We start from the raw sequence: 47,356 nt of genomic DNA, 5'->3' as shown, positions 1-47,356 counted from the left end.
CGGTGGTGTGAGAGGACGGGGGTTAGTCACCCCCTCCTACTTGATTAAAAAGAAACCAAGAATAGACATATTTATTCCATGTAAGGGCAAAAATGTAAGGTGGTTATCACTTCTATTCAAGGAGGGAAAGATAGTTGAAAAATGAGGATAAGCTGGGCAATTCTATAAACAGGCCAGAAGCAGATACACCAAAGAGCGACCAAGAATCAACTGATACTTTAACAAATAGGCAAGGCCATCCGGTAACTGACAACCAGAACGTCCGGACAGTAGGTAATCGCGGGCCTGTTACCCTGGAGAATTATGATTTCCTTGAAAAAATAAGCCACTTTGACAGAGAAAGAATTCCTGAGCGTGTTGTTCATGGCCGTGGTGCAGGTGCACATGGCTACTTCGAGGCTTATGGAACGGTCGGCGATGAGCCAGTGTCCAAATATACGCGCGCAAAGCTGTTCCAGGAGAAGGGTAAAAAAACTCCTGTCTTTGTTCGCTTTTCGACCGTTATCCATGGTACGCATTCTCCGGAAACGCTAAGGGATCCGCGAGGCTTCGCAGTAAAATTCTACACAGAAGATGGCAACTGGGATTTGGTCGGAAACAATTTGAAAATATTCTTTATCCGTGATCCATTAAAATTCCCTGACTTAATTCATGCATTTAAACCGGATCCGGTAACCAATATACAGGATGGGGAAAGGATTTTCGATTTCATTTCCAACTCCCCTGAAGCTATGCACATGATCACCTTTTTATTCTCCCCTTGGGGTATTCCGGCCAATTACAGACAAATGCAAGGCTCCGGTGTGAATACATACAGATGGGTGAATGAAGCAGGCGAAGCTGTTCTTGTTAAGTATCATTGGGAACCGAAACAGGGGATCAAAAACCTAACCCAAACAGATGCGGAGCAAATTCAGGCAAAGAACTTCAACCACGCTACGCAGGATCTATACGAATCAATCGAAAACGGTGATTATCCGGAATGGGAGTTCCTTGTCCAAATTATGAGTGATGATGAGCATCCGGAGCTTGATTTTGACCCACTCGATGATACTAAGCTGTGGCCGGAAGACAAGTTTCCTTGGCTGCCAGTTGGCAGGATGGTATTGGACAGAAACCCGCAGGATTACTTCACAGAAGTAGAGCAAGCTGCCTTTGGTACGGGTGTGCTTGTCGATGGGCTGGATTTCTCGGACGACAAAATGCTTCAGGGAAGAACCTTCTCCTATTCCGACACGCAGCGTTATCGAGTCGGCCCTAACTATTTGCAGCTGCCAATCAATGCGCCAAAAAAACGTGTGGCAACTAATCAGCGCGGCGGTCAAATGCAATATAAAGTTGATTTAGGAGAAAATCAGAATCCGCATGTAAATTATGAGCCATCAACTCTTGACGGACTAAAGGAAGCAAAACAAACAGGGAAGCCTCACACTCCATATGTAGAAGGAAATCTTGTACGTGAACCGATTGACCGTACTAATAATTTTGGACAGGCAGGAGATACTTACAGGCACATGGAAGAGTGGGAACGGGAGGAATTGATCACTAACCTCGTAAACACGCTTGCCCCTTGTGATGAGCGCATTAAAAGTAAAATGGTTGAAATGTTTTACAAATGTGATGAAGATTATGGGAAAAGGGTGGAGGAAGGCTTGCGCAATGCCTCTGCAAACAATACTTCCACAAGGGAACCAATTGGTGCAGAAGGTGCAGAAGATGCACCACAGCAAGCTGAAGAAAAAGGACATTCACAGGATCCTTATTGATTTTGGAATATAGCGTCAAAGCCTCTCAGATTGTCTGAGGGGTTTTTTAAAGTGCTAAACGATACCTTAACAACAATAAGGATTTGTGTTATATTTCAGATAAAAATTTGCCAGCTAAGGAAAAAACAGGAGGTGTAAGTTGGTGACCAATTACTTTCTATTTGTTTTTATGTCTATTTGCTTGATAATCCTGCCGGGACCAGATACAGCCATTACAACAAAAAATACCTTGATGTTTGGTAAAACCGGTGGGTTTAAAACCACATTTGGAATATGCTGCGCCTTGATGATTCATACCATTGCAGCGGTCGCAGGCCTTTCAGCTCTGATCGTTAAATCAGCATTTCTCTTTTCTGTCATCAAATATGTTGGTGCTATTTATTTAATATATTTAGGTGTTAAAGTTATGGCCTCCATCCGTAAGAGTGAAGCGGCCGATCGAGTGGGGACAACGGCCGTCAAATCAAAAACTTACAAATCCGGCTTCCTCCAAGGCTTTTTTACAAATCTTCTCAATCCAAAGATTGCTGTTTTCTTTTTAACCTTCCTGCCTCAATTTCTGGCACCGGGACACAATACGTTCATTCCCTTTTTTATTATGGGAGGAACTTACCTGTTATTAACTGCCGTTTGGTTTATTTTTTATATTCTATTAATCGATCATGTCAGCAGCTTTATGAAGAAGCCATCTACAGAACGTTTTGTCCAGGCTATTACAGGTATTGTGCTCATCGGATTTGGCCTTAAATTGGCTATCGAAAAGGAATAGGAGGGGAAGCTTAGTTGGTAACCGAAAAAGATAAAATGCTTAATGGAGAGCTTTACCTTGCATCTGATCCTGAGCTTGTTAAGGAAAGGGTAAATGCCAGGAGATTAACACGGCAGTATAATGCTACAGGGGAAACTGAGGGCGAAAAGCGGACAGCGCTGCTAAAAGAGTTATTTGGAAAAACTGGAGATAATATTTGTATAGAACCGTTATTTCGCTGTGATTATGGCTATAACATCTATGTTGGTGAAAATTTTTATGCGAATTTTGATTGTGTGATTCTTGATGTCTGTAAAGTTAGGTTTGGCGATAATTGCCTATTGGCACCAGGAGTGCATATCTATACAGCGACGCATCCCCTCAATGCTGAAAAAAGAAGCAGTGGAGAGGAGTTTGGAAAACCTGTTATAATAGGTGATAATGTGTGGATTGGCGGACGGGCTGTTATTAACCCGGGAGTTACCATCGGAAATAACGCTGTCATTGCCTCAGGAGCCGTTGTAACAAAGGATGTTCCAGAGAACGTTGTAGTTGGGGGAAATCCTGCCAGGGTGATAAAGGAATTAAATTAGGTTAAACAGAGACCCTTGCCTTTTGGCGGGGATTTTTTCATTTAGCTGGTAATTTGGCCCGCGTTTATTAAATTATTAGTTAATCAAACAGATGGTATAGGTCTTAAGAACTATTCTATATTAAAAAAGTAATTTTTCTGTAATTACTTCAAATTTCGCCGATACATAATACATTGCAGCCGTCGTATTTTCAGACGAAAGAAGGAGAAGGCAGTAAATGAATATCCGTAGAAAATTACTTTTATTATTAGGAACATTAATTATTTCATTATTATTTCTGGGGGTATACTCTATCCTGCAGATTACAGCAAATCAAGCTGACAATGCAGAAATAAACGAGGATATCATGATTGAAAGCCAGTTAAGGCATATTCAATATCGAATAACAGGGTTATCGAACGATGAAAGAGCTTTTTTAATAAATGGAGACTATAGTTTTGTTGAAGGGATCAAGGAAAAAGCTGATGATATTCAGAAGTCATTTTCTGCTTTAGCAGATTTGACTCGAAGTGCAGATGATAAGAAGAAATTGGCTGAAATTGAAGCGGCATTCTCTAAGTATTGGGAAATAAGTCAGGCCGTAGTGGCACATTATCCAAATAACCGAGAGCAAGCGCTAGCATTTCACTTTGGTCATGAACGATCAATCCGCAAGGAGATTCTTGATCCAAGCATTAATGCATACTTAGAGTCCATAAGAAAAGAAGTTTCAGGAGATTTGAACCGAGTGGAAAAAGATATGGATAATTTTATTGCTATTCTGATTGGAATAACTGCCACCGCGTCTGTTGCCGGTGTTGTTTTTGGAATTTTCATCATATCTTCTATCACAAAACCGCTTAAGAGGTTGAACAGCCAGATGAGGGATATTGCGGACGGTGATGCTGATTTAACAAAAGTTATGGAAATAAAGAATAAAGACGAGCTGGGAGAACTGGCTGGATCCTTTAATCAATTTACTAGCCAGCTTAGGGATATGATCAAGAAATTCAGTGAGACAGCAGAACAGGTTGCCGCCTCGTCGGAGCAATTAACGGCAAGTGCCGAACAGACAATTATGACGGCGGAACATGTCACCGTTTCGATGCAAGAGGTTGCCGCCAGTTCTACAAAAAATTATCAAAGCACCGAAGAATGCTCCCAGTTCGCAAATAAAGCAAGGCAAGATATGAACCTGATTTCTCAAAGCACAAATAAAGTTTCCGAATTTGCACAAAAAGCATTGCAGCAGACAGCTTCAGGGTCGAAATCAGTTGAAGGTATAGTAGAAAATATGGCAACGATTGACTCTTCTGTTGATCAGGCAATAGCAGGGATAAACTCACTTGAAAACAGATCCAAACAAATAAGTGATATCCTGGTGCTGATAACTGATATCGCAGCACAGACTAACCTTTTGGCCCTAAACGCGGCGATTGAAGCCGCCAGAGCCGGTGAACAAGGAAAGGGTTTTTCCGTAGTAGCTGAGGAAGTGAGAAAGCTGGCGGAGCAGTCCCAGCGATCAGCCAATGATGTTAAAGAGCTAATTTTAAAAATTCAAGAGGATACAGATGGTACCGTTCAATTAATTCATATGGTAAAAGGCAATGTCAACACAGGTGTTCAGTTGACAGATGAAACTTCTACACAATTTAAAGGAATTCTTCATCATATTAAGAGGATATCTTCAGAAATTCAAGAAACTGCCCGGACTGCCGAGCAGGTGGGAACAGGCTTTATTTCGTTACATGAATCGATTGGCCAGATTACTGAGGCATCCAAAATTTCCACCAATCACACAGAACATATCGCCTCGTCCACGGAAGAACAGCTTGCTTCCATGCAGGAAATCAACACATCCGCATCCTCTTTATCCCATATGGCGGAAGATTTAATGGAAATGGTCGGAAAGTTTAAATATTAAAATGAGGACCCTGAAAGAAGCTAGGTTTTTCAGGGTTCTTCTAGGTTTCTGACTCACTCATTTTAGTCTAACCTGCGGAAATAGAATCCACAATGTATCCTCATAAAACACAATAAGTTCATTAATCCTTGTCTTGGCCGGACCATACTTTTACCCGGTTTATTTCCTAATACATATAATTTGAAGTCTATATTCCAGTAATTTATAATTAGCTTATAACCAAAACGTTATGGTTTGGAGGGAACAATAATGGGGTCGAGCAGCTAAAGATTGGTGAATTAGCAGAGTTAGCTAATGTAACTAAACGTACAGTTGACTATTACACAACAAAAGGTTTGTTAAAAGCCTCACGCTCCGATTCGAATTATCGGTTTTATGATAAAGCAGCAATTGATCAATTGGGCTTTATAGAAGAATGCAAGAAAAATGGCTTGTCTTTAGAAGAAATAAAACAGCTTTTAATATGCCGGGATCTAAAGGAAACCGATATTACGACAGCTAGTCGGGAGCTTGAGGAGAAGTTAAAAGAATTAAATACTGATCTTGGAACGATCCTTTCCATGCTGGAGAATGCAGATGGTAACAGTAAGCTGCATTTAAAGAAAACGATTTCCCGCGAAAGCCTTTCACTTATTCAGACCCTGCTTCTGTTACTAGTATAAGAAAAAAACAAAAATGAAGTTTACTGTATCGAAGATAAGGGTATCGCACAATCTAAGGGAATAGAAAATATTTTTCCGGAGAGTAAGACGGAATGGTCTCGTTTCAACATACTTGTCTTCATTTATATAGGAGGTGTACGCCTTACTTTTTGTAGGGCTGCTCATTGGATAATATAACGCTTAATTTGTTTTTAGTGGCTCTATTAATAGCTTTAACCGCATTTTTTGTTGCATCCGAATTCGCCATCATTAGGATCAGAAGTTCGCGGGTGAACCAATTGATAGAAGAGGGACATAAAAATGCGTTGGCAGCACAGAGAGTAACCACTCATTTGGATGAATACCTGTCTGCTTGCCAGCTGGGAATTACCGTTACCGCCCTCGGCCTTGGTTGGCTTGGTGAGCCTACAGTAGAAAAACTGCTTCATCCGTTGTTTGAACGATTTGAGTTAAATGAATCGATTACTCATATTCTTTCGTTTGGTATTGCATTTGCTTCTGTCACGTTCCTTCACGTTGTGGTAGGAGAACTGGCACCAAAAACAGTAGCGATTCAAAAAGCAGAACCGGTTACCTTGCTATTCGCGAAACCTCTCATCGTGTTTTACCGAATCATGTATCCTTTCATTTGGGCATTAAATGGCTCTGCACGATTTGTGACTGGATTATTCGGGTTAAAACCTGCGTCGGAGCATGACATAGCGCATTCCGAGGAGGAGCTGCGCATCATACTTTCTGAAAGCTATAAAAGCGGAGAAATTAACCAATCTGAATATAGATATGTGAATAAAATATTTGAATTTGATGAAAGAATTGCAAAAGAAATTATGGTGCCAAGAACAGAACTGGTAGGCCTTGAGAAGGACAGTACCCTTGAAGAGGTCATTGCATTGGTCCAAGAAGAAAAATTTACCCGATACCCTGTTATTGAAGGGGATAAGGATAATGTAATCGGAATGGTCAACATGAAAAATCTCTTCACAGCTATATTAGCCCAGGATAATGTGTCGAAATTTTCGCTGGAGAACTACGTTACCCCAGTTATCAGGGTCCTTGAATCGGTACCAATTCATGACCTTTTGTTAAAAATGCAAAAGGAGCGTATTCATTTAGCGATACTGTCAGATGAATATGGCGGTACAGCCGGACTGGTTACAGTAGAAGATATCCTTGAGGAAATCGTTGGTGAAATCAGGGATGAATTTGATCAGGATGAAAGGCCGAACATTCAAAAGCTCAACAACAATCAATACATCTTTGATGCCAAAACATTGATCGAGGATGTAAATGACACATTGGGTATTTCATTGGAAGAAGAAGAAGTTGATACGCTGGGCGGATGGATCCTCACCCAGAACTATAATGTACAAATTGGAGATGTTCTTGAATCTGAAGGACATGAGTTCAGAGTAAAAGAAATGGACGGGCACCATATAATGTATGTTGAAGTAAAGAAACCCCAGCAAAGGCCGAATTCGCCTGAGGCCATGCAAGAAACTTAAACAATCCTAAGAACGGGCTCAATATTCAAGAGCCTGTTTTTTTCTTGCGCATTTTTGATGGGAATTAAATCCCTTGTTCATAATCATTTTCCAAAATGGTATTTGCTTCAAATTACCATACATCGTTTTTAAAGTGTTAAAATTAAAGACAACGACCTATTAAATATTTTTATTTTGAAGGGAGGAGTAAAGAAAATGGGTTTTAAGAAAAAACAGATTCTTGGCTTCGGGCTAATCCTGATTTTCTTTGCAATCATGCTTACAGGTTTTATTTTTATGATAAATGATATCAAAGAGAAAATGAATGATATTGTAGAAGATAGATACATCAAAGCTTCAAGTGCCACGGAAATCAGGCAAATGCTTTACCAGACTGACCGGGAACTCCTTAATTTGATGACTGGGGCTACCGGTGAAGGGGCTGAAGCCAGTATTGCTATCATTAATCAAAATCATCAGACAGTGACAAACGATATTATTAAACTTTCGGGGATATTGAATAGGACCAAATCAAAGCAGTTAATAGGCGACATTGAAATCCTCCATAATTCTAATATCGAATTAAGCAGAAAAATCATTGCGAAATTCCAAACAGGCAGTACAGCTGAAGGATTTCATACATTGCGGACCGAGCAAAATGCTCAACGCCAACAATTATTGGGCAAAGTAGAGGAATTTAAAGAATATCAGGAAAGCTTAATGGCACAATCATTTCAGGATGCTCAAGAAACTTACAATAATGCGGTTTCGTTTATGGTTGCAGTTTCAGCTTTAAACCTGCTATTAATTGCCCTTACCGGTTATTGGGTTATTAGAAGCACTACAAGAAGCCTTACAAATATCACTGATGTTATCCAAAATGTTGATTTTGATAATTTAACGAATATACCGAGAATTACAAAGGTAACCTCTGGGGATGAAATTGGCCAAATTGCGGCGGCTTTTAATGAAATGGCGGGTTCCCTAGAGACCTATAATAAAAAAGAAGAGAAATTCAAAGAAAAAATTGAAGACCAAAATTGGGTCCAGACAGGGCTGGCGGACATTGCTACGATGTATCAGAAGATTATAGATGTTGATCTCTTGGCAGAGAATTTCATTTCTAAGCTTTCTCCGATGTTGGGAGCTACAATGGGTGCCTTTTATGTAAAAACAGGCAATAGAGATAGAACCCGTTTTGTAAAGCTTGCTTCATTTGCTGGGGAAGGGCGGAATGCCGGGCGCCAGGAATTCATGCTGGGTGAAGGTTTGATCGGACAAGCGGCCTTGGAGAAAACAACGCAAATTATTGATGTTCCAGAAGATTACATGTGGGTCTCCTCTGCACTTGGCGGTGTAAAACCTAAAAGTCTGCTGATTGCACCTGTAAAATTTGAGGATGAAGTTATTGCGATGGTTGAACTGGCAAGCATTTATTCCTTTACTGAACTTCAGCTTAGATTTGTTTCGCAGGTCATGGATACACTTGGTATTGCGATAAACAATGTACAAGGAAGAATGGAAATAGAGAGGCTTTTGAAGGAGTCACAGGCGCAGGCAGAAGAATTGCAGGCTCAATCGGAAGAACTGCAATCTCAATCAGAAGAGCTTCAAGCACAATCTGAAGAAATGCAAACCCAATCAGAAGAATTGCGAATGATAAATGAACAGCTTGAAGAACGAACCAGAGAAGCAGAGGAAAGATCTTACGAGCTGGAAAAGGCAAAGGTGGATTTGGAATTCCAGGCTGAGCAATTAAAATTGAACTCAAAATATAAATCGGAGTTCCTTGCTAATATGTCACATGAGCTTCGCACACCATTAAATAGTATTGTAATATTATCCGAAATGATGACTCATCCGGATGAACAGTTATCTGAGGAACATCGGGAATTTGCCAGAGTTATTAATTCGTCCGGACAGGATTTGCTCGCACTGATAAATGATATTTTAGATCTATCAAAGGTGGAAGTTGGGAAATTGCAGGTAGAGTTCAATGAAACTAACTTAGCTGAGCTTCCTCCCTTCTTAGAGAGGAATTTCTTGCCAATTGTAAACCATAAAGGAATTGACTTCCTCATTAAAATGGATGAGGATATTCCAGGAATTTTTTATACTGACGAACAAAGAATGCAGCAAATTATTAAAAATTTGCTTTCTAATGCTTTTAAATTCACTGAACAGGGCTCTGTATCGGTAAATATCCGTAAGGCAGATGAGAAGCAGATTTCATCATTAATAGAGACACCGGGTGCGGATAACTGGGTTGAGGTATCGGTTACTGATACTGGAATTGGCATACCTAAAGATCAACAGAAGCTAATTTTTGAAGCTTTCCAGCAGGTGGACGGTGCCTCTATGCGTAAATATGGAGGAACAGGGCTCGGACTATCCATTTGCAGAGAATTTGCACGATTGCTTGGCGGATGTATACATGTGGAAAGTGAAGCAGGAGAGGGAAGTACCTTTACCCTTTTTATTCCTAGTCTTCCAAATGGCCTTCCAGCTGGAATGGAGGAAGTCGCAGCAGCATCTGATTTGTTGACTGTTCAATCTGTCGCTACAGTACAAAAGGTAGAGCGGGAGAGCGAAGTTGAAAAAGAATCAATTGAAGACCATGCTGCACGGTCCGGGTCAGGAAGGTACAGGGATAAAACGGTACTTATCGTAGATGATGATAATCGAAATATTTTTGCTCTGAAGCAAGTGCTAAAGCAGGAGGGCATGAAAATCCTGACTGCAAGTAATGGTATTGAATGCTTGAAGATCATGGAAAAGCCAAATGATATCGATATAGTTTTACTGGATATTATGATGCCGGAAATGGACGGTTATGAAACAATGCGGCAAATCCGTTCCAGCTCCAAGTATGAAGAATTGCCGATTGTTGCCTTAACTGCAAAGGCTATGAAAGGTGACCGTGAAAAATGCATGCAGGCAGGGGCATCTGATTATATTAGCAAACCTTTGAACTTGGATCAGCTTATATCGGTGCTGCGTGTCTGGTTGTCCAGCTAATTTTCACTCGAGAGGAAGGGCGTGCGTTGGTCTATGATAGACATGCTTGAGGCTGGGGAACGTGAAAACATTGAGATCGACTTATTGCTGCAGGCAGTCTACCGAGTGTCTGGGTTTGATTTTAGAAAATATATGCGGTCATCTATTCTCAGAAGAATTCAACACAGGATGAATATAGATAAAATTCAAACAATCAGCGGGCTCCAGGAAAAAGTTCTTCATGAGAAGGATTATGTGGAAAAGCTGCTGAATGACTTTTCCATTAATGTTACTGAAATGTTTCGAGATCCGGAATTCTTTTATTCATTTCGAAAAAATGTCATACCGCATTTAAGAAATTTATCGGAAATTCGGATTTGGCATGCCGGTTGCTCAACGGGAGAAGAAGCATTTTCAATGGCGATTCTGCTGCAGGAAGAAGGCCTGTATGATAAGGCAAAGATATATGCAACAGATATGAATGAAAAGGTTTTAAGGAAGGCTGAAAAAGGGATTCTCCCTCTAAGCCGAATGCAGTCATACACAAAGAATTATCTCCAATCAGGCGGTTTACAGGCGTTTTCAGAATATTACACGGCCGATTATGAAAATGCCTATGTACTCCCTAAAATTCTGGGAAATATTATTTTTGCCCAGCATAATCTGGCAATAGATCGTTCATTCAATGAATTTCACGTAATAATTTGCAGGAATGTAATGATATATTTTACGGCCGAATTGCAAAACAGTGTACATGAGTTGTTTTTCGATAGCCTCTCAAAAGGCGGATTCTTAGGGCTTGGGAGCAAAGAAACATTGAGCAACTCTCCTTATGCTGAAAACTATCAGATCTTTGATATAGCGGGAAAGATTTACCGGAAGAAATAAGGAACTAAGCAATGCTGAAGATTTATTCACGTAGGGTATCCGTAATGAAATTTTTATGAAAAAGCAGCCTGAGTGTTGGAAGGACCTTCAACACAGGCTGCTTTTTTGTTTTAAATTAGACGTAGAATTATTTAATAAATACTGCTGTACCAGTTGCAGCACATATCATCATGCCTTCTTGAAGCGTTTCAAAGTCGAGGTCAAGACCGATTACGGCGGTTGCGCCCCTCCGACGGGCTTTTTCCTGCATTTAACGCAAGGCGATTTCTCTTCCCTCAGCAAGTTTATTTTCATAAGCTGAGCTGCGGCCTTCAATTACATCAGTGACACTTAATAAAAAATCCCGAACAACGTTTGCACCATAATAGCCTCTCCGGATACAATTCCTATGTACCGATCAATCTCTTTTCCTTGTAGGCTTTGCGTTGTTGTAATTAACAGTATAAGCTGCTAATTCTCATAAGACGATTTTGTTCTGATAGTATTCTAACAAATGGCCGCTTGTTAGAATACTAAAAAATACCATACATTAGCAGTTGGAGAAAAGTATATGGAAAAACCCGGCAGTCTTTAAACCGGGCATCCCTGCATTTTAAACTTCTCTTTCTTCCTCGTGTTCAACCCGATTTTTGAATGCTTCCTGAACTACAATAAGTTCTTCATCTCCCGGGGCCTCGGCAGTGTGCTTCTCTGTGATGGTTCCTTCAGGAAACTCACCTGGATGACCCTTTTTCTTATGATTAAAATCTTTGCCTCGCGCCATACAACTAACCTCCTTTCTTTACCTAAATAGGATTCCCTTTCAAAAAGGAAATATAGTTAAACTTTTTATTTAAAGAAGGAAGAGACTGCCTTTTCATTTTGTTTTCCCCCTATGTGTCTCTCAAGAAATTTCTATGTCAGCTTGATTACGCAGCGTATTAAACAGGCTAAACACCCTTTATTGTAAAAATATGGGTGAAGAAATTTCGTATTTTATAATATCGGGGAAAACAGGTCAACTATTTAGCGTACAAAAAATAATCAAACAATGCTATATAAAAATTCAAATAATTCCTGCGAATATGTAAAAGTTAGTATTAATTAGCTTGAATAATGACTGCACACATATCATCCGGCTGATCCTGATGTAGATCCATCGAAAGGACAAAGTCAATTGGAGCTCCATCTATCGCGGGATTCCATTCCTGGGAGGCAGCCTGCTTAAGGATTGAAAGGCTTAGGTCGGAATTTTTATCGATAGCTTCCACGATTCCGTCTGTAAATAACGTAAGCTGGATCCTTTCGTTATATTGAATAACCGACTTCTGAACTTCTATATCAGGGAAGAAACCAACTGCACAGCTTCCCAAAGCAAGCTGCTGTACGGAATTGCCGTCGACTAATGCAAAACCGGGAGGATGCCCGGCATTAACATACTCTACGTTTTTGTTTTCTGTATCAATGACTAGGTAGATGGCAGTGAAATAATAAGAAATGGACTGGCCTTGTTTATGTAATAAGAGCATCCACCGGTTTAATTCCTTTATGACTGCTACAGGGTCGGTGTGTGTTCTAATGGCATCACGAAGAACAGAAGAAATGTACATACAAACCAGTGAGGCTGAAATGCCATGGCCCATCATATCCAGCAGAATAACTCCGTAACGGTGATCATCAATTTTGTGCCAATAATACATATCGCCGGCTAATTTATTTGCAGGCAAATAGGACGCTTGTATGGTAAGGTGTTCTTGGCTGATTGGTTCACTCAATACACTGCTCTGAACCTGCATGGATAAATCAAGCTCATTCTTTATTTTTTCCTCCTGGTCTTTATGCCAGTCTTTTTCATATTTTAGCCGGAGGCCAACTCGGATACGCGCCAGCAGGTCTATTTTATTGATAGGTTTCATAATATAATCAATTCCGCCAACATCCAGAGCCTCTGCAACTTTTGATGAATCCTCTAAAGCTGTAACGAATATAACCGGAATATCTTTCAGATGGGATATTTGCTGAAGTTTTCTGCATGCTTCAATTCCATCCATTTCGGGCATCATGATATCCATTAGAATAATGTCTACATTGACTCTTTGAGGAGCTAGACTATCGACTTGTAAATATTCGAATAAATCCCTTGCAGAAGTCAAAGACACAAGATCAAAATATCCTGCTCGCTTTAGTATTTTTTCGATTACAAATAAGTTAACTTCGTTATCATCTACGATTACAATCGACATTCATCTGTTCTCCTTTGTTCTTGTTTCAATAAGGGACAGTTTAATCTATAAATCTATCTCTATTATAGGGCAATTAAAATTTGGGATAAAATGTTGAGGCTCAACTCAGCAGCCCTTTATCAGCTTATCTATCTTCTATAAACCATAATTTTTAAGTTACCCATTTAGCATTTTATTAAACGTTTAGTTGATTAGTAAACATAAAAAAGCACTGCCAGAAGATAACTGGCGGTGCTTTAAAATATAAATGATATATTTGCCAAAAACTAGCTGTAGATAACCTGGTCTGGTGGATTCTGCGAGTCTGCAAAAGCCGCGATAAATTGGAGAGAGCTGGCTACTATAAAATCTTTATCAAAGTCTAATGAGGCGACATGATAGGAATTCAATAGAGCGTGAATTTTTTTATAGCGCGAAGTGACGGAATGATAAAGGTCCTCCGAGCATTTTGCCGGTACAACGTGGTCCTCGGGCGAATGAAAAAATATTATAGGGCAGTGAACTGAAGATGGCTTTTCTTTCGTAGCTTCAATCAAAGCAAGCAGTTCCTTAATCGATTGAAGCGGGACAGTTGTATACGTAATTTCCATTGCGTTCCGGTCATTTATATCGGGCTCGCCTTCTTCAATGAATCTTGGTGTGGCCACGTGTTTATACTGCTCGTATCCAGGGACTTCAAAGGCCGCATTCAGAGTGATCACACCATCTACTTTTCTTCTGGACGCCAAATCAATGGCAAGGGTGCCTCCCATGGATTGTCCCATGATAAAAATACTTAGGCAGCTCATGGAAAGCTGATTATATGCAGTTTCTAAGCTATCAATCCAATCTGTATACGAGCACTCCTCCATTTCTTGGTGACTGGTCCCGTGACCTTTTAGCCTGGGAACTGAAACCGTATAGCCAGCTTCCGAGATTTTTTCTGCTATATATCTCATACTCTGGGGGGTGCCGTTAAATCCATGGCTAATTAAGACTCCGATTTCGTTCCCAGGGTAAAATAGTGATTCCGCACCAGGCATTATAGAATAGGAATCAATTTTCATTTGGGACACACTCCTTTCAATGGCAAAACTACTATTATTAGCAGAACTGAAAATATTATAATCAAAGTTTATAATGAAGTTCTTTTTCTTAATAATTGATAAAACCTATAAAAATACTTGGTTTTATAATACATAAGAAAAATTACGCTGTCAACGGATTTATCATGTGAAATTTTTTATTCGAGAAAGATACGATTAGTACATACGGATGATCGCTTCCTTTGTTTCAAATTAATATTAGTGGGGTCGACTGTTCATTTGTCCGGCAGGGACTGTTATTGGAAAGGACAAAGAAAAGATTATTAGAGTGTTGCTAAAGTTTTTACAGGAAACTATCATAACTTTCCTCGGCCTGCTCCCAGCCTGATTGATAAGCTGGTAAGACCAAGGGAGGATATCAGAATAAGAGACAAAAAGGTTTTAAACCTGGTGAATTAGGAAATGAAGGTAAGTAGAACTGATTTGTAGCAGGGGGTACTCAAGCCATGGGATGGCAAAAAGGGCTATTAATTTATAATGAAAAGGCAGGCAATGGTAATATAGAAAAACAACTGGCCGCATGCTTGGCTCTTCTGGCACCTCATATTAGTGAATTTCTTCTACTTAAAACCCAAAAGCAGGGAGACGCAGCCAATTTCTGCCGTATACATGGAGAGGAAATGGATGTCGTTTTTGTGATGGGCGGAGACGGGACAGTCCATGAGTGTATAAATGGGCTTGCGGGTCTTGATAAAAGGCCCTTATTTGGCATTCTTCCAGGAGGGACTTGCAATGATTTCTCCCGGGCACTCAATATTCCGCAGAATATCAGGCGGGCGGCTGAGCAAATGGTGTCTGGCGAGTATATAGAGGTTGATATTGGAACAGATGGGAACGATTATTTTTTAAATTTCTGGGGAATAGGCCTGATTACGGAAACCTCCAACAATATAGATGCGGACGAAAAAAATCGCCTAGGGAAAATCAGTTATTTAATGAGTATGCTCAGAACAGTTAATTCAATGGATCCCTTTCCCTTCAAAATTGTATGTGATGGCAATGTTATAGAAGATGAAGCCGTCATGATTCTTGCAGCGAATGGAAAATACATAGGAACGAACCAGATTCCAGCCCCTCTTATTGAAATAAACGACGGACAGCTGGATATAATCATTGTAAAGAATTCAAGTCTGTCCTTATTCAGAGAAGTCCTCGAAATGAAGAGGACAGTTGGAGAGATTGTAAATGAAGAGGCCGAAATTCTTTATTTCCAGACAAGATCCTTCAGAATTTACACTCCGGAGACAATGGATGCTGATTCGGATGGGGAAGTATATATGAAGACACCGGCAGAAATTCATGTCTTGCCTAAACACATCCGGATGTTATGCGGAACGGAAATCCTGCTGTAATTTTTACAAATTAACAGCCGAGAATACATGTAGGGAATAGTTGGGTTTTGCGATTTTTTACGTATTAATCCGACATTTTCTTTCATTTTAATATAAAATAGGAGATGCTATTATTTTCGAAATCTGGAGGACAAATAATGATTTATCAGGTTCAATTGTTAAAAGGCCTCTTTCACCCTGCTTTAATTCGGTATCAGTTAAAGCAGGCTGAATCTGTGAAAGGGTTTCTTCCAAAGGTGATTTTTTTATTTATCATAAGTATTCTTCTTTTTGCAGTTAGCGGCCTGTTTGGGATAGGGTCGGAAACAATCTCTAAAGAGGTGGAAGCGCTCTCCGCTGCAGAACTGGAGTCGAAAAAACAATTATTTATTTTGGGCCGGCTGTTTGCCGGAATTTTGTTTGCAGCACTCTTTCTTTTTTTATCAGCCATGTTTTTCTGGCTGGCGGCGGACATTTCATACATTAAATTAGTATCTGTTCAAATGATTGTGCTATGCATTGGGTTGTTTGAGAAGGCCCTATTGATCCCTATTTCTGTTGCCATGGACATTAACAAAGATGCTAGTCCATTTGCACTGGGAGTAATTGGCCAGCATTTTACATCTAATGGCTACCTAATTCATTTTTTAGGCGAGATTTCTATTTTTCAAGTATTAATGATCGCCCTGCAATACTATTTCATAACGAATCTATCAAATAAAAATAAATACCTGATACTTGGCACTGTTGTTGTGTTTTATTTATTGGTCTGGCTTGTGTCTGCATTTTTAACGTACATAAATATTTCGGTAATTGTTTAAGGGGGTGGAATGATGAAGAATTGGAAAATAACATCAGTCGTTCTTCCTGCCATTCTCCTGGTTGTTGTCAATATTTATCTCACATTGAGAGAAGACAGTGAGGTCCAGAGAACGGTTTATGTTGAGAAATGGAAGAAGGCTGAACAAGGAAATATTACAGAAAGCTTTAATGCAAAAGCTGTTATAAAGCCTTCTGAAGAGCATTATGTTTATTTCAATGAGGAAGACAAAGATTTTGATCAGTTTCTGGTCCAAGAGGGGGATGCTGTTTCTGCCGGTACGCCGCTTTTTGAATATTCATCCCCTAGGCTTGAAGCGGAAAAAAGAGAGCTTGAGGCAGAAAAGAAAGCTGCGGAGGGTGAGATTACAAGTATTGAGGAACAAATCGACAAATTGGAAAGCTATCAGTTATCAGTTGAGGCAGACCAGCCAATTGCCGATACTGCGGATTTCATGGATACTGCTTTAGCTGAAAATTCAGTTGAAGAAATTATTAGCTCCATTGAGCAGGACATTTATCGCCAGGAATATGAGAGAAGCAGGCTTGAGCAAAAGGTACAGAAATATGAAGCCCAAATCCAAAGCATAGAGGAACAAACCGGGGCCGCGACTATTTCCAGTGAAGTGGATGGAATCGTAAAACAAATCGATAAGGATTTAGGAAACCCAGTTATAGTCATTGCTTCCAATACCCCGGCAGTAGAAGGGTATTTCAATGAGCGGCAAAGAGAAAAAGCAAGCGAAGGCATGGAAATTAAGGTTTCTTCAAATTCATTGAAAAAGAAACTGAACGGATCCATTCAAAAAATCAATCCGTATCCGTTGGAAGATCCTTCTGTAGAAAAAGAAAGCAGCTATCTATTCAGCGGCGTGATAGAGGAAGCTCCTGATCGTCTTTTCAGTGGATCAAAGGTAGATGTCACGGTCATAGTTGATAAAGCGGTGGGAGTACCTGTTATCCCTTCAAAATCCGTTCACAAGAACCAAAAGCAGGAATATGTATACCAACTAACATCTGCAGGGTTGCTGGCCAAGAGGAGCATTACAACAGGCCTTTCCTTTCATGGTGAGCACGAGGTGAAAAAGGGGATAAAGCCTGGAAACACTGTATTGCTTTCAGATGCACCAGGTTCAGTTAAGAAAGCTCCATTTATTACACCTGTAAAATCATTGGATCCTAATTTAAAAACTATGAAAACAATCACTAATCGCGAGAAGTTACGGTATGTTTTGATTGGTGTTCTGGAAAAGTGAACCTCTATAAAGAGGTTCTTTTTTGTGAAATACTATTATGAAAAATTAAATAACTAAAGGATGCATTGATAACTTACTGGAAATCCATTGCTATTTACAATATTATTTTTTTAAGATAATATTAAGTTACCGCACTTTACCGCTTAATCTTTGTAAGAACGGGGGAACCATCTTTGTGGCCGTTAGGCTGCTAGGGGTGAATCCTTTCACGGAAGGGCCAGTTTCCAGGTCCTAACCCGACAGCTAACCCCGTCAGCGTCTTAGGGAACAGTTTGTGCTATATAAGCACAGTTAGACACCCTGCGTGTCTTTTTTTGTGCAAATTAACGATCTTGTATCCCTTGCCAAGACATTTTTCAACGTAGAAAACTAATAAGAAAGGTGAGGATAAGCATGAAAAAAATAGGCTTAGCATGGCAAATATTTATTGGCTTAGTCCTGGGGATTACTGTTGGCGCGATTTTTTATGGTAATCCGCAGGTAGCAGAATATCTGCAGCCAGTTGGCGATATCTTTTTACGGTTAATTAAAATGATCGTTGTCCCTATTGTAATTGCCAGTATCATAGTCGGCGTAGCCGGAGTTGGCGATATGAAGCAGCTCGGCAAAATTGGCGGTAAATCATTATTGTATTTTGAGATTATTACAACCATAGCAATTATTATTGGATTATTGGCAGCGAACATCTTCCAGCCTGGTGCTGGAGTAGAAATGGATGCGCTGAGCAAAACAGACATCAATAGCTATGTGGATAGCGCGGAAACAACAAGCCATTCAATGGCCGAAACTTTTGTGAATATTGTACCTTCTAACCCCATAGCAGCAATTGCTGAAGGAAATATGCTTGCCATCATTTTCTTCTCGATTGTATTCGGATTAGGTATAGCGGCAATCGGTGAAAAAGGAAAGCCTGTTCTTGCGTTCTTCCAGGGAACAGCTGAAGCAATGTTCTATGTAACTAATAAAATTATGATGTTCGCACCAATTGGCGTATTTGCTTTGATTGGGGTAACAGTATCCAAGTTTGGTCTCGAATCACTTATTCCTCTTGGAAAACTTGTAATTGTAGTGTACGCAACAATGGCATTCTTTATCTTCGTCGTATTAGGTGCCATAGCCAAAATGGTTGGCTTTAATATCTTTAAGCTTATTAAAATATTAAAAGATGAACTGATCCTGGCATACTCTACAGCAAGCTCAGAGACGGTGCTTCCTAGGATTATGGAAAAGATGGAAAAGCTCGGCTGTCCAAAACATATCACATCTTTTGTTATTCCGACCGGTTATTCTTTTAACCTGGATGGATCGACATTATACCAAGCTTTGGCGGCGATTTTCATCGCTCAAATGTACGGAATTGATATGAGCATATCTGATCAAATTTCCTTGATGCTTGTTTTAATGGTAACTTCTAAGGGGATTGCCGGCGTTCCTGGCGTTTCGTTTGTTGTTCTTCTTGCAACACTTGGAACAGTTGGACTTCCGGTTGAAGGATTGGCCTTTATTGCGGGTATCGACCGTATTCTCGACATGGCTCGTACAGCTGTAAATGTGGTAGGTAACTCTCTTGCTGCTATCGTTATTTCAAAATGGGAAGGCAAGTTTTCGGGTCAAAATACTCAATTAAAAGGCAGAAAAGCAAGCTGATTTTAACATGTAAAAGGATAGGCGCAGAAGGGATTCTGAAGCCTATCCTTTTTTGTTCGGAAATTATAAGAAGGTAAGAGATGCAGATAACTTGCCGTGTCTATCTTTAGCTCCAGCTTCTGGCAACGTTTTTTTCGCAGGAACCTAATTAAGACCCGAGTACAGGGTATGAACCTACATTCGCACTAAACGTTAGCCTTGTGAGGACATGTTAATGCCAAAGTTGCCATAGGATGTTACGATCATAGCAGTTCTTTCTGTACTCAGGGCGCTCCCGTTTTTGTCCCTGGGTTAATTCCGTATGCCATTATATTGATTAGGGATATAGATCGAATAATATTCTCAGCTTCGTTTTTCTCCTCTAGAATCCGCTTTACATTACTTTCGAAGGTCCGGCATACCGTATCCGGAAACCTTGCTAAACAATGTTTTTTTCTTCCAGATTAATGCTCTACATGTGACATATCTCCTTCAAATACTATCTTGGGCTTTCTGTCTTCGACAATTGCCTTTGTCAGACTCGTATGGCCGAGCGCTTTTTGTTTGAAAAGATGCTCCAGTGGAATTCCATTAATATAAGCAATCAGGATTCTTAGGAAAATCGAGTGGGCGACAACCAGTACAGTGCCTGAAGGGTGATTCTTCATGATTAGCTTCAGTGCGCTTTCTGTCCGTTTCTGTACCTCGGAAAATTGTTCTCCTTGGTCTCTCGTATATAAATGAGGAGTTTCCCAAAAAGATTTATATTCAGCAGGGAATTCTTTCTCGATGTCCTTTATTATTCGGCCCTCCCAGTCACCAAAGCTCATTTCTCTGAATAAGTCATCCTTGATTATTTCCACTTTTCTGTTGGCGGCAATGATTTCTGCGGTGTGATAGGCCCTTTTGCTAGTACTGGTATAAATCGCATCAAAATGGAGATTATTAAGTCTCTTTTCGAGGGCTGCAGCATCCTGAAGACCCTGGGAAGTCAATTCCGCATTCCCCCAGCCCTGCATCCGCCTTTCCAAGTTCCATTCGGTCTGGCCATGGCGTGTTAAGTATATTGTAAGCATTGTAATGGCAGCTCCCTTTCAATAGTTTTGTCCATTATACTATATGATATCAAAAGGTTGGATGCAGCCATTTTAAAGTGGCGGAAACGGTGTATAATAGAGACTAATTCGTTTGTTTAATATAATAATCTTCACAAAGATATATAAAGTTCCATTTATTTACCTTTTTTCTGATAAAATAGTGTCTATACATTCCATAAATATTCAGTTTTTTAACAATTTTAAAATTTTGAAAGAAAACCCGTAACAAATATGAACGAAAAACGTCTTAATATAGTAGTCCTTTTTTACATTTGTTTCCCGGTTGCGAAGCGATTCCTATTCCGGTCCGGAGGTTTATAGACAATGAAATACGGTACCAGAGAAATTCTATACCTGCATCTGCAAGCTTCAGAACGATTTGTCCTTTCCTACGGGATGACTTTTCGTGAGTTTACATATTCACTCAATCACCCGCTTCAAAATATTTTACTACTAAAGGCAAAATCTGAAGACGCGGAGTTTAACATGAATACATTGCTGGATTTTATTCCGCGAGAAAATGTGGCGAAGCTTGTGAAGGATGACATTAATAATTCAGGGGATTTTTGCTGGATAGATTTCGATGAAGAAATTGGACTCGATGAGCTTGATGGTCCTGAAATCGCGGAGCTGCTTTATCTGGGGCATTGTAAAAACCATTTGAATCCGCCATTCTATGGGAAGCTGAATAATCAATTTGTTTATCTGGCCCATGATGATGGGTGGTTCAATAAAGTATATTATCGCTCAATTGATTCCTTTTATGGTATAGTTGGAAATTTATTCACACTGAAGCTGGAATTGCTTAAGCTTGACCGAACATGGCTTGGGATTAGGAAAAAAAATGAGTATACTCAGGTTCCAAGTGATGTGCTGGTGATGCTTTCCCGGCTAATGCAAGAGGGCGCTGTGTTTTCATTTGCAGGGATTCAGCAGAATCGGAACCGATTGGAGATTCCGATTTGGGTTGTTGGTGACTATTTAAATATGGATGATATGCTGGATGCTTTTGATGACATAAAAAAACAGCCAGCTGCCGCAAAGTTAACTTATCAGCGAAAATCACAGGAATGGTCAGTTATTATACTGTAAGATTCAGAAAGAAAACCTTGTTTTTACAGCAAGGTTTTCTTTCTGCTCTTTTTTTGTTGTGGAGCGAGCTGTATAAAACATATATATATAAGGAACTTACTCGATTATCAGAGTAGGAGAACTGCACTTATTTAATGCTGGATTTAGCCACCTTCAGATTACTGCATTAACGGAAGGGTTGTTGCTGCTGTTTTCAGCTTACCTTTCAGTTCTTCGCTTTTTTAATTTGCCAATAGAAAACTTTTTCGTTTTTAATGATAAGTGTTACAATTGATGGGGTAATAAGCAATGGAGGTAATATCATGAAAACAAAATTAGGGCTGCTGTATGGCGGGAAGTCTGCTGAACATAAAGTATCACTGCAAACTGCTTTGGCGGTAATTAAAGCATTAGATTTGGAGAAGTTTGACATACATCCGATATACATAACAGAGGAAGGAACCTGGGTTAATGGGCCGAAATTGGAAGCTTCGGCCGAAAGCGTGAAGGAGCTTGCGTTTTCAGAATCAACAGGTGTATCGGCCGCTATAGGATCAAGCCTATTTCCCGCCGTTAAAGATGAGGAAGGTCAACAAGGTTTGGATGTAATATTTCCGCTGCTCCATGGTCCCAATGGTGAGGATGGAACTGTACAGGGAATGCTCGAGCTGCTAAATCTTCCATATGTGGGCAACGGTGTTCTGGCATCTTCAGCTGGGATGGATAAAGTAATCATGAAAAATATATTTGCCCAGGCAGGTTTGCCGCAAGTCAAATATACGTGGCTTATCCGTTCGGAATGGGAGAAAAATAAGAGTGCAGCCTATAAAAGAGTGGAAGCGGAGTTAGGCTATCCTTGTTTTGTTAAGCCTGCCAATCTAGGGTCAAGCGTTGGGATAAGCAAATGCACAACTCTGGAGGAGCTTGAACTTGCGTTTGAAGAGGCTTTCCAATTCGATAGAAAGATTATTATTGAAGAGGGTGTAATTGCAAGAGAAATAGAAATCGGTGTTTTGGGCAATGATGAACCGCAATGCTCTGTAGCAGGCGAAATCATCCCCAAAAAGGATTTTTATGATTATAAAGCGAAGTACGAAGACGGGAACACAGCGATGGTTATCCCAGCTGAAATTACAGATGAAGAATATAAAACACTGAGTGAAATGTCCGAAAAGGCATTCAAAGCGCTTGATTGCTCAGGATTGGTACGTGCCGATTTCTTCTTAACTAACGAAGGAAAGGTTTATATCAATGAAGTAAATACGATGCCAGGTTTCACTCCATTCAGTATGTTTCCGTTGCTATGGAAGCATACAGGGGTTGAATACCCTCAGCTAATCGAGAGACTGGTTGCTCTTGCACAAGAACGATATCAGGAAAAACAAAAAATTAAACATAGTTTTTAACAGGTAATCCAAAGGGTGTCTAGAAACGGAAATAGACAGGGCAGAAGCTGCATATAGAATGCAGCTTCTGCTTCGTTAGGGTCGTCGGTACGATAAATAATTGTGAGCATCCAGAAACCGCGTTTTATAGACTTGGCCCAAATAGCTATATTGGCGGTAAGCAGAATATAGGAGGATTAACATGATAAAAAGGACATTAGCACAAGTACATGAAATGGCTGGCGGATTAAATGATATAAGCGCTTTTCAGTCAGTGGAGGTAACGGGTGTCTCCATTGATAGCCGAAGCATTGGTGCCGGCAACTTATTTATCCCATTTAAAGGGGAAAATGTTGATGGACATCAATATGTTGAACGGGCAATTTCCCAAGGGGCAGCCGCATCTTTATGGCAGAAGGACGTGCCTAATCCTCCTGCGGGGCAGCCAATTATTTTGGTGGAAAATACATTGCAAGCCTTGCAGCAGCTAGCGAAGAATTACCGCGATCAGCTTTCATTGAAAATTGTTGGCATTACGGGAAGCAACGGAAAAACCACAACAAAGGATATGACTGCTTCTTTACTTGGGACTACTTATAAAGTTCATAAGACAAATGGGAATTTTAATAACCATATCGGTCTGCCGTTGACAATGCTAGGCATGGATGAGGAAACTGAAATTGCCGTATTGGAAATGGGGATGAGCGGCCGCGGAGAAATTGAGCTTCTATCAAAGCTTGCCCGGCCGAATGTGGTAATCATTACAAATATTGGGGAAGCCCATCTGCTAGATCTCGGGTCACGCGAAGGAATTGCGCAGGCGAAGCTCGAAATCATATCAGGACTCCAAGCCGGCGGTACAGTTATTTATCACGGTGATGAACCTTTGCTGAGAGACAAGCTGGAATCTTCTGTTGAAGAACGGCACTTCCAGACAATTTCCTTCGGGAAGGGAGAAAACAATGACATTTATCCTGTAAATATCCAAACCGGTCAGGATCACACTGTTTTTTCTTTGAACGACAACAAAGAGGAGTTTACTATTTCGGTCCTTGGGACACACAATGTATTGAATGCGATCGCTGCTATCGCTGCAGCCAGAACGCTTGATGTAGAAGAAACCAAACTTCAGGACGGGTTAAATAATATCCAATTAACTAGTATGAGAATGGAAATGGTAGAAGGGCTAAATGGGGAGAAAATTATCAACGATGCCTATAATGCAAGCCCGACTTCCATGAAGGCGGCAATTGATTTGGTCGGGGAACTTACTGGATTTGGCAATAAAATTGCAGTGCTTGCGGATATGCTGGAGCTTGGCCCTGAGGAAGAGCAGTTTCATTATAAGCTAGGAGAGGAAATCAATCCTGCCCAAATTAATAAAGTGTTTACGTTTGGGAGACTGGGCCGCCTAATTGCAGAAGGTGCGAAAAATCACTTTTCTGCAGAAAATGTTTTCGCGTTCAATGATAAGGGAGAATTGGTTGAAGAATTGAAAAAGCATGTCTCCTCAGGTGACCTTGTGCTTGTTAAAGGATCTAGGGGGATGAAGCTGGAAGAGGTCGCGCATAAACTCAGCAGCCAATCCTAATCAAGCTGAACGTCCGCGATGGTTAAACATTTATAAAGACTTATTATCGAAGAGGTTTCTCGGTCGTTGCCCAGGAAGTCAGAAACCTGGCACATCAGACGGAAGATGCACTCGATCATATTCAAAGTTAGATTTTGTCTGTCCAGAAAACGATTGAAAAGTTTGAGGAAAGCTTTCAAGTTATCGTGGGAGAGATAAGCTTGTTCGAGAAAATCAACAAAAATATCATTGGAATCCTGGATAACTCGGTGAATAGTGTTAAAATGAGCGATTTTAGAATAGGCAATTTTGGATCAATTTTCGATGACTTAAGAAGAACATTTGAAGAAATTACAAAGGCATCCATCCAAATTGCTGAAATTGCTGAAATAGCTGGGCAGCTTAGCTGCTTAAATAAAGAACTGGCTGATAAATTCAAAGGGGGCTGAGATGCAAGCTGGACCAATTTGTGCCCACTTAGTAAACAAATTAAGCCTGCTCATCGAAGCCCGGCAGGCTTAATTCATAATGATAGCGAAGGTAATTTAAATGAAGAAACCTATATTATTCCCGGAGCGGTGGGACAAAGACGGATAAATGGTTTTTTAGGACTTGGACCTGTATTGGCAAAAGAACTCCCTCATCGCCATCAATATTTACGGCTAACTTTTCAGGTGAGGTGACTGCCAGGCGCGATGTTCTGATATATTCAACTTGGTCATTGTGTTTCAGTTCGCCTTTAAGCAGGCTTGGGATAATTTTAAAAATTTTTTGGAATGAAATCTCTTTAATAATGAAGACGTGGAGTTTTCCGTCATTGACTTCAGCGTTAGGCTCAAGAGATTCAAAGCCCCCTACGGAGTTGGTCAGGGCAGCAACCATTAAATATGCTTTCCCTTCCCAAGCACCGCTATCATGCTCAATTCTGAATTCAAAAGGAGTTTTCCTGATGAGAGCCTTTACTCCTTCAACAAAATAAGCAATTGGACCAAGCTTTGTTTTCTGGTCAGCAGTAACTGTATAGGACGCTTCTGCAATTGCCCCGATCGCTAATACATTCATGAAGTAACCATTATTTATTTTTCCGATATCCACCTCTTTGATAAATTGTTTTGATAATAAATCAATGGCCGCTATAGGTTCTAATGGGATATGGAGTGCGCGGGCAAAATCATTAATGGTGCCGAACGGAATGATTCCCAATGCAGGGACATGCTCCTGCTCACCAAGACCATTTATGGTTTCGCTTATTGTTCCGTCTCCACCCATTGTTATAACAGCTTCATACTTATTCATACATGCTTCCTTTGCAAAGGAAACCGCATCTCCTTCTTTCTGTGTTTCCTTGATGGCCAGCTCATTATAGAAAGGCTGCAAAACCTCTTGTAGATGGGGTAGATATTGACGGGACTTTTCTTTTCCCGAAGATGGATTTATGATAACCATCGCTTTTTTCATAACATATTGCCTCCGGTAAAAAAGTCTATGTACCGAAGTTACCTCTTTTCCTTGTTAATTAAACAAGTATAATTGTCCAGAATATATCCTGATCTCGATTGTTCTAGTTCAATCTGCTTTTTTAGGGCGGATTTTGTTTTTGGCTCTGTGCCATGGGTATAATAATGAATATATAGTAGTTTTAATGGGGGATGAAAGATGAATGGCTGTTTATGTATCCATGGTTTCACAGGCTCCCCTTTTGAAGTTAATCCACTTGCGGAATTTCTGGGTAATCATACAGACTGGAAATTCGTTGTGCCCACATTGCCAGGCCATGGGGAGAACGGTTCTTTAAAAGGAGTCCGATATACAGAATGGGTTGATTGTGCAGAACAGGCCCTTCAATCTCTTTTGGAGGAATGTGAAACGGTCTTTTTAATTGGTTTTTCAATGGGCGGAGTCATCGCTTGCTACCTGGCAGCGAAATATCCTGTGAAAAAGCTGGTGCTTTTGAGTGCGGCTGCAAGGTATATAAACCCCCGCCAGCTTGTTTTTGATTCAATGGAGATGGTAAAAGATGCTTGGAACGGGAAATTAAGGCAGAACGAGCTTTATTTTCGGTATAAGAATAAAATGCTAAAAACGCCGATTACGGCGGCATATCAATTTCGTCTGCTAGTAGCAGCAAACCGCTCGGTATTCCGGGAGATTAGGATCCCTACTTTCATTGCTCAAGGCAAAGATGATGGCATTGTTCCTCCCAAAAGCGCACTTTTTCTATTCGAAAATATCAGCTCTCCTGAAAAGGAGCTCCGGCTAGTAGAAAAGGCAAAACATTTGATTTGCCATTGTGAGGAAAATAAAACGCTTTTTTGCGAAATACTTGAATTTTTGCTTCGGTCTAATGCACAATCCGAACCAGATTGGGAAAAGAATAACCGTAACTTCTTCATAACCCATCAATAGAGTAATCAAATGAATGGGGATTACCAGAGTGGGGAATACTGAAAACAAGTAAGTAGTTTAGATGAAAAGTTTTCCTTTATTGCATTAGGTTTGTTAAAATGGTAACATACTTCATATGGCAAAATTGCCAAAGCTTGATGTTCTCAGAATTTTTCTGGCTCGAGTAGGGATTAATTCAATTCCATCATGTCTTTTGAAAGAGATTTCCGTTACATTTACAGCTTTATAATTTGGATAAATTACTTTCGGATAAAATAGGCCTCGTGTCTTGAATATATAATCTGCTCGTAAGCAGCATTTATTAGACTATAGGAAGTTTGGAAATATTTACTGGGGAAGTGTTTCCCTCAGTTTGTGCAGGGCCTATTTTGTGTATGAAAAAGCTTGGCGCTGGCCAAGTTTTATTTGTGCAGTCAGGTAGTTTAGCCTGGCTACGTTAGGAACTTTGGCGCAGTTGCCCTCAGGCGCTGCATGGCGGTACCATTAAGGGTAACCAAAAGGCTGAAGCTTTTCTCAGATTAAAGGGGCGGCAGTCTCCCGCTGATCAGGTTTCACTTTATTCATAAGGCACATAATGAGAAAGCTTTTTCTAAAGATATACACAATAAAACAATTAAAGGAGTAGGTATAACTTGGCATTATTCAGCGAATTAGGACTTGATAAGTCATCGATGAAATCAATTGAAAAAATGGGATTTGAGGAGGCAACTCCAATACAAGCCCAAACCATTCCGCTTGCACTTGAAGGATCGGATATTATTGGACAGGCACAGACAGGAACTGGAAAAACAGCAGCATTTGGTATTCCGCTAATGGAAAAAATCGATATCAAAGCCGATCACGTTCAGGGTATCGTTATTGCCCCGACACGTGAACTTGCAATTCAGGTTTCGGAAGAGCTATTTAAGCTTGGCTATGGCAAGCGCGCTCGCGTGCTGGCGGTTTATGGCGGACAGGACATTGACCGTCAAATCCGTGCACTAAAGAAGAAACCCCATATTATCGTTGGAACTCCCGGAAGACTCATTGACCATATCAACCGTAAAAACATCCGTTTGGGTGAAGTATCAACAGTTGTTTTGGATGAAGCAGATGAAATGCTCAATATGGGCTTTATTGAGGATATTGAATCTATCCTTTCAAATGTTCCGGAAGAAAGGCAGACACTTCTTTTCTCGGCTACGATGCCTGACCCAATCCGTAAAATTGCTGAAAAGTTCATGAGAGACCCTAAGCTTGTTAAAGTGAAAGCTAAGGAAATGACTGTTTCAAGCATTGAACAATACTATTTAGAGCTTCGTGAAGGTGAAAAGTTTGATACTCTTGCGCGCTTGCTTGATATTCAAACGCCTGAACTTGCGATTGTATTTGGCCGTACAAAGAGAAGGGTTGACGAACTTTCATCAGCATTGAATATCCGGGGCTACATGGCTGAAGGAATTCATGGTGACCTAAGCCAGGCTAAGCGTTTGTCTGTTTTAAAGAAATTTAAAGAAGGCAGCATTGATGTGCTTGTAGCAACAGACGTAGCTGCTCGCGGACTTGATATTTCCGGTGTGACCCACGTTTACAATTTCGATATCCCGCAGGATCCTGAAAGCTACGTTCACCGTATTGGACGTACAGGAAGAGCTGGGAAAAAGGGAATGGCGGTTACTTTTGTAACACCAAGAGAAAGAGGCCAGCTTAATGCGGTTGAAAACACAACCAAGAAACGCATGATTAAAATGAAGGCTCCAACGTTGAGTGAAGCATTGGAAGGACAGCAAAAAGCTGTTACTGACAAAATCATCTCTACTGTGGAACAGGAAGATTTAAGCTTATATACTTCTACCGCTGATGAACTATTACAGAAGTATTCCGCAAGCGACCTGGTAGCATCTGTTCTTAAATTGCTGACAAAAGAGCCGGATAGCACTCCGGTGAAATTGACCGAGGAAGCTCCAATGCCAATGAGAAGAGACCGCAACAGGTCTTCGTCTTCATCCAACCGTCAACGCAATGGACGAAGCACATCTCCTCAGGGGCGTAAGGATTATGGAAACAAGAGAAGCCGGAGTACGGGCCAAAGAAGAGAAAGAACTAGTAAATAATTGGTAAGTTAATATAACGATGTTTTCTGCGAAAAGCCCCTTATGAGTGTGAAAGTACACGCCATAAGGGGCTTTTTCTTTAGCACAGCTATCCGGATCTGGTATCTTCATAGGAAGAAGTTATGATGGGTTTAAGCTAGTACCTGCTGATACAGTGGGAAATGGGCAGTTTAGGCTTTTGCAACCTAGATAAGAAAGTATAACTTTTTCAACAAGTGCTGATGTCTAGCTCCAGCGCCCAGCCCCGACGCACAGGACGTGCTAGTGCCGACGTTGCCACAGGACGTGGCGAACTTAGTCGGCCTCGAGGTCATAAGCCAATCACTTCGGAAGGCAAAAGGCGCCTTCTGTCAGTGCTTGTCTTATGCTTGCCGGACTTGCACAGGACGTGCTGGCGTCGACGTTTGGCACAGGACGTGCCAGAACTTAGTCGACGTTCCTTTTGTCATGGCGCTTCCGCTTTTCTTGCATGAGGTATGTTTTTTTAGGGGAAACTCATAATGAGGAGGCGGGAAAGATGATGTTAGTCCGTCTTGGATATGTGGCAATGAGTATGAATGTGAAAAACAGTTCTCCTTCCCAAACGATGACTTATACGCAATTTTCAAAGCTAAAAGACAGGGAAGCAGCCATTGCCAAATTGGAAAGAATAGCGGCCTCGAATGTAACTAACTGTCTTCGGCTACTGCGGCATAATGCAGTGCACGGCATTGAGTTTTTTCGGCTGAGCTCAAAATTGATTCCTATGGCAAATCACCCGGATCTTCCTGACTGGGATTATATCAAGCCGCTTAAAGACAGCCTTGGCAATATTGCCTCTTATTTAAACGAACATCCGGACATGCGCGTGGATTTTCATCCGGACCACTTTGTTGTGCTGAATACTAAAAATACAGATGCTTTCCAGGTTTCGCTAAAAACATTAAAGATGCATAAAGCCCTTTTAAAAGGAATGGGAATAACACCTGAACACCGCTGTGTTTTACATGTGGGAGGCAGTTATAACGACAAAGAAAAGGCATTGGAGCAATTTATTCATAACTGGGGATTAGTGCCGGTATCTTTGCAAAAGTTAATAATGCTGGAAAATGATGACACGACATTCAATCTTAGAGATACTCTTTATCTTTGTGAAAAGATTGGCATACCCCTAGTATTCGATTACCATCATCATCTTGCAAATTCTGAAGAGGAACCCAGCTGGGAAGAGGATTGGACAAGAGTAGTGGACACTTGGAGGAATTCTCAGCTGCCTATAAAGGTTCACATTTCAAGCCCGAAATCTGAAAAGGAATTTAGGGCCCATGCAGATTTTATTAATGTTAAAAGCTTTATGAAGTTAATAAACGGGATAAAGGGCAGTGTCCCCCAAGTAGATGTAATGATTGAGGCGAAGCATAAGGATAATGCATTATTTGCGTTAATGGAAGATCTCGGGAAGGAACCTGGAGTTGAAATTGTTGGAGGAGCAAGCTTTTATATAACCTAAAAGAAGATAATCCAGACGCCAGCCATGCCTGGCTTTTTTAATTTTATTTTAAAAACTGCTGTTAACAGTTTTTGCTAATTTCATATTGTAGTATACTTTGTTAGAACTGTTGCTATTCTTTGTGAGAGGAAGCTGTGTTTTGGAACCAAAAAACAGGATTTCAGATAATGCATTAAAGGTCTGGCGAATAACGGGGTTTTTTACTTCTTTGTTTGGTTGGGTCATCACGATAGCAGTTGCGGTTTTAACATATTTCTTTGACTGGCCGAATTTGATTTGGGCAGCTCTTGTAATTATGTCTATCGCACACACCTATTTATTTATATTTCTCATCCCTTCAATCAGATGGAAAAGGTGGAGATATGAGGTGAGGGAGTCAGAAATTGAGATACAAAGCGGGCTTATAATCATTAAGCGAACCCTGGTGCCGATGAGCCGGGTCCAGCATGTTGATACTAAACAAGGGCCGGTTTTAAGAAGGTATGACCTCGCTACAGTCGTGGTATCGACGGCTGCTACCTCCCATGAGATTCCAGCCTTGGATACGGCTGAAGCAGATGACATTAGGTATTTTATTTCAACACTGGCGAAAGTGGAGGAAGAAGATGTCTGAACCAAAAAGACTTCATCCAGTTGCTGCTGTCTCCCATTCATTGCGAACTTTAAAGGAAGCAATCCTCCCTATAATCATCTTTTTTGTGTTCGGAGGGAACCGGGATTCCAAATGGGACTTTATTGAATTATATCTGGCTCCTGTTGTCCTGATTACCATTTTTGCTCTTGGGGTACTTTCCTGGATGAGATTCACTTACCGGATTGAAGAGGGAGAGCTTCGGCTTGAATCAGGAGTTTTTATTAGAAAAAAACGATATATAAGATTTGAAAGAATTCAGAGCATTGATGTATCGGAAGGGATTCTGCAGCGCCTATTTGGCTTAGTACAGCTAAAAGTGGAAACAGCCGGTTCAAGTGGGGCAGACCAAGCCGATGCTGTATTATCCGCAATAACCAAACAAGAAGCGGATGAAATCATGCTTGTTTTATCAGAAGAAAAGAAAAGAAGGTTAATGGACCTCAATGATATAGATGAAGCTGATGGTGAATCAGAAAGGGAAATCCCGCACAGGGTATTTCAGATGCCATTCAAGGAGCTATTTCTGATGGCGGCCACTTCCGGGGGAGTGGGAGTTGTTTTTTCAGGCGCAATGGCATTCTTTAGTCAGTTTGAAGAAATGATCCCATACAAAAGGATTTTCAAAGGATTGGGGCAGTTTGTCCAAACGGGAATCCTTTTCATTATTCTCGCCGTGATTGCCGGGCTTTTGATCGCGTATATTATCGCTACAGCTGGTATTGTAATGAAGTATGCATTTTTTACTGTGAAAAAAACAGAGGATGAGTTAATCATTTCGAGAGGGCTGATGGAGCGACGGCAGCTTACTATCCCGCTTAAGAAAATCCAGGGGATCAGGATTACTGAAAATATCATTCGACAGCCGCTGGGATTCGCCAGTGTGATAGTCGAATATGCAGGCGGTTCCGTAATGGATAAGGAAAACTCCCAAGTGATGCTTTTTCCATTGATAAAAAAAGGAAGGGTTGCGCTGCTTTTAAAGGAGTTTGTCCCTGAGTTTGAAACAGGTGAAGGTATGGCAGAGCTTCCTCAACGTGCATTTTTGCGCTATTTATTCAGGCAATGGATCATTGTGCTTCCTGTCGTAGCAGGATGCCTGCTATTTCTTAGGCCTTGGGGCTATGCGGCTATCCTCCTTTTGCCTCTAAGCGCTGGCTGGGCATATCTTTGCTACCGTTCGGGAGGGTGGTCCATTACCGGAGATCAGCTGCTTTTGCGATACCGTTTTTTATCACAAGAAACGTTATTTGTTAAAAAAAGGCGGATACAAGTCCTTGAGTCTAACAATAGCTGGTTCCAGGGGAGGAAACAGCTTGCCACAATTTCTGCTACTATTAAATCAGGTTTGGGCCCGAGGGCAGGAAGGGTTGTTGACTTGGAACTGCAGGACGCGGAAGATATTAAACAGTGGTTTTCTCTAAAGAGGTAATGAAAAACCTTGTCAGCTGACAAGGTTTTTGTATAGGGATAAGGTGGGAAAATAATATTAAATCCCACTTCGAATTAAGTGTTTTTGCCTATTATCTTCGTTCTTCTTTAGCTATATAAAGAAATGCAGGTGCGAGCAGGAATCCGGCAGTGAGCCCCCCAAGATGGCCCAAAACATTGATTTGCGGCTGGATGAACGTCATAATCAACCCAACCGCTACAAGAGTAAGAATCGTTTGGGAGTTTTGTTTAGAAAGCCGATCTTTCTTTAGTAAGACAAGAAATAGGAAAAAGCCAAGTATGCCATAAATTGCCCCGCTCGCGCCAACATGGGTATACGTTAAGGGTTGGATCAGGTAGGTCGCGGCATTAGCGGCCAGACCGGCAGCCAGGAAAAACAAAGAAAACAGGAAGCTCCCAGTTATTCTCTCAAGGGCAGGGCCAAATATAACGAGTGAGAAAGCGTTAAATAACAGGTGGCTAAATGAACTGTGAACAAAAATGGGTGTGATCAGCCGCCAATATTCTCCTTGTGCAATATATAGGTTTACCCCCGCAAGCTTTTCAAAGAAAAAATGGCCGGGGAGGTACCAAGAGGATGTAAGCAAAAAAGCAATTAAGATTATCCCCGCGAAAATAGTTACAGCCGGGTAGAATTTAATAAATTGCTGAAATGATTCAGTCCTTGTAAACAAAATGATCATCCTTTTATAAACAATGTAAGGTTAACTTCTTCAGGAATAATTCCCGAGTTAACGGAGCTTGGCAGGTAATCAGGGCTCTTGTGATTTTGTATTAGATAAGAAGTATAGCTTTTTTAATAAGAAAAGATGTCTAGAAGGTAAAAAGAGCCTTCTGTCATCACTTGTCTTATGCTTGTCGGACTTGCACGCGATGTGCTTGCGTCGATGTTTGGCACAGGACGGAGGTTGAAATGGCTTTAAATTTCAACCCTGCCGGAACTTAGTCGCCGTTCCTTTTAAATGGGCGCATCCGCTTTTCTTAGTATAAAAAAAGTTTGTACAATTAGCTATATGCTATAAAAAATTAAGTTAGAAGGTTGAGTGCGATGATTAAAGGAATCGGAATGGATATTCTTGAAATGAAACGGATGGAGATGCTGATAAAACGGCAGCCCAGATTTGCGGATAAAATCCTTACTAATCAAGAACGTGAAAGGTATTCCGAGCTGAGTGAAGGAAGAAAGATAGAATTTCTCGCTGGGAGGTTTGCAGCGAAGGAGGCTTTTTCGAAGGCTTATGGAACAGGAATCGGTTCAGAAGTTTCTTTTCTGGATATTGAAATTTGCACTGACGGCAAAGGGAAACCATATGTGTCAAAGCCATTTTCTAAAGGGGTTCATCTAACCATTACCCACAGCAGAGAATATGCGGCCGCACAGGTAGTCATTGAAGAAATTGAGTAAGAGCCATAATTTCTAAAAAAGCTTGTCATCCCCTGGACATATTTGTACAGGCTGCCTCATATAATCATAGTGCTATAGGGAGACAGGCCCGGTAAAAAGTACCACCCTCTCCCTTTTACGTTCAAATGACAAAAAGGGGATGAAAAGATGAAGAAGTTATTGGTGCTTTTTGCAGGGGTCTTGATGGTGCTTGCACTAGCTGCCTGTGGACAAAAATCGCAAGATGATGTTGTAAGTGCACTGGATGAAAAGCTGTCTGATATGAAGGGATACAAGGCTAATGCTAAAATGACCCTTAAAATGGGCACTGACCCGCAGGTGTATGATGTGGAAATATGGCATAAGGATCCTAAATTTTATCGTGTTAATCTGAAAAACGCCCAAAAGGATCAAAGCCAGATGATTCTGCGCAATGATGAAGGAGTTTATGTCTTGACGCCGGCCTTAAACAAAAGCTTTAAGTTCGAAAGCGAGTGGCCGGAAAATAGCAGTCAGGCATATTTGTATGAATCCTTGGTGCAGGATATTATCGAAGATAAAAATTTAATGTTTAAAGCAACCGAGAAGCATTATGTATTTGAAACAAAGACAAGGTACCAAAACAATAAGATGCTGCCTGTTCAAGAAATCACTTTGAATAAAAAAGATTTATCCCCTGTAAGTGTAAAGGTTATGGATACGGATCGAAACGCCTTGGTTACAGTGGAATTCTCTAATGTTAAATTCAATTCTTCTTTTGATAAAGATGCGTTTGATATGAAGAAGAACATGACAGGGGCACAGCTTGAATTGCCGGTTATGGGCGAAGTAAAGGATGAAGGTTTCACGGTTAAGTATCCGGTCGCTGAGCTGAAGGGTGTAAAGCTGACAGAAGAGAAGGAAATGAAACTAGAAGGCGGTAAACGATTTGTGTTAACGTATGAAGGAGAAAAGAATTTTACACTTGTCCAAGAGAAGGCTGAAGTTGTTGAAACAGCGCTTGTGCCTACAAATATAAAGGGTAATCCGGTTGATTTAGGCTACACAATCGGTGCACTTTCTGACAGGACTATCAGCTGGACTTATGATGGAGTTGACTATACGATTGCATCTGAGGATTTGACACCGGAAGAGATGGTAACAGTTGCTCGATCCGTACAAGGAATGCCTGTAAAATAGCAGGTTATCCATAAAAGCAATAAAACCAGAAGTGGGCCCTGTCTGAAAAGTGATGACAGGGCTCTTTTTAAAGATATAAAAAATTGTGCGCAGCCATCTTTATAAGAGTACCTTTTGGCAGTTCCGTGCTCTTATATAGGCAGTATACGTACAACTTTTTTAACAAGTTCAGATGTCTAGCTCCAGCGCCCAACAACTTTTTTTACGGAGTAAAATAAAGCCCTGACGCACAGGACGTTCTAGTGCCGGCATCGCCACAGGACAAGGAATGCCTCGGCAGCGATACATCGCACAGAACAAAGCGACAGCTTTGTGAGGACGTGGCCAACTTAGCCGTTCATCCTCTACAAGGAAATGTGCTGGCGTCGACGTTTGGCACAGGACGTGTCAGAACTTAGTCGACGTTCCTTTTTTCTCGATGTGGGTCAACTATAAATGTTAGTTTATTACAAAATCATACAAGTCCTGCCTCCCTTTATTTTTTTGATTATAATAGAAGCTATAGATAAGTTTTTGCGAAAGGGATGTGTTGGGGGTTGGATGTGGAGACATTTCATAGAGATACTTGGGCAGAGATTAACTTGGATCATATAACTCATAATATTGTAAAAATGAGAAATCATCTTCCTGCACGAAAACGGCTTCTGGCGGTCGTCAAGGCGAATGCATATGGTCATGGTGATTTTCAGGTTGCTTCGGCAGCACTGGACGCTGGGGCTGAAATGTTGGCTGTTGCCATATTGGATGAAGCTCTAGCTTTGAGGAAGAAAGGCATTGAAGCTCCGATATTGGTATTGGGAGCGATAAGACCAGAGGATGCTCCATTGGCCGCTAAACATGATGTCACAATTACAGTATTCAGGGCCGATTGGATTGTTGCGGCAGAAGAGGCTTTAAAACGTACCGAATATGTATTAAAGGTCCATCTAAAATGTGATACAGGTATGGGGCGACTTGGAGTACGTACAAAAGAGGAACTATGTGAAACGGAAAAAATGCTGGAACAAAGTGAATTTTTTTACACTGAAGGGATTTATACCCATTTTGCTACAGCGGACGAGCTCGATGTAAGCTTTTATTCCAAACAAATGAGCAGGTTTAAGGAAATGCTGGAGTGGCTGAATAAATTGCCTGAATTGATACATTCAGATAACAGTGCGGCGGCCCTAAGGTTTGATGACCCGGCCGTGAACATGGTAAGAATGGGAATCTCAATGTACGGGTTATCTCCTTCTGCGGATATAAAGGGATTGCTCCCATTTTCCCTAAAGCAGGCTTTATCCCTCAAAACGAAGCTGGTTCATGTAAAACGAATAGAAGCAGGAGAAAGTGTCAGCTACGGTGCGACCTATACGGCGCAACAAGGGGAGTGGATCGGCACGCTTCCTATCGGGTATGCGGATGGCTGGACCCGGAAGCTTCAGGGCCAGGAAGTTATTGCTGGAGGAAGGCGGGTCCCGATAGTGGGAAGGGTCTGCATGGACCAATGTATGATTATGCTCCCGGCAAAGCTGCCAGTTGGCACAGAAGTGACTTTAATGGGCGGAACAGGAGATTTATATATATCAGCAGATGAAATAGCAAAGAAAATCGGTACAATTAATTACGAGGTTGTTTGCATGCTTTCAGAACGAATTCCTCGTGTTTATTTCAAAAATGGTGAAATGGTTAATGTGCGTAATGAATTATTAGGGTGATGTTGATTTTTTTGTATGATCATTCCAGCCATGCATAAAAATCATCATTTTAGGCTGATAATAGGACGGAGATTGGAATATACTCTTTGCATATGCAATTTTTAATGGTAATATGTAAAAGGGAAGATATAAGGTGTGTAGTGATGGTGGAGGTGTATGTTTGTGTCTGAATCCAGCGCAACAAGAGAGATATTGATTCGTTTACCTCAAAATTTCTTATCCGAGTTAGATGGTTATGTAAGAGAAGAAAATGTGAATCGCAGCGAATTTATTTATCGTGCGACTAAAATGTATCTTCGCGAACGTAAAAAAAGAGAATTTCGCGAATCGATGAAACGCGGCTATATTGAAATGGCAGCCATAAACCTTACGATTGCTTCTGAAGCCTTCCTTGCAGAGTATGAGGCTGACACTAGCGTTGAACGATTAGTCAGCGGAGGGTAATCCCTTGATTGTTGTTAAGCGTGGTGACGTATACTTCGCAGACCTGTCCCCGGTTGTCGGTTCGGAGCAAGGTGGAACCCGCCCGGTGCTGATTATTCAGAATGATATCGGTAACCGTTTTAGCCCGACTGTCATTGTAGCGGCAATTACTGCGCAGATTCAAAAAGCTAAACTGCCCACCCATGTGGAGATTAATGCAAAAAAATACGGATTTGAACGCGACTCCGTCATTCTTTTAGAACAAATACGTACCATTGATAAGCAGCGCTTAACCGACAAGATCACCCATCTCGATGAGGCTATGATGCAAAGGGTGCAGGAAGCACTGCAAATCAGTTTAGGACTCATAGAGTTTTAAAGAGTTATCAATTGGCATTCTATTTAGGATGCTCATATTATAATATCTACCCATCCTGGATATCCAGGTTAAACAACGGCTCTGGCTTTTATGCCAGGGCTTTTTTTTTGTCTTATTTCTAAAAAAGAAATGTTTGAAAAAAAATAAAGGTCATAGTAAAGGAGAATTAATATCATTTGACGAAAATATGAACAAAACATTATAGTGAGAAAGTAGGCATATGTAAATATTTTAATTCTTTTTTTGAATTTTTGTCTGCTTTTATCCCATATTAAATTCATGCTCGAATTATATATTTTAAACTATGGATAAAAACGGACTTTTTATGTAGCGGTAATTAGGTTGTTTTAAGCGCGGTTCGGTTGGACGTTAAGGTAGGCAGAACTTTTGCCTAAAGACGGGAGGAACTTATGGATAATTTGGTTTATAACTATATAAAGGAAAACCAAGCGGAAATTCTTGTAAAATGGATGGACCGCATGAAAGAAAAAGCCGATGAAAGACTGATAAAGCAAGTATCCGACCATATGTTTACTCGGACAAGCAACGAGTTTATCGATATGATTGTAACAAACGTTGAACGAAACCACGATGAGTTTATCGCTAAGCTGTCCGATTTTGCTGAAAAAGTGGTACGCCTTGGTTGGCCGCTTACATTCGTAAGTGAAGGGCTTCGCGAATTTAATTGGCTTGTCTTTGAGGGGATGAAAGAAGATGGTTTAATCACTCCCGAAAATCAAATGGACATTGTGTATGATTTTGATAAATGGTCAACTCCAATGAGCAACGAAATTGTCCATATTTATTCTCAAACATGGGAGCGGACAGTTTCCCTCCAAAAAATTGCCCTTCAAGAATTATCAGCTCCCTTGATTCCTGTATTGGAGAAAATAACGGTCATGCCTTTGGTTGGCACAATCGATACGGAAAGGGCGAAGCAAATAATGGAGAATCTGTTGACGGGTGTAGTCAAACACCGTTCAGAGGTTGTCCTGATAGATATTACCGGTGTACCTGTGGTGGATACAATGGTAGCCCATCATATCATACAAGCTGCGGAGGCTGTCCGTTTAGTCGGGGCGAAATGTATGCTTTGCGGTATTCGTCCTGAAATTGCACAGACAATTGTGAATCTGGGCATTAATTTAAATGAAATCATTACAAAAAATTCTTTGAGAAAAGGAATTGAAGCAGCACTCGAAATTACAAACCGCAAAATTGTGGAGGTAGAAGAATGAACGTGAGAATCCCGATTTTAAAACTATATGATTGTCTGCTAGTGTCTATTCAATGGGAGCTCGATGATGCAACGGCTCTTCAATTCCAGGAGGATTTACTTCATAAGATCCATGAAACGAGTGCGAATGGTGTTGTTATCGATTTAACATCCATTGATTTTATTGATTCATTTATTGCAAAGGTTCTTGGCGATGTCATCAGTATGTCTAAGTTAATGGGAGCGAAAGTTGTAATTACGGGTATCCAGCCTGCTGTGGCCATTACATTGATCGAGCTGGGAATTACGCTTGAGGATGTCCTGACAGCATTAGATTTAGAAAAGGGCTTGGAGAAATTACAACAGGAATTGGGGGAATAATTTTATGGAATTCCAATCCTGTGTAAAAATCATTAACGAATGGGACATTGTGGCAGCCCGCCAATTAGGCAGGAACGTCGCAAAAGAGCTTGGTTTCGGCTCGGTTGACCAGGCGAGAATTACGACTGCCATAAGTGAGCTGGCAAGAAATATATATTTATATGCCGGCCAGGGAAAGGTATGTATTGAGAAAGTATATGAAGGCAATAAAGCAGGGTTAAAGATTATCGCTACTGATGAAGGTCCCGGGATCCAGGATATCCGAAAGGTAATGGAAGACGGATATACCACTTCAGGCGGATTAGGAGCAGGCCTCCCTGGAGTAAAAAGACTGATGGATGAATTTGATATTGATTCTGTACCTGGGAAAGGGACTGATATAAAAGCAACGAAATGGCTCCGGTAGGAGGGATAGGATATGGATTTTAGAGAGACCATGGAAGAAAAGTACCGTGAAGCTCTCTCCACATATTTAAGCGAACAGACGGAGAACGCTTTATATCAGGGGCAAAAGTTAAGCCGAAAAACGATAGAATATAAAGTCTCTCCGGAAGAAATAATTAGTCTTCATAAAAGCATCTTAATGGATATCTTTCCGGAGACTCCGGCAAAGGTGATGCATTCCCTTGATTTCCTATTAGAGGTAATGATAGGGTATGGCAATGCGTATCGGGAGCATCAAAGCCTTCGCCATGAACAGCAGGAATTGAAATCGGAGCTGGAAATAGCGACAAATGTCCAGCACACGCTGCTTGATACGAAAATTCCAGATTTTGACGGAATCGAAATTGGAGTTATTAGCGTACCGGCAAAACATATGAACGGAGATTATTACCATTTTGTCCAGGACGAAAATGAGTGTATCGGTGTTGCAATAGCGGATGTGATCGGTAAGGGAATTCCTGCGGCGCTTTGCATGTCCATGATTAAATATGCGATGGACAGTCTTCCGGAAACCGGCAATGCACCAAGCGATGTTCTTGAAAGCTTGAATCGTGTTGTAGAACAAAATGTGGACCCGAGCATGTTTATTACAATGTTTTACGGACTTTATAACCCTCATAACCATATTTTTTCTTACGCTTCCGCAGGGCACGAGCCCGGTTTTTACTATGAAGCAGCTACAGGAAAGTTCCGGGATCTAGATGCTAAAGGTTTGCTCCTGGGCGTAAATAAGAAAACAAAATATCGGGCTTATGAAAAATTGGTTGAACCCGGTGACATGATTATCCTACTTTCGGACGGTGTCACGGAATGCAGGACCGAAGAGGGATTTATTGAGAGAGAAACGTTGATTCAATATATTCAAAATAATATTCACTTATGTGCTCAGGAAATAGTTAATAATATTTATAAGCAGCTAGAAAAACTTCAGCATTTCCAGTTGAGGGATGATTTTACACTGATTATTCTCAAGAGAGAAGTTTAGGCACGTTAGCGGGCGGGTATATATAGAGAGCAATTAATTAATAAGGTGGGTCATTGGATGAATATTAGTATTGATGTTAAAGATATAGATTCCCAAGTTAGAGTATCAGTAAAAGGGGAAATTGACGCGTATACAGCACCAAAACTGAGAGAAACTATTTTTCCTTTGTCCGAAAAGGAAAATGTTAATATGGTGATAGATCTCACGGAAGTTGCCTACATGGACAGCACAGGTCTCGGTGTTTTTGTAGGTCTGTTCAAGAGCATTCGCTCTCATGATGGTGAGTTTCGCCTGGTCGGATTATCTGAGCGTTTACGCCGTCTGTTTGAAATTACCGGTTTGGCAGATATTATTGATATTAAAAGTGATACAGAGGGTGGGTTAGAATGAGTCAATATTATGATTACATCGAAATGAAGATACCTGCAAAGCCGGAGTTTATCGGGGTCATCCGTTTAACTCTCTCTGGAATCGCCAGTCGTATGGGATTTTCTTACGACGATATCGAAGATCTAAAAATTGCGACGAGTGAAGCTTGTACGAATGCCGTTCAGCACGCTTATAAGGATGATGAAAAAGGCGAAGTGAAAATTGGCTTTGGATTATATCAAGATCGCCTTGAGGTTATGGTAGCGGACAACGGCCAAAGCTGTGATTTCGATGAGGTGCGCCAGGGTCTTGGGCCATACGAAAATGGCCAAAGTGTAGAGTTTTTGCGAGAGGGAGGCTTAGGCCTGTACTTAATTGAATCCCTGATGGATGAAGTGAAAATTCACCAAAATGAAGGGGTAACCCTATTTATGACCAAGTTTGTTGAAGGAGAGCAGGTGGAGATGGATGCAGAAACAATCTCAACCTAACCAGGCAGCAAGGGAAAAGGTGAATGATTGGATTAAAGCTTTCCAGGAGCATCAAGACGAGGAAGCCCAGAATCAATTGGTCCTTCACTATCAGAGTTTAGTGGAAACCATCTCAAGAAAATATTCCAAAGGAAAATCCTATCAAGAAGATATCATTCAAGTAGGGATGATTGGTCTTCTAGGAGCAATCCGACGCTATGATGAGTCGTTTGGAAAAAGCTTTGAAGCTTTTGCAGTTCCAACCATTATTGGAGAGATCAAGCGGTTTTTGCGGGATAAAACATGGAGTGTCCATGTTCCGAGGAGGATTAAGGAACTTGGACCCAAAATTAAGACCACAGTAGAGGAACTCACCACAACATTGCACCGGTCTCCTAAAATTGAAGAAATAGCCCAACATCTTGAAGTATCCGAAGAAGAAGTGCTGGAAGCAATGGAAATGGGCAAGAGTTATCAGGCTTTATCCGTTGACCACTCCATTGAAGCGGATTCTGACGGCGGAACAGTAACCCTTCTTGATATTTTTGGTAATGTGGATGAAGGCTTTGAAAGAGTAAATCAGCGCCTTGTGCTTGAAAAAGTACTCCATGTGTTAAGTGACCGAGAAAAGAAGATTATTCAATTCACCTATTTGGAGAATTTTAGCCAGAAAGAAGCGGGTGAAAAGCTTGGCATTTCCCAAATGCATGTTTCCCGACTCCAAAGACGAGCAATTAAAAAGCTTCAAGAAGCAATCAATGCGGAAAATAACTCGGAGTTTATTCAATGATAAAAGAAATATTGCGCAATGATAAAATTGAGGTTATAGCTTCTCAGTCTTCAAAGGATGATATGCCCTATTGTGGCGATGGTTATTATTTCATTTCCACAAATGAATACTTTCTCTGCATACTTGCAGACGGCTTGGGGAGCGGCAAGCATGCATATGAGTCTTCGCATGCTGTCACTGAGATTGTAAAGGACCACCATATGGAATCGGTAGAAGTCCTTATGGAAATCTGTAATGGTGTTCTAGTAAATAAACGCGGTGCGGCTGTCTCAATTTTAAAGGTCTATTATGATACAAAGCAATTCGTGTACAGCTCGGTGGGGAATATTCGGTTCTTTCTCTATAATCCAGTTTCGGACAAACTGGTCTATCCGCTGCCTGTCACAGGGTATTTATCAGGAAGAATGCAAAAATACCATACTCAGCGCTTTGATTATGAACCGAACGCGAAATTTATTCTGCATTCCGATGGATTGCAGCTTCAAGGGGCTAAATCAGCTCTTAAATCTTATCACTATCTTGAGCAAAATGTACGGATGATAATGGAAAGAGATATGGTTAAATCGGATGATACAACATTAATTATTGGAGGCCTGTTATAAGCAAGGTCTCTTTTTTTGCCTAAAAATTGATTTTGGCAAGTGTAATGTGGATTCGATTCCTTCGGGGACTTTTGATAGACTAAGAAAAGGAAATAATAATTGTTTGGAGGAAAAGAACAAGCATGGCAGAGGAGCAGTTAAAGCTATTGATAAAAAAAATTTCGTCTGAACTGAACTTAAAAGCTGGCCAGGTCCAAAGTGTAATCCAACTATTACAGGATGGAAATACTGTCCCGTTCATAGCGCGTTACCGAAAAGAATTAACCGGCTCACTTGATGAAGTTCAGATAAGGGATATCATGGACCGCTGGAATTACCTTGAGAATCTGGAAAGCAGGAAGGAGGAAGTGCTTCGGCTTATTGAGGAACAGGGTAAATTAACGGATGATTTAATAGCCCAGATACATAAAGCTGAGAAGCTTCAAATAATTGAAGATATATACCGTCCTTATAAACAGAAAAGAAGAACGAAGGCTACAGTAGCAAAAGAGAAGGGGCTTGAACCTTTTTCGGAGTGGATCATGTCTTTTCCTGATAAGGGGTCCCCAGAAGCGGAAGCTGAAAAATATCTGTCGGAGGAAAAAGAACTACATTCAATTGAAGACGCTATTGCGGGAGCGAAGGATATCATCGCAGAACAAATTTCTGATAATGCAAACTTAAGACAGTGGATAAGGGCTGAGGTTTTTAAAAATGGAAAGATTATTTCTCAGGCTAAGAACGAGGAACAAGATGAGAAAAAAGTATTTGAGATGTACTACGAATACGAAGAACCTGTTCAAAAAATCGTCCCTCATCGAATCCTCGCTCTTAATAGGGGAGAGAAAGAGGAGATCTTACGTATATCCATTGTTCCACATACGGAAACGATTATTAATCACATAGAAAGCCATGTGATAAAGCGCTCCCATTCCATCGTTAATGAGCTAGTACGGGAATCGGCAGAAGATGCTTTTAAGCGGTTAATAATGCCATCCATAGAGAGGGAAATCAGAAAAGAACTAACAGAAAAAGCGGAAGACAGAGCAATCCATATCTTTTCTGAAAATCTTCGCAACCTGCTGCTTCAGCCTCCTTTAAAGGGGAAGGTGGTTTTGGCGGTCGATCCTGCTTACCGTACAGGATGCAAGCTGGCGGTAGTAGATGATACAGGAAAAGTGCTTGAAATAAGCGTTATATATCCACATCCTCCTGTATCCAAAAAGGAAGCAGCAAGAGATAAGCTGGTAGAGATGCTTCGAAAGTTTAAAGTTGAAGTTGTAGCCATTGGAAATGGAACAGCTTCCAGGGAAACGGAGCAATTTGTTGCAGAGACGCTTAAGAGCCTTGAGGAACAGATATTTTATATCATTGTAAACGAAGCTGGTGCGAGCGTGTACTCTGCATCTGATATCGCCAGAGAAGAATTCCCGACTCTTCAGGTTGAGGAACGTAGTGCGGTTTCCATTGCAAGGCGTCTTCAGGACCCGCTTGCTGAACTGGTGAAAATTGATCCAAAGTCTGTAGGAGTTGGACAATACCAGCATGACGTTTCCCAGAAAAAACTTTCAGAATCCCTTACATTCGTAGTTGAAACTGCGGTTAACCAAGTAGGAGTTAATGTAAACACAGCTTCCGCTTCCTTGCTTCAATATGTAGCAGGGCTTTCGAAGACGGTCGCCCACAACATCGTAAAGAAGCGGGAAGAAGAAGGCAGATTTACTAGCAGAAAAGCACTTAAAGGAATCCCAAGACTAGGCTCAAAAACATACGAACAATGCATTGGATTTCTCAGAATTAGCCAAGGGCAGGAACCACTTGACCAAACCTCAATCCATCCAGAAAACTATGACGCTGCAAAGGCCCTTCTAAAAAAGATAGGCCTTACAACAACAGATTTGGGAACCGAAGCAATGAAAGAAGCTCTTGCGAGGCTGCCCATAAGTGAAGCGGCAGATGAATTAGGTATTGGTGAAATTACTTACAAAGATATTGTAGAAGCATTAACACGGCCGGGAAGAGACCCTCGTGATGAACTGGCTAAGCCTCTGCTGAAACAGGACATTTTAAAGCTTGAGGATTTAACGAGCGGAATGGAACTTCAGGGGACGGTAAGAAATGTTGTTGATTTTGGTGCTTTTATTGATATTGGAGTCAAGCAGGACGGACTTGTCCATATTTCAAAATTAAGCAAAAACTTCGTGAAGCATCCATTAGACGTCGTTTCGGTTGGGGACGTTGTCACTGTATGGGTAGACAATGTAGACACGAAAAAACAAAGGATCGCCCTCACCATGCTACCGCCGCAATGATAAACTGAAAAAACCTTGCTCGTGAATTAGGAGGGCAAGGTTTTTTTTCAGGCTAATACAAGTACTAATGTCTAATTTTCAGCGGCCGGCGATTTTTCTTGCGAATAAATACTTAGAGAACAGGGATCTTATGCACACCGATCATAGACCTGACGAACTTAACTGCCTTCTGCCGTGCAGAATTTGAAGGCACTAAGTTAAATTTTCCTTTGGTAAAAGAACCAGCACTGGTTAAGCAGTTTGATTTGATAACGATCCTTTGCATAGTAGGCTCTCATCATTTGGTTCTGAAACCATACAGGCATTTTAAAAACCCCCATAGAGGATATATTGGTTTAATAAGTGTATGTTATAATGGGTTGTCATGTTCCAGTAAGGGGGACGCGTTAATGGATAATCAACAACTGCAGCAACTTACAGAAGAAATTTCAATAAAATACTTCCAGCGTCTTTTCAGGCACCATGCAACTTTTAATCCCCGTCTCCGTTCTACAGGAGGAAGGTACCTGCTTATTTCACATAATATAGAAATAAATAAAAAGTATTTTGAGGAACTGGGGATGGACGAACTAATTGGCATCATAAAACATGAGCTTTGCCACTATCATCTTCATATTGAAAATAAAGGCTATAAGCATAGAGATCGGGATTTCAAAGAATTGATGCAAGAGGTGGGTGCTCCTAGATTCTGCAATCCGCTCACTTCAACCAAGGCCAGGAAACCGGGTGCCATATGGATATATCAATGTACCTCATGCGGTCAGCAATTTACAAGAAGAAGAAGGATCAACACCTCTAAATATGTGTGCGGAAGATGCAAGGGGAAACTATCCCTTTTAGACCAGTTGACACGTAATTAATCTTGTGATAATCTCTAAAAGCATCTCTAATCATTTGGAGTTATCGTGATTATTAAAAAACTTGTTGACTTTAGATGGAATACCCTATATAATCTAAAGAGTCTATGAGAGATTATCCTTCTTTAAAGAGGTATTCGCGTGTAGAATCACTTAAAATTATTCCGCAGTAGCTCAGTGGTAGAGCATTCGGCTGTTAACCGAACGGTCGTAGGTTCGAGTCCTACCTGCGGAGCCATTTTGGGGAAGTACTCAAGAGGCTGAAGAGGCGCCCCTGCTAAGGGTGTAGGTCGGGTAACCGGCGCGAGGGTTCAAATCCCTCCTTCTCCGCCATGCTTTGAAAGATTATTAATATGTTAGGCCCCTTGGTCAAGCGGTTAAGACACCGCCCTTTCACGGCGGTAACACGGGTTCGAATCCCGTAGGGGTCACCATTTTATTTTTTTGCTCATTTTTGGTCCCGTGGTGTAGCGGTTAACATGCCTGCCTGTCACGCAGGAGATCGCGGGTTCGATTCCCGTCGGGACCGCCATTATTTTATTTAATTAAGACTTGCATTCACATAAAACGCATGTTATTATGTAATTCTGTTCTGGAATATCATTGGGCTATAGCCAAGCGGTAAGGCAACGGACTTTGACTCCGTCATGCGTTGGTTCGAATCCAGCTAGCCCAGCCATATGAGCCATTAGCTCAGTCGGTAGAGCATCTGACTTTTAATCAGAGGGTCGAAGGTTCGAGTCCTTCATGGCTCACCATAAAAATATTGTTTTGCGGGTGTGGCGGAATTGGCAGACGCACCAGACTTAGGATCTGGCGCCGCAAGGCGTGGGGGTTCAAGTCCCTTCACCCGCACCATTTATTACCAGTTGATTTTTCCGAGTAATATGGTAAAATAATATTTGTCGCTTTGCGGTCGTGGCGGAATGGCAGACGCGCTAGGTTGAGGGCCTAGTGGGGGGCGACCCCGTGGAGGTTCAAGTCCTCTCGGCCGCACCAATTATATATGCGCCCGTAGCTCAATTGGATAGAGCGTCTGACTACGGATCAGAAGGTTATGGGTTCGACTCCTTTCGGGCGCGCCATATTTTTACGGGAAGTAGCTCAGCTTGGTAGAGCACTTGGTTTGGGACCAAGGGGTCGCAGGTTCGAATCCTGTCTTCCCGACCATCTCAACTTATTAAATATATGCGGGTGTAGTTTAATGGTAAAACCTCAGCCTTCCAAGCTGATGTCGTGAGTTCGATTCTCATCACCCGCTCCAGCAAACTTAAATTGCTCTTTGAAAACTGAACAAAACAAAGCGCCAACGTTTTAA

At 41.1% G+C, this 47,356-nt stretch carries 43 protein-coding genes, 11 tRNA genes, 1 pseudogene and 1 riboswitch; of the genes and pseudogenes, 47 read left to right on the top strand and 8 right to left on the bottom strand.

The annotated features are described in order from the left end of the window. Positions 1-134: 134 nt before the first annotated feature. From D0469_RS15195 to D0469_RS15160, 8 genes are all read left to right on the top strand, one after another. On the top strand, positions 135-1,766 hold the full coding sequence (locus D0469_RS15195; RefSeq protein ID WP_117327574.1) for a catalase: 1,632 nt from the start codon (positions 135-137) through the stop codon (positions 1,764-1,766). A gap of 139 nt (positions 1,767-1,905) precedes the next feature. Beyond that, the gene (locus D0469_RS15190; RefSeq protein ID WP_199478544.1) at positions 1,906-2,535 is read left to right on the top strand and encodes a LysE family translocator; all 630 of its coding nucleotides are present in this window, start codon (positions 1,906-1,908) and stop codon (positions 2,533-2,535) included. Between the two features lie 14 nt (positions 2,536-2,549). Then, positions 2,550-3,107 (top strand): maltose acetyltransferase domain-containing protein, encoded by a 558-nt coding sequence (locus D0469_RS15185; RefSeq protein ID WP_117327573.1) that lies wholly within the window; start codon positions 2,550-2,552, stop codon positions 3,105-3,107. A gap of 217 nt (positions 3,108-3,324) precedes the next feature. Beyond that, on the top strand, positions 3,325-5,010 hold the full coding sequence (locus D0469_RS15180) for a methyl-accepting chemotaxis protein (RefSeq protein ID WP_117327572.1): 1,686 nt from the start codon (positions 3,325-3,327) through the stop codon (positions 5,008-5,010). Between the two features lie 215 nt (positions 5,011-5,225). Beyond that, positions 5,226-5,672, top strand: a complete 447-nt coding sequence (locus tag D0469_RS15175; protein ID WP_407675750.1) for a MerR family transcriptional regulator — start codon at positions 5,226-5,228, stop codon at positions 5,670-5,672. A 185-nt stretch (positions 5,673-5,857) separates the two neighbouring features. Beyond that, complete coding sequence (locus tag D0469_RS15170) at positions 5,858-7,174, top strand: hemolysin family protein (RefSeq protein ID WP_117327578.1); 1,317 nt, start codon at positions 5,858-5,860, stop codon at positions 7,172-7,174. Positions 7,175-7,369: 195 nt separating this feature from the next. After that, positions 7,370-10,171: a response regulator gene (locus D0469_RS15165; protein WP_117327570.1), complete on the top strand. Its 2,802-nt coding sequence runs from the start codon at positions 7,370-7,372 to the stop codon at positions 10,169-10,171. 33 nt (positions 10,172-10,204) lie between these two features. Continuing rightward, on the top strand, positions 10,205-11,038 hold the full coding sequence (locus D0469_RS15160) for a CheR family methyltransferase (protein ID WP_117327569.1): 834 nt from the start codon (positions 10,205-10,207) through the stop codon (positions 11,036-11,038). Between the two features lie 127 nt (positions 11,039-11,165). Here D0469_RS15160 and D0469_RS15155 read toward each other — a convergent pair. From D0469_RS15155 to D0469_RS15145, 4 genes and pseudogenes are all read right to left on the bottom strand, one after another. Beyond that, a pseudogene (locus D0469_RS15155) lies at positions 11,166-11,479 on the bottom strand (YbjQ family protein). Positions 11,480-11,630: 151 nt separating this feature from the next. After that, positions 11,631-11,801, bottom strand: a complete 171-nt coding sequence (locus tag D0469_RS21405) for a hypothetical protein (protein ID WP_199478542.1) — start codon at positions 11,799-11,801, stop codon at positions 11,631-11,633. Between the two features lie 316 nt (positions 11,802-12,117). After that, entirely contained in the window at positions 12,118-13,260 is a 1,143-nt protein-coding gene (locus D0469_RS15150) for a fused response regulator/phosphatase (protein ID WP_117327568.1), read from the bottom strand. Positions 13,261-13,526: 266 nt separating this feature from the next. Further along, positions 13,527-14,306 carry an alpha/beta hydrolase gene (locus D0469_RS15145; RefSeq protein ID WP_117327567.1) on the bottom strand — a complete coding sequence of 260 codons (780 nt, stop codon included), beginning with the start codon at positions 14,304-14,306 and terminating at the stop codon, positions 13,527-13,529. Positions 14,307-14,791: 485 nt separating this feature from the next. Here D0469_RS15145 and D0469_RS15140 point away from each other — a divergent pair, with 485 nt between their 5' ends. The 4 genes from D0469_RS15140 (at position 14,792) to D0469_RS15125 (ending at position 19,398) form a co-directional block, all read left to right on the top strand. Then, positions 14,792-15,697: a YegS/Rv2252/BmrU family lipid kinase gene (locus D0469_RS15140; protein WP_117327566.1), complete on the top strand. Its 906-nt coding sequence runs from the start codon at positions 14,792-14,794 to the stop codon at positions 15,695-15,697. 137 nt (positions 15,698-15,834) lie between these two features. Further along, entirely contained in the window at positions 15,835-16,497 is a 663-nt protein-coding gene (locus D0469_RS15135; RefSeq protein WP_117327565.1) for a hypothetical protein, read from the top strand. A 9-nt stretch (positions 16,498-16,506) separates the two neighbouring features. Continuing rightward, positions 16,507-17,751 (top strand): efflux RND transporter periplasmic adaptor subunit, encoded by a 1,245-nt coding sequence (locus D0469_RS15130; protein WP_158553515.1) that lies wholly within the window; start codon positions 16,507-16,509, stop codon positions 17,749-17,751. A 130-nt stretch (positions 17,752-17,881) separates the two neighbouring features. Further along, a riboswitch (cyclic di-AMP (ydaO/yuaA leader) is annotated at positions 17,882-18,024 on the top strand. Between the two features lie 120 nt (positions 18,025-18,144). After that, positions 18,145-19,398: a cation:dicarboxylate symporter family transporter gene (locus D0469_RS15125; RefSeq protein WP_117327563.1), complete on the top strand. Its 1,254-nt coding sequence runs from the start codon at positions 18,145-18,147 to the stop codon at positions 19,396-19,398. Positions 19,399-19,841: 443 nt separating this feature from the next. Here D0469_RS15125 and D0469_RS15120 read toward each other — a convergent pair whose 3' ends face one another. Then, entirely contained in the window at positions 19,842-20,453 is a 612-nt protein-coding gene (locus D0469_RS15120) for a histidine phosphatase family protein (RefSeq protein WP_117327562.1), read from the bottom strand. Between the two features lie 345 nt (positions 20,454-20,798). Here D0469_RS15120 and D0469_RS15115 point away from each other — a divergent pair, with 345 nt between their 5' ends. From D0469_RS15115 to D0469_RS15100, 4 genes are all read left to right on the top strand, one after another. Then, positions 20,799-21,566, top strand: a complete 768-nt coding sequence (locus D0469_RS15115; protein ID WP_117327561.1) for a hypothetical protein — start codon at positions 20,799-20,801, stop codon at positions 21,564-21,566. A gap of 302 nt (positions 21,567-21,868) precedes the next feature. Next, positions 21,869-22,951 carry a D-alanine--D-alanine ligase gene (locus D0469_RS15110; RefSeq protein WP_117327560.1) on the top strand — a complete coding sequence of 361 codons (1,083 nt, stop codon included), beginning with the start codon at positions 21,869-21,871 and terminating at the stop codon, positions 22,949-22,951. 181 nt (positions 22,952-23,132) lie between these two features. Beyond that, positions 23,133-24,521: a UDP-N-acetylmuramoyl-tripeptide--D-alanyl-D-alanine ligase gene (locus D0469_RS15105; protein ID WP_117327559.1), complete on the top strand. Its 1,389-nt coding sequence runs from the start codon at positions 23,133-23,135 to the stop codon at positions 24,519-24,521. Between the two features lie 200 nt (positions 24,522-24,721). Then, positions 24,722-24,949, top strand: a complete 228-nt coding sequence (locus D0469_RS15100; protein ID WP_158553513.1) for a hypothetical protein — start codon at positions 24,722-24,724, stop codon at positions 24,947-24,949. Positions 24,950-25,064: 115 nt separating this feature from the next. On the opposite strand, the gene D0469_RS15095 is transcribed toward D0469_RS15100, so the two are convergent. After that, positions 25,065-25,958 (bottom strand): diacylglycerol/lipid kinase family protein, encoded by an 894-nt coding sequence (locus D0469_RS15095; RefSeq protein WP_117327557.1) that lies wholly within the window; start codon positions 25,956-25,958, stop codon positions 25,065-25,067. Between the two features lie 198 nt (positions 25,959-26,156). Between D0469_RS15095 and D0469_RS15090 the strand changes: the two genes are divergently transcribed. The 5 genes from D0469_RS15090 (at position 26,157) to D0469_RS15070 (ending at position 32,551) form a co-directional block, all read left to right on the top strand. Beyond that, entirely contained in the window at positions 26,157-26,906 is a 750-nt protein-coding gene (locus D0469_RS15090; protein WP_117327556.1) for an alpha/beta hydrolase, read from the top strand. A 632-nt stretch (positions 26,907-27,538) separates the two neighbouring features. After that, positions 27,539-28,999 (top strand): DEAD/DEAH box helicase, encoded by a 1,461-nt coding sequence (locus D0469_RS15085; protein WP_233523080.1) that lies wholly within the window; start codon positions 27,539-27,541, stop codon positions 28,997-28,999. Positions 29,000-29,516: 517 nt separating this feature from the next. Next, positions 29,517-30,488 (top strand): UV DNA damage repair endonuclease UvsE, encoded by a 972-nt coding sequence (uvsE, locus tag D0469_RS15080; RefSeq protein WP_117327555.1) that lies wholly within the window; start codon positions 29,517-29,519, stop codon positions 30,486-30,488. Positions 30,489-30,627: 139 nt separating this feature from the next. Beyond that, positions 30,628-31,101 (top strand): PH domain-containing protein, encoded by a 474-nt coding sequence (locus D0469_RS15075; protein WP_233523079.1) that lies wholly within the window; start codon positions 30,628-30,630, stop codon positions 31,099-31,101. Further along, positions 31,094-32,551, top strand: coding sequence for a PH domain-containing protein (locus tag D0469_RS15070; protein ID WP_117327554.1), 1,458 nt, complete (start codon positions 31,094-31,096; stop codon positions 32,549-32,551). Before D0469_RS15075 ends, D0469_RS15070 begins: the two co-directional genes overlap by 8 nt. Positions 32,552-32,642: 91 nt before the next feature. On the opposite strand, the gene D0469_RS15065 is transcribed toward D0469_RS15070, so the two are convergent. Then, a complete protein-coding gene (locus D0469_RS15065; protein ID WP_117327553.1) occupies positions 32,643-33,245 on the bottom strand; it encodes a rhomboid family intramembrane serine protease in 603 nt (200 codons plus the stop codon). Positions 33,246-33,619: 374 nt separating this feature from the next. Between D0469_RS15065 and acpS the strand changes: the two genes are divergently transcribed. The 14 genes from acpS to D0469_RS14995 all read left to right on the top strand — a co-directional run bounded on the left by acpS (position 33,620) and on the right by D0469_RS14995 (position 45,181). Further along, positions 33,620-33,976: a holo-ACP synthase gene (acpS, locus tag D0469_RS15060; RefSeq protein ID WP_117327552.1), complete on the top strand. Its 357-nt coding sequence runs from the start codon at positions 33,620-33,622 to the stop codon at positions 33,974-33,976. Positions 33,977-34,123: 147 nt separating this feature from the next. Continuing rightward, complete coding sequence (locus D0469_RS15055) at positions 34,124-35,134, top strand: LolA family protein (protein WP_117327551.1); 1,011 nt, start codon at positions 34,124-34,126, stop codon at positions 35,132-35,134. 542 nt (positions 35,135-35,676) lie between these two features. Further along, positions 35,677-36,831 (top strand): alanine racemase, encoded by a 1,155-nt coding sequence (gene alr, locus D0469_RS15050; RefSeq protein WP_117327550.1) that lies wholly within the window; start codon positions 35,677-35,679, stop codon positions 36,829-36,831. A gap of 162 nt (positions 36,832-36,993) precedes the next feature. Then, on the top strand, positions 36,994-37,275 hold the full coding sequence (locus D0469_RS15045) for a CopG family ribbon-helix-helix protein (RefSeq protein ID WP_101596000.1): 282 nt from the start codon (positions 36,994-36,996) through the stop codon (positions 37,273-37,275). 7 nt (positions 37,276-37,282) lie between these two features. Beyond that, positions 37,283-37,633: a type II toxin-antitoxin system PemK/MazF family toxin gene (locus tag D0469_RS15040; RefSeq protein WP_117327575.1), complete on the top strand. Its 351-nt coding sequence runs from the start codon at positions 37,283-37,285 to the stop codon at positions 37,631-37,633. Between the two features lie 410 nt (positions 37,634-38,043). Continuing rightward, positions 38,044-38,871: an RsbT co-antagonist protein RsbRA gene (locus tag D0469_RS15035; RefSeq protein ID WP_117327549.1), complete on the top strand. Its 828-nt coding sequence runs from the start codon at positions 38,044-38,046 to the stop codon at positions 38,869-38,871. Then, on the top strand, positions 38,868-39,230 hold the full coding sequence (locus D0469_RS15030; protein ID WP_180954253.1) for an STAS domain-containing protein: 363 nt from the start codon (positions 38,868-38,870) through the stop codon (positions 39,228-39,230). Before D0469_RS15035 ends, D0469_RS15030 begins: the two co-directional genes overlap by 4 nt. Before the next feature lie 4 nt (positions 39,231-39,234). Next, positions 39,235-39,636 carry an anti-sigma regulatory factor gene (locus D0469_RS15025; protein WP_117327548.1) on the top strand — a complete coding sequence of 134 codons (402 nt, stop codon included), beginning with the start codon at positions 39,235-39,237 and terminating at the stop codon, positions 39,634-39,636. A gap of 12 nt (positions 39,637-39,648) precedes the next feature. Then, a complete protein-coding gene (locus D0469_RS15020; RefSeq protein WP_117327547.1) occupies positions 39,649-40,659 on the top strand; it encodes a PP2C family protein-serine/threonine phosphatase in 1,011 nt (336 codons plus the stop codon). A gap of 57 nt (positions 40,660-40,716) precedes the next feature. Next, positions 40,717-41,049, top strand: a complete 333-nt coding sequence (locus tag D0469_RS15015) for an anti-sigma factor antagonist (RefSeq protein WP_117327546.1) — start codon at positions 40,717-40,719, stop codon at positions 41,047-41,049. Then, complete coding sequence (gene rsbW / locus D0469_RS15010) at positions 41,046-41,519, top strand: anti-sigma B factor RsbW (protein ID WP_117327545.1); 474 nt, start codon at positions 41,046-41,048, stop codon at positions 41,517-41,519. Before D0469_RS15015 ends, rsbW begins: the two co-directional genes overlap by 4 nt. After that, positions 41,497-42,288 carry an RNA polymerase sigma factor SigB gene (gene sigB / locus D0469_RS15005; protein ID WP_117327544.1) on the top strand — a complete coding sequence of 264 codons (792 nt, stop codon included), beginning with the start codon at positions 41,497-41,499 and terminating at the stop codon, positions 42,286-42,288. The genes rsbW and sigB overlap by 23 nt, the downstream gene beginning before the upstream one ends. Beyond that, positions 42,285-42,890, top strand: a complete 606-nt coding sequence (locus tag D0469_RS15000; protein ID WP_117327543.1) for a SpoIIE family protein phosphatase — start codon at positions 42,285-42,287, stop codon at positions 42,888-42,890. The genes sigB and D0469_RS15000 overlap by 4 nt, the downstream gene beginning before the upstream one ends. 122 nt (positions 42,891-43,012) lie before the next feature. Continuing rightward, positions 43,013-45,181: a Tex family protein gene (locus tag D0469_RS14995; protein ID WP_117327542.1), complete on the top strand. Its 2,169-nt coding sequence runs from the start codon at positions 43,013-43,015 to the stop codon at positions 45,179-45,181. A gap of 197 nt (positions 45,182-45,378) precedes the next feature. On the opposite strand, the gene cmpA is transcribed toward D0469_RS14995, so the two are convergent. After that, positions 45,379-45,486, bottom strand: a complete 108-nt coding sequence (gene cmpA, locus D0469_RS14990; RefSeq protein ID WP_117327541.1) for a cortex morphogenetic protein CmpA — start codon at positions 45,484-45,486, stop codon at positions 45,379-45,381. An 84-nt stretch (positions 45,487-45,570) separates the two neighbouring features. Here cmpA and D0469_RS14985 point away from each other — a divergent pair, with 84 nt between their 5' ends. The 12 genes from D0469_RS14985 to D0469_RS14930 all read left to right on the top strand — a co-directional run bounded on the left by D0469_RS14985 (position 45,571) and on the right by D0469_RS14930 (position 47,302). Continuing rightward, positions 45,571-46,041 carry a SprT family protein gene (locus tag D0469_RS14985; protein ID WP_117327540.1) on the top strand — a complete coding sequence of 157 codons (471 nt, stop codon included), beginning with the start codon at positions 45,571-45,573 and terminating at the stop codon, positions 46,039-46,041. 160 nt (positions 46,042-46,201) lie between these two features. Further along, positions 46,202-46,276, top strand: a tRNA-Asn gene (locus D0469_RS14980). Positions 46,277-46,280: 4 nt separating this feature from the next. Continuing rightward, positions 46,281-46,371, top strand: a tRNA-Ser gene (locus D0469_RS14975). A gap of 26 nt (positions 46,372-46,397) precedes the next feature. Beyond that, positions 46,398-46,472: transfer RNA gene (locus D0469_RS14970), tRNA-Glu, on the top strand. A 22-nt stretch (positions 46,473-46,494) separates the two neighbouring features. After that, positions 46,495-46,570: transfer RNA gene (locus D0469_RS14965), tRNA-Asp, on the top strand. A 72-nt stretch (positions 46,571-46,642) separates the two neighbouring features. After that, a tRNA-Gln gene (locus D0469_RS14960) sits at positions 46,643-46,717 on the top strand. 3 nt (positions 46,718-46,720) lie between these two features. Next, a tRNA-Lys gene (locus D0469_RS14955) sits at positions 46,721-46,796 on the top strand. A gap of 15 nt (positions 46,797-46,811) precedes the next feature. Next, positions 46,812-46,896 (top strand) — tRNA-Leu (locus tag D0469_RS14950). Positions 46,897-46,950: 54 nt separating this feature from the next. Beyond that, a tRNA-Leu gene (locus tag D0469_RS14945) sits at positions 46,951-47,037 on the top strand. A gap of 9 nt (positions 47,038-47,046) precedes the next feature. Further along, positions 47,047-47,123, top strand: a tRNA-Arg gene (locus D0469_RS14940). Between the two features lie 8 nt (positions 47,124-47,131). Further along, positions 47,132-47,208 (top strand) — tRNA-Pro (locus tag D0469_RS14935). A 20-nt stretch (positions 47,209-47,228) separates the two neighbouring features. Next, positions 47,229-47,302, top strand: a tRNA-Gly gene (locus D0469_RS14930). Positions 47,303-47,356: the final 54 nt, after the last annotated feature.

This window comes from Peribacillus saganii, from assembly GCF_003429095.1.
GTDB lineage: Bacteria > Bacillota > Bacilli > Bacillales > DSM-1321 > Peribacillus > Peribacillus saganii.
The sequence above is the reverse complement of the archived record's forward strand: the minus strand, read 5'-3'. Positions and strand labels throughout refer to the sequence as shown.

What these genes read in the sequence shown, in the direction of transcription:
- D0469_RS15180 (WP_117327572.1), top strand. Translation starts at nt 3,325, where the DNA reads ATGAATATCCGTAGAAAATTACTTTTATTATTAGGAACATTAATTATT.
- D0469_RS15165 (WP_117327570.1), top strand. Translation starts at nt 7,370, where the DNA reads ATGGGTTTTAAGAAAAAACAGATTCTTGGCTTCGGGCTAATCCTGATT.
- D0469_RS15160 (WP_117327569.1), top strand. Translation starts at nt 10,205, where the DNA reads ATGATAGACATGCTTGAGGCTGGGGAACGTGAAAACATTGAGATCGAC.
- D0469_RS21405 (WP_199478542.1), bottom strand. Translation starts at nt 11,801, where the DNA reads ATGGCGCGAGGCAAAGATTTTAATCATAAGAAAAAGGGTCATCCAGGT.
- D0469_RS15150 (WP_117327568.1), bottom strand. Translation starts at nt 13,260, where the DNA reads ATGTCGATTGTAATCGTAGATGATAACGAAGTTAACTTATTTGTAATC.
- D0469_RS15145 (WP_117327567.1), bottom strand. Translation starts at nt 14,306, where the DNA reads ATGAAAATTGATTCCTATTCTATAATGCCTGGTGCGGAATCACTATTT.
- D0469_RS15140 (WP_117327566.1), top strand. Translation starts at nt 14,792, where the DNA reads ATGGGATGGCAAAAAGGGCTATTAATTTATAATGAAAAGGCAGGCAAT.
- D0469_RS15135 (WP_117327565.1), top strand. Translation starts at nt 15,835, where the DNA reads ATGATTTATCAGGTTCAATTGTTAAAAGGCCTCTTTCACCCTGCTTTA.
- D0469_RS15130 (WP_158553515.1), top strand. Translation starts at nt 16,507, where the DNA reads ATGATGAAGAATTGGAAAATAACATCAGTCGTTCTTCCTGCCATTCTC.
- D0469_RS15125 (WP_117327563.1), top strand. Translation starts at nt 18,145, where the DNA reads ATGAAAAAAATAGGCTTAGCATGGCAAATATTTATTGGCTTAGTCCTG.
- D0469_RS15120 (WP_117327562.1), bottom strand. Translation starts at nt 20,453, where the DNA reads ATGCTTACAATATACTTAACACGCCATGGCCAGACCGAATGGAACTTG.
- D0469_RS15115 (WP_117327561.1), top strand. Translation starts at nt 20,799, where the DNA reads ATGAAATACGGTACCAGAGAAATTCTATACCTGCATCTGCAAGCTTCA.
- D0469_RS15110 (WP_117327560.1), top strand. Translation starts at nt 21,869, where the DNA reads ATGAAAACAAAATTAGGGCTGCTGTATGGCGGGAAGTCTGCTGAACAT.
- D0469_RS15105 (WP_117327559.1), top strand. Translation starts at nt 23,133, where the DNA reads ATGATAAAAAGGACATTAGCACAAGTACATGAAATGGCTGGCGGATTA.
- D0469_RS15095 (WP_117327557.1), bottom strand. Translation starts at nt 25,958, where the DNA reads ATGAAAAAAGCGATGGTTATCATAAATCCATCTTCGGGAAAAGAAAAG.
- D0469_RS15090 (WP_117327556.1), top strand. Translation starts at nt 26,157, where the DNA reads ATGAATGGCTGTTTATGTATCCATGGTTTCACAGGCTCCCCTTTTGAA.
- uvsE (WP_117327555.1), top strand. Translation starts at nt 29,517, where the DNA reads ATGATGTTAGTCCGTCTTGGATATGTGGCAATGAGTATGAATGTGAAA.
- D0469_RS15070 (WP_117327554.1), top strand. Translation starts at nt 31,094, where the DNA reads ATGTCTGAACCAAAAAGACTTCATCCAGTTGCTGCTGTCTCCCATTCA.
- acpS (WP_117327552.1), top strand. Translation starts at nt 33,620, where the DNA reads ATGATTAAAGGAATCGGAATGGATATTCTTGAAATGAAACGGATGGAG.
- D0469_RS15055 (WP_117327551.1), top strand. Translation starts at nt 34,124, where the DNA reads ATGAAGAAGTTATTGGTGCTTTTTGCAGGGGTCTTGATGGTGCTTGCA.
- D0469_RS15035 (WP_117327549.1), top strand. Translation starts at nt 38,044, where the DNA reads ATGGATAATTTGGTTTATAACTATATAAAGGAAAACCAAGCGGAAATT.
- D0469_RS15030 (WP_180954253.1), top strand. Translation starts at nt 38,868, where the DNA reads ATGAACGTGAGAATCCCGATTTTAAAACTATATGATTGTCTGCTAGTG.
- D0469_RS15025 (WP_117327548.1), top strand. Translation starts at nt 39,235, where the DNA reads ATGGAATTCCAATCCTGTGTAAAAATCATTAACGAATGGGACATTGTG.
- D0469_RS15020 (WP_117327547.1), top strand. Translation starts at nt 39,649, where the DNA reads ATGGATTTTAGAGAGACCATGGAAGAAAAGTACCGTGAAGCTCTCTCC.
- D0469_RS15015 (WP_117327546.1), top strand. Translation starts at nt 40,717, where the DNA reads ATGAATATTAGTATTGATGTTAAAGATATAGATTCCCAAGTTAGAGTA.
- rsbW (WP_117327545.1), top strand. Translation starts at nt 41,046, where the DNA reads ATGAGTCAATATTATGATTACATCGAAATGAAGATACCTGCAAAGCCG.
- sigB (WP_117327544.1), top strand. Translation starts at nt 41,497, where the DNA reads ATGCAGAAACAATCTCAACCTAACCAGGCAGCAAGGGAAAAGGTGAAT.
- D0469_RS15000 (WP_117327543.1), top strand. Translation starts at nt 42,285, where the DNA reads ATGATAAAAGAAATATTGCGCAATGATAAAATTGAGGTTATAGCTTCT.
- D0469_RS14995 (WP_117327542.1), top strand. Translation starts at nt 43,013, where the DNA reads ATGGCAGAGGAGCAGTTAAAGCTATTGATAAAAAAAATTTCGTCTGAA.
- cmpA (WP_117327541.1), bottom strand. Translation starts at nt 45,486, where the DNA reads ATGCCTGTATGGTTTCAGAACCAAATGATGAGAGCCTACTATGCAAAG.
- D0469_RS14985 (WP_117327540.1), top strand. Translation starts at nt 45,571, where the DNA reads ATGGATAATCAACAACTGCAGCAACTTACAGAAGAAATTTCAATAAAA.